At 60.3% G+C, this 57,269-nt stretch carries 51 protein-coding genes (2 of these 51 cut by a window edge); 31 read left to right on the top strand and 20 right to left on the bottom strand.

Annotated elements, in window-relative coordinates:
• On the bottom strand, positions 1-185 hold the start of the coding sequence (locus tag FFV09_RS04895; protein ID WP_141446639.1) for an MATE family efflux transporter. The gene continues 1,165 nt to the left of window position 1, outside the view; 185 of the gene's 1,350 nt are visible here — the first part of the coding sequence; the start codon lies at positions 183-185; its stop codon lies beyond the left edge, outside the window.
• A gap of 167 nt (positions 186-352) precedes the next feature.
• Here FFV09_RS04895 and FFV09_RS04890 point away from each other — a divergent pair, with 167 nt between their 5' ends.
• Positions 353-1,042, top strand: a complete 690-nt coding sequence (locus tag FFV09_RS04890; RefSeq protein ID WP_141446638.1) for a TetR/AcrR family transcriptional regulator — start codon at positions 353-355, stop codon at positions 1,040-1,042.
• Positions 1,043-1,054: 12 nt separating this feature from the next.
• On the opposite strand, the gene FFV09_RS04885 is transcribed toward FFV09_RS04890, so the two are convergent.
• Together FFV09_RS04885 and FFV09_RS04880 are read right to left on the bottom strand one after the other, a co-directional pair.
• Positions 1,055-1,984 carry a VanZ family protein gene (locus FFV09_RS04885; protein WP_141446637.1) on the bottom strand — a complete coding sequence of 310 codons (930 nt, stop codon included), beginning with the start codon at positions 1,982-1,984 and terminating at the stop codon, positions 1,055-1,057.
• Between the two features lie 109 nt (positions 1,985-2,093).
• On the bottom strand, positions 2,094-2,621 hold the full coding sequence (locus FFV09_RS04880) for an NAD(P)H-dependent oxidoreductase (RefSeq protein WP_141446636.1): 528 nt from the start codon (positions 2,619-2,621) through the stop codon (positions 2,094-2,096).
• A 207-nt stretch (positions 2,622-2,828) separates the two neighbouring features.
• Here FFV09_RS04880 and FFV09_RS04875 point away from each other — a divergent pair, with 207 nt between their 5' ends.
• Together FFV09_RS04875 and FFV09_RS04870 are read left to right on the top strand one after the other, a co-directional pair.
• Positions 2,829-3,182: a winged helix-turn-helix transcriptional regulator gene (locus tag FFV09_RS04875; RefSeq protein WP_425472304.1), complete on the top strand. Its 354-nt coding sequence runs from the start codon at positions 2,829-2,831 to the stop codon at positions 3,180-3,182.
• A 117-nt stretch (positions 3,183-3,299) separates the two neighbouring features.
• The gene (locus tag FFV09_RS04870; RefSeq protein WP_141446634.1) at positions 3,300-4,271 is read left to right on the top strand and encodes an SDR family NAD(P)-dependent oxidoreductase; all 972 of its coding nucleotides are present in this window, start codon (positions 3,300-3,302) and stop codon (positions 4,269-4,271) included.
• A gap of 223 nt (positions 4,272-4,494) precedes the next feature.
• Here FFV09_RS04870 and FFV09_RS04865 read toward each other — a convergent pair whose 3' ends face one another.
• Positions 4,495-6,666 carry a YDG domain-containing protein gene (locus FFV09_RS04865; protein WP_141446633.1) on the bottom strand — a complete coding sequence of 724 codons (2,172 nt, stop codon included), beginning with the start codon at positions 6,664-6,666 and terminating at the stop codon, positions 4,495-4,497.
• A gap of 364 nt (positions 6,667-7,030) precedes the next feature.
• Here FFV09_RS04865 and FFV09_RS04860 point away from each other — a divergent pair, with 364 nt between their 5' ends.
• The 4 genes from FFV09_RS04860 (at position 7,031) to FFV09_RS04845 (ending at position 10,571) form a co-directional block, all read left to right on the top strand.
• Positions 7,031-8,563, top strand: coding sequence for a methyl-accepting chemotaxis protein (locus tag FFV09_RS04860; protein ID WP_170314941.1), 1,533 nt, complete (start codon positions 7,031-7,033; stop codon positions 8,561-8,563).
• Between the two features lie 184 nt (positions 8,564-8,747).
• A complete protein-coding gene (locus FFV09_RS04855; protein WP_246098476.1) occupies positions 8,748-9,518 on the top strand; it encodes an MORN repeat-containing protein in 771 nt (256 codons plus the stop codon).
• A 28-nt stretch (positions 9,519-9,546) separates the two neighbouring features.
• A complete protein-coding gene (locus FFV09_RS04850) occupies positions 9,547-10,110 on the top strand; it encodes a DUF1697 domain-containing protein (protein ID WP_141446631.1) in 564 nt (187 codons plus the stop codon).
• A 239-nt stretch (positions 10,111-10,349) separates the two neighbouring features.
• Positions 10,350-10,571 (top strand): hypothetical protein, encoded by a 222-nt coding sequence (locus tag FFV09_RS04845; RefSeq protein WP_141446630.1) that lies wholly within the window; start codon positions 10,350-10,352, stop codon positions 10,569-10,571.
• 129 nt (positions 10,572-10,700) lie between these two features.
• On the opposite strand, the gene FFV09_RS04840 is transcribed toward FFV09_RS04845, so the two are convergent.
• From FFV09_RS04840 to FFV09_RS04820, 5 genes are all read right to left on the bottom strand, one after another.
• The gene (locus tag FFV09_RS04840; protein WP_141446629.1) at positions 10,701-11,702 is read right to left on the bottom strand and encodes a formylglycine-generating enzyme family protein; all 1,002 of its coding nucleotides are present in this window, start codon (positions 11,700-11,702) and stop codon (positions 10,701-10,703) included.
• 98 nt (positions 11,703-11,800) lie between these two features.
• On the bottom strand, positions 11,801-12,193 hold the full coding sequence (locus FFV09_RS04835) for a hypothetical protein (protein ID WP_141446628.1): 393 nt from the start codon (positions 12,191-12,193) through the stop codon (positions 11,801-11,803).
• Positions 12,194-12,299: 106 nt separating this feature from the next.
• Positions 12,300-13,319 (bottom strand): sensor domain-containing diguanylate cyclase, encoded by a 1,020-nt coding sequence (locus FFV09_RS04830; RefSeq protein ID WP_141446627.1) that lies wholly within the window; start codon positions 13,317-13,319, stop codon positions 12,300-12,302.
• A gap of 27 nt (positions 13,320-13,346) precedes the next feature.
• Entirely contained in the window at positions 13,347-14,147 is an 801-nt protein-coding gene (locus FFV09_RS04825; protein ID WP_141446626.1) for an alpha/beta fold hydrolase, read from the bottom strand.
• 215 nt (positions 14,148-14,362) lie between these two features.
• Positions 14,363-15,502 carry an alpha/beta hydrolase gene (locus FFV09_RS04820; protein WP_141446625.1) on the bottom strand — a complete coding sequence of 380 codons (1,140 nt, stop codon included), beginning with the start codon at positions 15,500-15,502 and terminating at the stop codon, positions 14,363-14,365.
• Positions 15,503-15,776: 274 nt separating this feature from the next.
• On the opposite strand from FFV09_RS04820, the gene FFV09_RS04815 reads away from it, so the two are divergent.
• From FFV09_RS04815 to FFV09_RS04805, 3 genes are all read left to right on the top strand, one after another.
• Positions 15,777-16,784 (top strand): BMP family lipoprotein, encoded by a 1,008-nt coding sequence (locus FFV09_RS04815; protein ID WP_141446624.1) that lies wholly within the window; start codon positions 15,777-15,779, stop codon positions 16,782-16,784.
• Between the two features lie 21 nt (positions 16,785-16,805).
• Complete coding sequence (locus FFV09_RS04810) at positions 16,806-18,473, top strand: methyl-accepting chemotaxis protein (protein ID WP_141446623.1); 1,668 nt, start codon at positions 16,806-16,808, stop codon at positions 18,471-18,473.
• A 258-nt stretch (positions 18,474-18,731) separates the two neighbouring features.
• Positions 18,732-19,295 carry an NADPH-dependent FMN reductase gene (locus tag FFV09_RS04805; RefSeq protein WP_141446622.1) on the top strand — a complete coding sequence of 188 codons (564 nt, stop codon included), beginning with the start codon at positions 18,732-18,734 and terminating at the stop codon, positions 19,293-19,295.
• Between the two features lie 106 nt (positions 19,296-19,401).
• Here FFV09_RS04805 and FFV09_RS04800 read toward each other — a convergent pair whose 3' ends face one another.
• The gene (locus FFV09_RS04800; protein WP_141446621.1) at positions 19,402-20,157 is read right to left on the bottom strand and encodes a TerC family protein; all 756 of its coding nucleotides are present in this window, start codon (positions 20,155-20,157) and stop codon (positions 19,402-19,404) included.
• Positions 20,158-20,471: 314 nt separating this feature from the next.
• On the opposite strand from FFV09_RS04800, the gene FFV09_RS04795 reads away from it, so the two are divergent.
• Entirely contained in the window at positions 20,472-21,281 is an 810-nt protein-coding gene (locus FFV09_RS04795) for an alpha/beta fold hydrolase (RefSeq protein ID WP_170314940.1), read from the top strand.
• 809 nt (positions 21,282-22,090) lie between these two features.
• On the top strand, positions 22,091-22,837 hold the full coding sequence (locus FFV09_RS04790) for an MORN repeat-containing protein (RefSeq protein ID WP_141446619.1): 747 nt from the start codon (positions 22,091-22,093) through the stop codon (positions 22,835-22,837).
• A 101-nt stretch (positions 22,838-22,938) separates the two neighbouring features.
• On the opposite strand, the gene FFV09_RS04785 is transcribed toward FFV09_RS04790, so the two are convergent.
• Both FFV09_RS04785 and FFV09_RS04780 read right to left on the bottom strand, forming a co-directional pair.
• On the bottom strand, positions 22,939-23,568 hold the full coding sequence (locus FFV09_RS04785; RefSeq protein ID WP_141446618.1) for a YfbR-like 5'-deoxynucleotidase: 630 nt from the start codon (positions 23,566-23,568) through the stop codon (positions 22,939-22,941).
• Between the two features lie 273 nt (positions 23,569-23,841).
• Positions 23,842-25,209 carry an APC family permease gene (locus tag FFV09_RS04780; protein ID WP_246098475.1) on the bottom strand — a complete coding sequence of 456 codons (1,368 nt, stop codon included), beginning with the start codon at positions 25,207-25,209 and terminating at the stop codon, positions 23,842-23,844.
• Positions 25,210-25,479: 270 nt separating this feature from the next.
• Here FFV09_RS04780 and FFV09_RS04775 point away from each other — a divergent pair, with 270 nt between their 5' ends.
• The 8 genes from FFV09_RS04775 (at position 25,480) to FFV09_RS04740 (ending at position 36,570) form a co-directional block, all read left to right on the top strand.
• A complete protein-coding gene (locus FFV09_RS04775; protein WP_425472266.1) occupies positions 25,480-26,841 on the top strand; it encodes an extracellular solute-binding protein in 1,362 nt (453 codons plus the stop codon).
• Between the two features lie 81 nt (positions 26,842-26,922).
• Positions 26,923-27,816, top strand: coding sequence for a carbohydrate ABC transporter permease (locus FFV09_RS04770; RefSeq protein ID WP_141446617.1), 894 nt, complete (start codon positions 26,923-26,925; stop codon positions 27,814-27,816).
• A gap of 16 nt (positions 27,817-27,832) precedes the next feature.
• On the top strand, positions 27,833-28,714 hold the full coding sequence (locus FFV09_RS04765; protein ID WP_141446616.1) for a carbohydrate ABC transporter permease: 882 nt from the start codon (positions 27,833-27,835) through the stop codon (positions 28,712-28,714).
• A 9-nt stretch (positions 28,715-28,723) separates the two neighbouring features.
• Positions 28,724-30,526: a cache domain-containing sensor histidine kinase gene (locus FFV09_RS04760; protein WP_141446615.1), complete on the top strand. Its 1,803-nt coding sequence runs from the start codon at positions 28,724-28,726 to the stop codon at positions 30,524-30,526.
• On the top strand, positions 30,523-31,692 hold the full coding sequence (locus tag FFV09_RS04755) for a response regulator transcription factor (RefSeq protein WP_141446614.1): 1,170 nt from the start codon (positions 30,523-30,525) through the stop codon (positions 31,690-31,692). The genes FFV09_RS04760 and FFV09_RS04755 overlap by 4 nt, the downstream gene beginning before the upstream one ends.
• A 56-nt stretch (positions 31,693-31,748) precedes the next feature.
• Positions 31,749-35,432 carry a cadherin-like beta sandwich domain-containing protein gene (locus tag FFV09_RS24315; RefSeq protein WP_141446613.1) on the top strand — a complete coding sequence of 1,228 codons (3,684 nt, stop codon included), beginning with the start codon at positions 31,749-31,751 and terminating at the stop codon, positions 35,430-35,432.
• Between the two features lie 148 nt (positions 35,433-35,580).
• Positions 35,581-36,063, top strand: coding sequence for a hypothetical protein (locus tag FFV09_RS04745; protein WP_141446612.1), 483 nt, complete (start codon positions 35,581-35,583; stop codon positions 36,061-36,063).
• 129 nt (positions 36,064-36,192) lie between these two features.
• Entirely contained in the window at positions 36,193-36,570 is a 378-nt protein-coding gene (locus FFV09_RS04740) for a PilZ domain-containing protein (protein WP_141446611.1), read from the top strand.
• 115 nt (positions 36,571-36,685) lie between these two features.
• On the opposite strand, the gene FFV09_RS04735 is transcribed toward FFV09_RS04740, so the two are convergent.
• Both FFV09_RS04735 and FFV09_RS04730 read right to left on the bottom strand, forming a co-directional pair.
• Complete coding sequence (locus tag FFV09_RS04735) at positions 36,686-37,327, bottom strand: RNA ligase family protein (protein WP_141446610.1); 642 nt, start codon at positions 37,325-37,327, stop codon at positions 36,686-36,688.
• Positions 37,328-37,380: 53 nt separating this feature from the next.
• On the bottom strand, positions 37,381-38,427 hold the full coding sequence (locus FFV09_RS04730) for an AAA family ATPase (protein WP_246098473.1): 1,047 nt from the start codon (positions 38,425-38,427) through the stop codon (positions 37,381-37,383).
• A gap of 186 nt (positions 38,428-38,613) precedes the next feature.
• Between FFV09_RS04730 and FFV09_RS04725 the strand changes: the two genes are divergently transcribed.
• Positions 38,614-40,152 (top strand): alpha/beta hydrolase family protein, encoded by a 1,539-nt coding sequence (locus tag FFV09_RS04725; protein WP_141446609.1) that lies wholly within the window; start codon positions 38,614-38,616, stop codon positions 40,150-40,152.
• A 175-nt stretch (positions 40,153-40,327) separates the two neighbouring features.
• Here FFV09_RS04725 and FFV09_RS04720 read toward each other — a convergent pair whose 3' ends face one another.
• On the bottom strand, positions 40,328-41,065 hold the full coding sequence (locus tag FFV09_RS04720; RefSeq protein ID WP_141446608.1) for a cyclase family protein: 738 nt from the start codon (positions 41,063-41,065) through the stop codon (positions 40,328-40,330).
• Between the two features lie 137 nt (positions 41,066-41,202).
• Here FFV09_RS04720 and FFV09_RS04715 point away from each other — a divergent pair, with 137 nt between their 5' ends.
• Both FFV09_RS04715 and FFV09_RS04710 read left to right on the top strand, forming a co-directional pair.
• Entirely contained in the window at positions 41,203-41,652 is a 450-nt protein-coding gene (locus FFV09_RS04715) for a hypothetical protein (RefSeq protein WP_141446607.1), read from the top strand.
• Between the two features lie 47 nt (positions 41,653-41,699).
• Positions 41,700-42,980 carry a M20/M25/M40 family metallo-hydrolase gene (locus tag FFV09_RS04710; RefSeq protein WP_141446606.1) on the top strand — a complete coding sequence of 427 codons (1,281 nt, stop codon included), beginning with the start codon at positions 41,700-41,702 and terminating at the stop codon, positions 42,978-42,980.
• Between the two features lie 259 nt (positions 42,981-43,239).
• On the opposite strand, the gene FFV09_RS04705 is transcribed toward FFV09_RS04710, so the two are convergent.
• The 3 genes from FFV09_RS04705 to FFV09_RS04695 are packed head-to-tail and all read right to left on the bottom strand — an operon-like array spanning position 43,240 to position 45,632.
• Positions 43,240-43,827 carry a methylated-DNA--[protein]-cysteine S-methyltransferase gene (locus tag FFV09_RS04705; RefSeq protein WP_141446605.1) on the bottom strand — a complete coding sequence of 196 codons (588 nt, stop codon included), beginning with the start codon at positions 43,825-43,827 and terminating at the stop codon, positions 43,240-43,242.
• Positions 43,828-43,842: 15 nt separating this feature from the next.
• Entirely contained in the window at positions 43,843-44,961 is a 1,119-nt protein-coding gene (locus tag FFV09_RS04700) for a DNA-3-methyladenine glycosylase 2 (protein ID WP_141446604.1), read from the bottom strand.
• On the bottom strand, positions 44,958-45,632 hold the full coding sequence (locus FFV09_RS04695; protein ID WP_212635465.1) for a bifunctional transcriptional activator/DNA repair enzyme AdaA: 675 nt from the start codon (positions 45,630-45,632) through the stop codon (positions 44,958-44,960). Before FFV09_RS04695 ends, FFV09_RS04700 begins: the two co-directional genes overlap by 4 nt.
• A gap of 249 nt (positions 45,633-45,881) precedes the next feature.
• Here FFV09_RS04695 and FFV09_RS04690 point away from each other — a divergent pair, with 249 nt between their 5' ends.
• A complete protein-coding gene (locus tag FFV09_RS04690) occupies positions 45,882-47,009 on the top strand; it encodes an NAD(P)/FAD-dependent oxidoreductase (RefSeq protein WP_141446602.1) in 1,128 nt (375 codons plus the stop codon).
• On the top strand, positions 47,003-48,679 hold the full coding sequence (locus FFV09_RS04685) for a nucleoside recognition domain-containing protein (RefSeq protein ID WP_141446601.1): 1,677 nt from the start codon (positions 47,003-47,005) through the stop codon (positions 48,677-48,679). Before FFV09_RS04690 ends, FFV09_RS04685 begins: the two co-directional genes overlap by 7 nt.
• A gap of 224 nt (positions 48,680-48,903) precedes the next feature.
• Here the strand turns inward: FFV09_RS04685 and folE2 are convergent, their stop codons facing one another.
• Together folE2 and FFV09_RS04675 are read right to left on the bottom strand one after the other, a co-directional pair.
• Entirely contained in the window at positions 48,904-49,815 is a 912-nt protein-coding gene (folE2, locus tag FFV09_RS04680) for a GTP cyclohydrolase FolE2 (RefSeq protein ID WP_141446600.1), read from the bottom strand.
• 163 nt (positions 49,816-49,978) lie between these two features.
• Positions 49,979-51,463 (bottom strand): N-acetylmuramoyl-L-alanine amidase family protein, encoded by a 1,485-nt coding sequence (locus FFV09_RS04675; protein ID WP_141446599.1) that lies wholly within the window; start codon positions 51,461-51,463, stop codon positions 49,979-49,981.
• A gap of 273 nt (positions 51,464-51,736) precedes the next feature.
• Between FFV09_RS04675 and FFV09_RS04670 the strand changes: the two genes are divergently transcribed.
• From FFV09_RS04670 to FFV09_RS04645, 6 genes are all read left to right on the top strand, one after another.
• On the top strand, positions 51,737-52,072 hold the full coding sequence (locus FFV09_RS04670; protein WP_141446598.1) for a DUF3024 domain-containing protein: 336 nt from the start codon (positions 51,737-51,739) through the stop codon (positions 52,070-52,072).
• Complete coding sequence (nikB, locus tag FFV09_RS04665) at positions 52,069-53,022, top strand: nickel ABC transporter permease (RefSeq protein ID WP_246098472.1); 954 nt, start codon at positions 52,069-52,071, stop codon at positions 53,020-53,022. The genes FFV09_RS04670 and nikB overlap by 4 nt, the downstream gene beginning before the upstream one ends.
• Positions 53,023-53,101: 79 nt before the next feature.
• Positions 53,102-53,956 carry a nickel transporter permease gene (gene nikC / locus FFV09_RS04660; RefSeq protein WP_141446597.1) on the top strand — a complete coding sequence of 285 codons (855 nt, stop codon included), beginning with the start codon at positions 53,102-53,104 and terminating at the stop codon, positions 53,954-53,956.
• Between the two features lie 91 nt (positions 53,957-54,047).
• Positions 54,048-54,863 (top strand): ABC transporter ATP-binding protein, encoded by an 816-nt coding sequence (locus tag FFV09_RS04655; RefSeq protein ID WP_246098471.1) that lies wholly within the window; start codon positions 54,048-54,050, stop codon positions 54,861-54,863.
• 13 nt (positions 54,864-54,876) lie between these two features.
• Entirely contained in the window at positions 54,877-55,683 is an 807-nt protein-coding gene (locus FFV09_RS04650; protein WP_141446595.1) for an ABC transporter ATP-binding protein, read from the top strand.
• Between the two features lie 72 nt (positions 55,684-55,755).
• On the top strand, positions 55,756-57,269 hold the 5' portion of the coding sequence (locus FFV09_RS04645) for a nickel ABC transporter substrate-binding protein (RefSeq protein WP_246098470.1). 121 nt of this gene lie beyond the right edge of the window; 1,514 of the gene's 1,635 nt are visible here — the first part of the coding sequence; its start codon is at positions 55,756-55,758; its stop codon lies off the right edge, out of view.

Raw genomic sequence — 57,269 nt, 5'->3', positions numbered from 1 at the left:
AATAACGGCAGCGTCAGCGCAAGCGCGGTCAGCATCGCCGTATTATGCAGCGTGCCGAGGAAATAGGCGTTCAGGATCGAATAGATGACGCTCATGGACATGCCGAGCATCATCGGTACGGCAAAGTGCGCAACAGCTTTCGTAATCGGTGCTTTTTCAAAATAATGGAGGTTTTCTGCATCCATGACGATCCCAACTCTCTTCGTGTATTTGGGGGAAATCTAACCGGCGAGAAACAATCTAACGGTGTTAGTTTGTGCCTTACAGTGTTAGATGATATCATGGGGATACAGAGTTGTAAACAACAAACTTACGGTGTTAGATGAAAATGGACGCAGAAAGGCGGAATAGAATGAAAAAGCAGCAGCCGCAAATTTCGGAAAACAAAATTTTGGAAGCTTCCTGGGAGCTTTTGCGCGAGGGAGAGATCGAGAAATTCAGCATGCGCAGACTGGCCGAACGCCTGGGTATTCAGGCGCCGTCCATCTATTGGCATTTTAAAAGCAAACAGGATCTGTACCAGGGCATGGCCAATCAAATTTCCAAAACGATCGTGGACGAATTCGAGCCGGGCGGAGACTGGAAAAAACAGCTGACCGGACTTGCGCTCACGATGCGAAGCGTGCTCGGCCGGTACCCGTGCTCGGCGCAGCTCATGATGATGACGCTGCCGCACGAGCCGGACACGATCCGCTTCACGAACCGGATGCTGCTCTGCGTCGAAGAGACGCCGCTCGCGGAAGAAGAGAAATTCCAGGTCATCCTGACGCTGGCCAATTACGTCTATTATTTCGTGCTGGACAACGATCAGCATCAGCGGAACGTCGCGACGCTTGCGGAAGAAGGCACGCCGGACGCGAAAGGGCAGATCGACGGTCTGCTCGAGACGATGGGCGAGTCGGAAGCGGGGCTGTTTCGCCGGCTGTACAAAAGCGGGATGTTCGAAATCATGGGCACGTCCGGCGCTTTCGACTTCGGGTTGAACTTGATTCTGCTGGGCACCGAGCAGGTGATCGGGGAGCGCAGCGCTGAACCGAAGTGACACGCAGGCATTTTATTCCCAAAAATAGCGCATTTCCCGATAAGTGATGTCCCAGGCTTTTTGCCGACCTTCGATCGTCAGCGTCAGCTCGTGCGCTTGGTCGAAATACCACTTGAACGAGGAAGGTTCATGCGGCTGGTCCTGGTCGGAACTGTAGAAAATTTCATGTCCGTCGACGGAAAGGCTTATACGGCCGCGGAACTCGGATTCATCGGGAATTCCGTACTGCAAAGCGAACCAGAGTTCTTGGCCCGTTAACTTGTACCGATACGTCCGGACTTCCTCGTCGCCGGCATCGTACACGCGGAATTGGGGCGTAATCGTGCGGCCGCCGATTTCGAAAGCGTAAGGCGGCTTTCCGGCCGACGCCTGCCCGTCACTGTCCTGCCACTCGTTCAAAGCGGTCGGCGGACCGGGATGTTGGGTCGACGCTTGGTCGATGCCGCTGCCGATTCCCCACACGACGATCAGCATCGCGGCGATCGACGCGCCTGTCACGAACAAGCGGCGCCAAGCGGTCGGAGCGCGGCTTCCCATCTTGTGTGCCCCGAAGCCGATCGCCGCGCCCAACGTATTTTTGAGCACGTCGTACATATCGAAACTGCCCAAAAAAGTGAGCGCCTGCACGGTCTCCAGCACGAGAATGGACAGCAGGAACCCGATCAGGAACCGAGCGAAAGAAAGCGGGCGAAGCCGCGGAACGAGCAGGCCGGCAGGAATAAACGCGGCGATATTGCCCAAGCTGACGAGGTCCATTAGAGAGGGATGGAGAAGATCGGCAGGGTCCGGAAGCTTGAAGAAATTGCCGGGCGCGAAAATAAACGTATAGCGATCGCCGTTCGCGGCGTCATCGACCCGGCCGAAAGCGAAAAACATGAAATAAAAGATGGCGCACGCATACAGCAGGGCGGCGGTTAACAGAATCTTGCGTTGTGTGGGCATAGGGTTCTCCTTTGGGATGCTTTTTTCCGAATCTCTTTTACAAGACGGACTTTGACCTTTTTTTATAGCAGGGGTCAAAGTCCGTTTTCCGAAAAAAAGCCGGAGGCGTCTAACCCAACACATGCCGGATATAGGCCTGCGCGCTGCGTTCCACTTCGTCGTCGCTCGCCTGAAACGAAGCGCCGAACAGCGCGAAGCCGGGCAGTTCGACCGCGCCGACGTGGCGAAGACTCGCTTTGAACGGGGCCAGAATCTCGTCGACCGTAAACGCAACGCCGCCGCTTGGCGAATAGTTCAGCCGCTTGTCGCCGATCGAAATCGCGGTGCCGAATCTTTTGCCCCGAAGCCGGTCGCCGCCCGATCCGTAAGCCCAGCCGTGCGCGAACACGTCGTCGAACCATTTTTTCAAAAGCGGAGGATAGCTGTACCAATACAGCGGAAATTGCAAAATGACGCGGTCGTGCCGCTCCAGGCGCTCCTGTTCCCGGCGAACGTCGATCTGTCCGTAGGGATATTCGGCATACAGGTCGTGCACTTCGATCTGCCGGGGATGAAGCAGAAGTTCCTGCTGCCAGCGTCGGTTGACGCGGGAAGATTCCAGATTCGGGTGAGCCAAAATAACGAGTGTACGGGGCATGATTGATTCTCCTTTTGCGTGCTTTTGTAGGGATCGCAGAGCTTGCGTCCAACGATCTCCGGCTTATTATGCACCGAATGGCTTCCCGCGCAAATACGCACAACGAAGTAAGAAGCTTACCTGGAAGTGCGTACTTTACGCGGACAAATTCTTGTGTCAAAATAGGCTTTTAGCACGTGAGCCGTCACCGAAACGGAAAGGAAAGTAATCATGAAAACCTATAACCAGGGCATCGAAGCCACGCTTGAGATCATCGGAGGCAAATGGAAAGCGCTGCTGATTTGTCTGCTGATGACCGGCGTGAAGCGAACAGGCGAGCTGCGCCGCGGCATTCCGGGCATCTCGGAAAAAGTGTTGATTCAACAGCTGCGCGAGTTGGAGCAGGACGGGCTGGTCGAGCGCAAAGCCTATGAGCAGATGCCGCCCCGGGTAGAATACAGATTGACGGAATACGGCGTGACCGCCAACCGCATCGTCGAAGTGATGTGTGCATGGGGAACGGACAATATTCGTATGCGGCAGCTTAGGGGAGAAGACATCGAATTGGCGGATACCGATTAAGCGCAAGCCGCCCCGGCCCGGCGATTGACGCAGCGCACTTGACTTAGAGTGAACTCCAAGGTGTAGAGTGAACGAAGCAACGTTCGGAGACAGCCAAACGAAAAGGAGAGATTCACTATGGAACAGCTGTATGTGCAGACGCCGCAGCACAAATTGAACTCGGGCTTCGGCCTGCGAAGCACGGCGGAAGAAGTGCTGCGCGGGATCGACCTGTCGGGCCGACTGGCGCTCGTCACGGGCGGCTATTCGGGTCTCGGCCTGGAGACGACCCAAGCGCTCGTACGCGCCGGTGCGCGGGTCATCGTGCCGGCCCGCCGGCCGGAAGCCGCCCGGGAAGCGCTGGAAGGCGTCGAGAACGTGGAAGTGGACCGCCTCGATCTGTCCGATCTGGACAGCGTCGAAGCTTTTGCGGACCGCATGCTGGCAGACGGCCGCAGTATCGATCTGGCGATCTTGAACGCCGGCGTGATGGCGAGTCCGGAGAAGCGGGTCGGTCCGGGGTGGGAGCTGCAGTTCGCGACCAATCATCTGGGCCATTTCGCGCTGATCAACCGGCTGTGGCCGCTGCTGACGGCAGGCGAAGGCGCGCGGGTCGTGGCGACCTCGTCGACCGGCCATCATTTCTCGCCGATTCGCTGGGACAACGTGAACTTCGAAGGCAATTACCACAAGTTCGAAGCGTACGGCCAATCCAAAACGGCCAATTCGCTGTTCGCGGTCGAGCTGGACCGGCGCGGCGCGCGGCAGGGCGTGCGCGCGTTTGCGGCCCATCCGGGCGGTATCCTGACGCCGCTTCAGCGTCACCTCAGCCGGGAAGAGATGGTCGCGCTGCAATGGGTCGACGAAGACGGCAACGGCATCAATCCGGGCTTCAAAACGCCGGAACAAGGCGCGGCGACCCAAGTCTGGGCCGCCACGTCGCCGCAGCTCGAAGGCAAAGGCGGCGTCTACTGCGAAGACTGCGATATTGCCGAACCGGTGCCGGCGAGCGGCGAGCGCGTCGGCGTGAAAGCGTACGCGGTCGATCCGCAGGAAGCGGAGCGGTTGTGGGAGCTGTCCGTGAAGCTGACCGGAGTCAGCGGCGCGTAACGGTTATAGGGGGCGAAATGGCGCAGCTAGCGGCCACCTTGGCGAGACCGCGTAAAGGCCGCAGCGGCCGCCTTGGCGCAGCGGCGTAAAAGCGCAGCCGCCGCAATCGCGCAGCGCAGCCGCGCCGCAGAACGAACACGAAAAACGCCGTCCCGGCAAGGGACGGCGTTTTTTGTCGTGCGGCAGGCGATGTGCGGGCGAAGCGCCCCGCCTGCCGCAGAGATCAGGCTCCGGGCAAAATTTCGCCCGTATTTACGGTCAGGCTGGCCGGGGCCGCGTAATTGCCGGCGTCTTTGCCGCTCAGCGTGTAAACGACGGTGACCACTTTGCCGGTTCCGACCTGCGGATCGGCGTAAGTGGCGGACGCTTGGACGAATACTTCGTCGCCGGCGACCACGTTCGTCAACGTGCCCGGCGCGACGGCGGCCGTCAGCGTGCCGTCATACGGCTTGGCCGTCAAGACGGGCGCGGTAATCGTTAACGGCCGCGCGGTAATGGCGCCCGAATCGAGAACGAAAGAAGCCGGGGAATCATAGTTGGGACCATCCACGCCGCTCACCGTGTACGAGACGGTGAGCGTTTTGCCGGTTCCGACCTGCGCATCGGCATAGGTGCCCTGCCCTACCACGGTCGCGTCGTCGCCCGGATAGATACCGGCTCCGCCCGGCACGCCTGCGCGGGACCCGGCCCAGACGTCGGTCAACGGGCTGCCGTCGTACATTTTGGCCGTGGCGATCACGTCGAGGATCGTGCCCATGTCCGGGTGCGATTGGACGTAGACGACATAGCCGGTGTCCGCAGCGGGCGCGGCGTAGTTGGCCGCGTCGGCTCCCGCCAGGTTGTACACGATTGCAAGCGGTCTTGCCTTGCCGACGGCGGAAAGATCGTAGAGCGCTTCCGCGCTCACGGTGACCGTCTCTCCCGCAACCGTTCCGGCCAGAGCGCCGGCCGTCACCCGGATCTCCGAATTACTGGCGGAAGACTCGACGACCGACACATTCGGCTTGTCGATCTTCAGCGGGGCGGGAGCGATGATGCCTTTGTCGGTGCGATAAGGCACCGGCGCGGCGTAATGCCCCGCATCGGCTCCGCTTAACGCGTAGGTCACCGTGACCGTTTTGCCGGCGCCGACCGAAGCGTCGTCGTAAGCGGCCGAAGCGGTAACGGTGACCGCTTCGGTTCCGATGACGCCGATCAACGCGCCGACCGTTACGGACGCCGAAGCCGTGCCGTCATAGCTTTTGGGCGCGCTCAGACCTGTCGGCATCGCGACGGCCAACTGCTTTTGGCCGAGGGTGATCTCGCCGGAAGCCGCCGAGACGTTGCCGGAAGCGTCCACGGCGTATACGGCGTATCGGCCGAGGGCCAAGCTTCCGGTCGGAAGGCTCGCGTTTGTACCGGCGGCTGCGGACGTTTTCACGCCGAGCCGGGCTTCGACGGCTTCGTTCAGGTTCGCGAGCGAAGCCGTTGTCGTCACGGGAACGAGGTATAACGTCCCTGTCTCGCTGCTGACGGCCTGCACGTTATCCCCGAGCGGGAGAAGTCCCGTCTTGACGCCGGACAGCGCAGGAGCCGTTCGGTCGATAACGGACGGCGTCGAAGGCGTCGAAGGCGTTGAAGGCGACGACGGGAAAGTCGGTTCGGGCAAGATCGGCGGCGCAGGGTTCGGGTTCGGCACGGAAGGAATCGGAGCCGGAGGCAGGGGCGGAGCCGTCGGCGTCGGAGGCACGGCGGGGATCGTCGGGCCGGGAGGCGTGGTCGGCGAATCGGCCAGGCTTTCTTTTACGACAACGGAGCGGTACAAGACGACGACCGCTTCCGCGCGTGTCAGAGGCTGACGGGGCTTGAATCCGTTCGCCGCGGTATAGCCGCGGATGATGCCGTTGGCGACGACCGTGGCGACGGAGTCTCGGGCCCAGGCGTCGATCGAACCGGCGTCGGCCAAGCCGATAGGCGGACTGTCCGCGTCTTCGAGCTTCAACAGCCGGGTGACGACCACCGCGGCTTCCTGCCGGCTGATCGGTCTGTTCGCGCCGAACGTGCCGTTCGAATAGCCGGTGACGTAACCCGCTTTGACCGCTTTGGCCACTTCTTCATGTATCCAGCCGGAAGCGGGAATGTCGCGGAAAGCGATCGGCGTCGTTTCGGTAAACCCGTACGAACGGTTGATCAGGGCGACGAACTCGGCGCGGGAAATCGTATTGTCCGGCTTGAAGCTGCCGTCGTCGTACCCGGTGACGTATCCCCGGTCGATCCAATCGGAAATTTGGCTTTCTGCCCAGGTGCCTTGAATGTCCGTTTTGGAAACCTGGGCGGCGCCTCGGGCGTGCGGAATCGATGCGGTGAGCAAAATAGCGAGGAGCGAGGTGGATACGAGGGTTTTCATGCGAATCATGGGCGTGTGCCTCCTTGTCGGTCATCGTTCTTTTTGAGCCAATGCTTGCCGGCCGATGCCGTCTACGAACCCCTCTCAAAAAGATTTACCGTACGCGCCCGATGTCAAAAGTCTGTGATTTCCCTGTTAATAGGCTCTCTTACTATAGCATTACAGTGCCTTAACGCAATAGAGGGCTAAATCGATGTTACAGCGAAAAATAGGGTCTAAAAAAATAAAAATATCGCTTAATCTCTTGCCTGCTTCTTCCGATATCTATAAAGCGGTACGTACAAGTGCGCGATTAAGAAATGCCGTTTACCGACAGCGTTCTACATCAATGGACGGCACCGCTATTATGCACGACGAAAAGGACGGGGTCGGAATGGATCGTAAAGATGTTATCCTCTGGAAACGCAACAAATTAGTGAGCTACATGATGTGGGCGATTCTCTCGATCAGCGCGACGCTGGCAATTATCGTGCCGGAATTTGTGACGGTTGTCCTGCTCTCGATGATTCTGCCGATCGGGATTACGCTGGCCAACATTTTCAAAAAAGGGATTCGGATCATTCCGTGGGTCGCGACCGTATGGGTCGTCCTGAGCGCAATCGTGATCAGTCTGGATCAGATCAGCATCATTCAGGGCATCCTGGTCCTGCTGCCGCTGCTGCTGTATCCGAACGTGAAGCACTACAATATTTCGTTCGGCATCGTGCTTGCGTATTACATCGTGCACATGCTGCTCAAGCCCGCGGCCGATACGACGGTGCTGTTCAACGACCTCGTCAACCTGAGCATGTTCACCGTGGCCGGTATCATTCTGATCACGCTGTCGAACGTCAACAAGAAGCTGTTCCTGAGCAGCGAGAAGCGCCGGGAAGAAGTGGAGAAATCGCAGGTTCGCGTCGAGTCCATGCTGAACCGCGTACGCGAATCGGTGGAAGGGCTGACCGAATACACGGAAGAGTTGAAACGTAAAGTCAACGACACCGTTTCGGTCTCCGACGAGATCACGCTCGGCTTCGGCGAAGTGGCGCGCGGCGTCGAACTGCAGGCGGCCAACGTCGCGGAAATCTCCGAATCGCTTGCGATGACGGACGGGCATATCCAGGACGTCGCTTCATATTCGCAGCAGATGAAAGGCATCTCCTCGGATATGGCGGGCAGCACGGAAATCGGCAGTTCCAAGATGGACCTGCTCAACACGCAGATGGACGATCTGTACGAGGCGATGAAGACGGCAGCCGCCGACATGCAGAACTTCAACAAGGAAAGCGAGTCGATGACCGAGATCCTGAACGGCATCTCGGACATTGCCCGGCAGACGAACCTGCTGGCGCTCAACGCCGCGATCGAAGCGGCGCGCGCGGGCGAACACGGCAAAGGCTTCGCTGTCGTGTCCGACGAAGTGCGCAAGCTGGCCGAGCACTCGGGCAAATCGGCGACGGACATCGCTTCGATCCTGGCCAAACTGCAGGGCCGCACGCGCGAGCTGACCGATCGGTTCGACCGGATGCAGCTTTCGCTCGAAGAAGGCCGCGAAGTGGTGCATACGGCGGAAGAAGCGTTCCGGACGATCAACGACAGTTCGCGGGAAGTGCTGCTGCAGGCTTCGAACATGCAGAGCAGCTCCGTAATCATGAGAGATTCGTCCAGCCGCGTCGTGGGCGAAGTGACGGAAATTTCGAGTCTGACCGAGCAGTCCAGCGCCGCTTCGGAAGAAATTTTGGCGGGCATGGAAGAGCAGCGGAACCTGACGCGCCAGATGGTAGCCAGCTTCCGGGAACTGGAAGGGCTGATCGTCGGCCTGAACGAACTGGTCGCGGATTCGCACGACGAAGCTCCGGCCGATCTGCCGCTTGTCGGGGCTCCGTCCGCGCGCACCCGCCTCTCCGGCGAACAGATGCCGGCTTAATCACACCGATTGTTCGAAAGCCCGCGATTGAAGCGGGCTTTTTTTCTTTTTCGGGCAACCTTAAGGACTCCGCCAGCGTTAACAAAAAGAGGCGCCGGGAAGCAGGGGAAAACGGATTCGGCAGCGTCTATTTCCGGCAGCGTTTCGTCGCGGCCCAACTTGAACGACAAAGGAGAATTTTATTATGCGCAAAACGAAGAAAACCAACACAATGAGGCACGCCTCGATCCGGCTGTCCGCCGCCATGCTGATCGCTTTATCGCTGGCCGGCGCGGCGTCGGCGTATCCGACCGGTACCGCTGTGCATGCCGCCGCAGCCAAGCAGTCGCTGACGCTCGCGGGCGGAGCGACTTATTACGGACAAGCCGAGAACGGGCTGCCCGACGGACGCGGCACGATTCGCTGGCCGGGCAGCAAGACCTACTCCGGCAGCTTCGAACAAGGCAAACGTTCGGGGATGGGCAAATACATCAACGCCTACACGGACGCCGACACGGGATTCCGGCACAAAATCGTCTATACGGGAACGTGGGCCAACGATCGGATGAACGGCGAAGGTACATGGACGCATAAGCGGATGGAAGCAAGCGGCCGCGTAATCCTGAACGAGATCCGCACCGGCGTTTTCCGCGATAACGCGTGGTCTGCGGGCTACGAAGCCATACATGCCGAAGCCGATCCGGAATACGGATATACCTATAAGGATCAAGGAATGCGCCTTAACGTGCTGGCCGGCGGCGGGAACCTGCTTGCATCCTGGAAAAAAGGGGAATTGTTCGGCGTCGCGTATCAAAAAGGAGCGGTATCGCGCGGCTATTCCATTTTCCCGGAAGAATCGGCGGCCAAAGAACGCGAACGCCAGGCGTCGATCCGGTATTTGAAAAGTATCGCGAGTCAGGTGGCGCCGCATCTGCAAAAGTTCGAACAGTTGTCCAGGCAGCTTCCGCTGAAGTGAATCTGTTCCGTCAAAAGGAGAGCACGCCATGATCTATACAGCCCTGCTGCGCGGAATCAACGTAGGCGGCCACAACAAAGTGAACATGAAAGAGCTGCAGGCCGCGTTCGAGTCGGCGGGCATGCGGCGCGTCAAGACGTATATCAATTCCGGCAATATCGTGTTCGCCGATACCGAGCGGCCGCAGGCGGAATTGGGACCGCTGCTGGAAGCGGTGATCGAATCCGTCTTCGGGCTGCGCATCCGCGTGCTGATCCGCAGTCTGGAAGAGATGCAGGCGATCTTCGACGTATTGCCCGAGACGTGGAGCAACGGCGGCGAGATGAAAAGCGACGTGTTTTTTCTCTGGGACGAGGTTGACGAGGACTCGCTTCCGGCGACTCTGCCGCTTACGCCGGGCGTAGGGGAGGTGCGGTTCGCCCCGCGCGCGGTGCTGTTCGCGGTCGACCGGGCCGAAGCCGGGCGCAGCGGCATGAACAAGCTGGTCGGCTCCGCCCTGTACGCGCGGATGACGGTGCGCAACGTCAATACGACGCGGCAGCTCATGAAATTGATGCGCGAGTTGGAGCAGGCGGAAGCGGGGCAGCCGTAAGGCGAACAACGTTCCGCGCGTCCGGGATCGGCCGCAATAGGGAGCATTCGGCCGCACTTGTACGGACGGGCAGGCTGAACGTTTCTCTGCGCGGGTCAGAAGTTCTCGGCCTGCGTCAGCCCGGCAGAGCCGCGTTGGTTCGGCTTCCCCTTTCCCGTATAATGATAAACGTTACGTCGGATGAGATGTTCAGGCATTCATGCGGCGTCGGAAATCCAAGCGCGAAAGGATGAAGATCAATGAGTTATACGGAAGTATTGGAACGCAAAAGCGAGATTCTGAAAAAGACCATGGAGAACTGGATTTTGAAAGAGAACCGCGACGGACTGAACCGTCAAGAAGCGTACATTTACCGGAATATGCTCAAAGAACTTCATCAGAACGAACAGGAACTCGGCACGGCGCGCGACGAAGAAGCCGGCAGACAGGCCGATATTCCCGCGGTCGCAGCCCGCAGCTAACCCGGACCCGGCAGGGCAGCAAGCTGATTAATACGGCCTTGTCTTCGGAAAAAAGCAAAGGAAAGACCGTCCGAACTTCGCGTTTCGCGAAGCTCGGACGGTCTTTTTTGTGGCGATCCGGCGCGCAGGCTACAGCCTGACGATCCGCCGGAACACGAGCGAGCTCAGCCATTCGCTCCAGTCCAGTTCCGGTTCGAACGGATCGCGGAAAAAGGTTCCGGTCGGCAGGTAAGACGCGAACGGGCCAAATCCGCCGTGCACGTTCGAGCCGCCGTCCCCGCCTTTGCCGGTCCATCCGCCCGCTGTGCGCACCAGCTCTTTTTTGTACGGATCGCCCGGAAAGCACAGGCCGAATCCGTTCGGCTGTTCCAGGTCGTACGCATTCGGCCGCTCCAGGTCGTATGCGCCGGAAGCGGCGGAAGGCAGATGCCGCAGCCGCATCGACGGGTCGATATCGTCGCCCCACGGGAAAAAGGTCCGGCTGCCCGATCCGTACAGATATTCCCATTCGTCTTCGCTCGGAAGATCCAAGCCCGCGCCGATATTGCCGGCGGACCATTCTTCGAAATGTTCGCTGTCGTCGAACGCATACAGCCGGATCGAATCGTGTTCGCGTTCAAGCAGATACTCCTGATCCGATTCGAGGCTGCTATGCGGGGACTGCCGGAAAGCTTCGACGGCTTTCAGCATGTCGGCGTCTTCCGCCGGGTCCAACTCCCCGATCGGCCATTCGTTCCACGCCGCGGACACGCAGCGGCGTTCGACCAGCATCGGGCGGATCTCAGCCCGGCGCACGGGCGATACCCAATCCCGCATCCGCGCTTCGGTCTCTTCCGGCGGCACGCCGAGCTCCCGCAGCAGATGCAGCATCTGCCGGTGCGTGCCGGAAAGCGGCTCCGCCGTGTCGGGTACCGCGTCCCAACCGAGCGTCACCGTATCGCCGGGCACGAAGACAAACTCCGTGTCTTCGCACGCAAACAGGCCGGTCTTTGTCGATAGGCCGAACCGCTCGAAGGTCTCGAGGCCGATCCATTCAAATCCTACTGGCAGTCTTGTGCATAGCAGTTCCATCTGCCGCGTCTTCTCTTGAGCGGTCAACCGGCTCCAGGCCGGGCGGGTCCAGTTCTCCATGCGCATTGGCTCCTTTGCGTGCGGGAATCGGGTTCGTAAACGGAGAATCGCAAGTTATAAATGGGCTCGGGCAGCGGCCAAAGCCTGCCTGCGAATCGTTATAGATTGCCGGCCACCGTAATGAAATCGCCGGCTTCCAGCGCTTCGTTCAGCCAGTCGGCAAACGTGCGTACGAAAGCTTTTTCTTCGGGGTCTGCCGGCGCAAGCCGATTCAGTTCCTCCAAGATCTCCCGCCAGACGGGCTTCGGAACGGCATTGTCCCAACACGGGTCGAACGCCTGCGCAAGCTGCCCTGTCTCGGGGTCCGTAAGCGGATATTGGGTTCGAATCAAGGCGATAACGAACTCGGCGTCGATCTCGTGCAGGAAGACGGACCGGATCTCCGGAGCGCGTTCGCCGTCTCGGACCGGGTAAAACTCGAAGCCGACTCCCCGGCGGGGGCCGGCGTAACGCAGAATCAGCACGCGTGCCGGTTCGGGCTGCGGGGACATGGCTCAACCTGCTTTCCGTAGGAAGGATCGCGGCGGGTCCGCTTCGCGGCCGCCGCGTCTGCCGCCTATTCGAGGCGGGAAAGCGGCCGCGAATAGGCGGCCTCTGTCAATCGCCCGGCGGCAGGTCCCGGGCATGCGTCACCCGGTTGCGGCCGCCGGTCTTGGAGGCGTACAGCGCCAGGTCGGCCCGGTCCAGCAGCGACTCTTCGGTCTCGCCGGCTTCCGCCGAACCGGATTCCGCCGAGCCGGCCGCGGACGTCTCGACGCCGATGCTGACCGTAATGCGGTGCGGGCCGAAGGCCGCGGCTTCGATCAGGCCGCGAATATGCTCCGCCGCCGCGACCGCTTCGGAGCGGCCCCGGCCGGGCAGCAGCACGACGAATTCTTCGCCGCCGAACCGGGCGCATACGTCCTGCGGACCCGATTGTTCGCGCAGCAGGCGGGCAAGCTCGGTCAGCACGAAGTCGCCGACCGGATGCCCGTACGTGTCGTTGATTTTTTTGAAATGGTCGATATCGAGGATCAACAGGGACAGGGAGCCGCCGCCGTTCAGGCTGCCGGCCCATTCGCTGCGCAGGCACGACTGGAAAAAGCGCCGGTTGTGCAAACCCGTTAGCGGATCGGTCGAAGCCAGCGTCTCCAGGCGATCGTTCATCTCCATCAATTCCTGCTGCTTCCGCTCGTATTCGGCGTGCAGCGTCTCCAGCCGGCCGTTCAGCGCGCGGGTCTCCGTGTACAGGTCTTCGAGCTCGCGCTTGCTGCGCAGCGTGTCTTTCTCGTATTCCAGACGCTTGCGCATAAGCAGCGCGATACAGTCGATCGTCCCTTCGCCGCTCTGCTCCCGGCGCATGGCGTTGAGCAGGACCGGCACTTTCTGTTTGTCCGCCGCGCGGAAAGAAAAGTACATCTCGTCCACCCGGCCGTAGAGCTGGATCTGCGGGTAGAAGTACGTATGGAAAAACATTTTGTTGGTGACGGACAGGACCGATTCGAGGTGCTGTCCGACCAGTTCTTCGGCGCTGCCGAGGCCGAGCATGTCGAGAAAATTCCGATTGACCGACCGCACGAATCCCGATTCGGAGATCGAGAAATATCCGCCGGGCACGCGATCCAGATGACTATCCATAATGGGTCTGCCTTTCTTCCGCTGTCCTCAGAGAACGGTCAGGTATTCGTCGATGCGAGAAAACGTTTCGTCCGGTTGGCTGAGCTGCGGATAATGGCCTTTGGCCGTCATATGATTCAGCGTGCTGCCGGCCAGGCGATGATGCAGGAAATCGCCGACTTCGAGCGGAGCGATGCTGTCTTCCGCACACTGGAGAATGAGCGTAGGCACCGTGACCTGGCTCAGGATATCGCGGCAATCGCAGTAAAACGTCACTTCGGCAAACTGACGGGCGATCCGCGGGTCCCGGGACGCGAACTGCTGCTCAAGTTCTTCGGCCAGTTCCGCCCGTTCCGCGTTTTTCATCGCGGCCGGCGCCATATGGCTGGCCCAACCGCTGAAATTGAGCTGCATCATCTCCAGCAGCTCCTCGATGTCTTCGCGGTCGAAGCCTCCGTAGTAGTCCGGGAGATCGTTGAGATAGCGCGGGGAAGGGCCGACCATGATGAGTTGGCCGAAATATTCGGGTCTGCGGATCGAAGCGAGCGCGCCGATCATGCTGCTGACCGAATGGCCGACGAATACGGCGTCTCTTAATTCAAGCGCCTCCATGACTTCCAGCAGGTCGTCGGCATAGCCGTTCAGTTCGCCGTACTTGACCGGATCGTACTGGCCCAGGTCGGAATGTCCGGACCCGACGTAATCGAACAGCACGACGCGATACCGATCGGCAAAACGCGGCGCGACCAGCCTCCACATTTTTTGGTCGCAGCCGAAGCCGTGCCCGAATACGAGCGTGCGGCTGCCGCTTCCGATCACCGTCACATGATTGCGCTTCAAGATATCCATCTTCCGTCTCTCCCTTTTGTCTGTTCCCGCTGCGAAGTGCAGTCTGTCGATATTCATCTCTCAAGTGTCCCATACATAACAAGACGCGTTAAGTGGCTTATTGCTCATTATTATAGGGGAAAATGTCGGATTGTGTAGGGATAAAGAATTGCTATCGTCTCCAAACGGGTTTATCGGCCGACATCTCTGTCGAATAAACGGGCAATCTGTCCGGCCTAGACCGGATGCTTGATCCGCACGTTCTGCGGATAGCGATCTGCCGCTGCTTCGAGCGAAGCTTCGGATCGGCCGCGCACATGCCGGTCGAAAAAGGCCGACAGCAGGTCGGACGTCAGCTGCGACATGACGGAGCCGTCGATCGTGACCGAAGGTTCGATCGTTTTGAGCGGCGCTTCGGCCAGCACGGCCATGTCGCAGAAGAACCAGTGCGTGCTGCCCGAGACGACGGCATACGTCAGGTTCGTATCGTCCGTCCGGAAATTGCCCGGCAGATGGTGCTCCCCGGTGGCCATGACCAGACCCGGCACCGGCATCGTCCGCTCCAGCAGGCCGGCGCCGTACTGCCAGCCGTCGAGGTTGACGGCGGCGAGCACCCGCTCGTCGAGCAGCGCCGTATGCAGCGACGAAGCGCCGCCCAGCGAATGGCCGAACAGGCCGAACCCGCGCAGATCCAATTTGCCGTGCAGGGGAGAATGCGGATCGCTTGCCATCTTTTCGATTTCGTCGAACGCGTCGATCGTATGCCGCGCCCATGCTTCGACCCGTGCGCCGAGTTCGTGCGCGGTGCGCAGATACGCCGAGATCTCTTCGGTCGTCAGCGAATCGGGGTCGCTTTTGCCGATCTCCTGCATGAAGCGCATATTGTCTTCGGTCGCGCGCCGGACGGTGTCCGGATTGATCCCGACCCGGCTGCCGTCGCGAAGTACGGTGCAGAACGCGTCGCCCGGATGCGACATCGCGAAGACGACGTAGCCGCGGCTGGCCAGTTCTTCGTGCTGGATCAGGTTCGACAGCGCAAAGGACATGTAGCCGTGCGAATAGACCAGCACGGGGAAGCGCTCGCCGTCAAGGTCCGCGACGGGCGCCTGCGCAAATCCATGCGTCGGCATGACCGCCATCGCGTGCAGCAGCGCGCCGAACGGTTCGAACATCGGCAGGCTCGCCTGCATGTCGGCCATTTGCGGATCGGGGTAGTAAGGCGCCGGACGGCCGAGCGCGGACCGGGCCGGATAGAAGCAGCGGAAGCTGATCTCTTCGGCGCCTCCGCCGGGTACAGGCGAAGCGAACGTGCCGTCCAGGAAGCCGACGGCATAAGGGCCGGAAGGGGCCGGCAGGCGCAGATGAGGCAAAGTCATAGGATCTCCTTCTTTCTTCGGTTCGGATGGTCTCCATTATATCGGACAAAGCGGCCGCAAATCCAAAACGGCGTTTGCCATCAGACTTGATTATCTGAAAAAGCTATAGCACTATCCCTTAAATTTCCTTTTAAAACGGTTTCGACGTCTTTTTCGGCTTTAATGCTTCGCCCGGCTAAATAAAATCGGTTTTTGCGTGAATTTGTTCTAACAAGTTAGCGCTTATCGGGCGATAAATGAAGAAGAGTTGTAGACCATTTAATGGGGTGTAAATATGCAAAAAGTCAAATTAGCCAAGCATCTGACCTGGATTACCGCCTTGGCCTCGCTGCTGCTGCTCTCGGCATGCGGTTCTCAAGAAACGCCGGCGGCTTCGGCCGCGGAACGCCCGGAAGTCGGCGTCGTCTTGTCCGACGTCGGTCTCGGCGACCAGTCTTACAGCGACGCCGCTTTCCGCGGATTGGTCAAAGCGCGCGACGATCAGGGCATCTTGTTCGATTATCGCGAGATCGATCGGGCGGGCAGTTACGACGAGGCGTTCAAGCAGCTGATCGAGAAAGACAACGACTTGATCATCGGCCTCGGATACATGGTCAAAGAAAGTCTGGAAACGGCCGCCAAAGCGCATCCCGACAAGCAGTTTCTGATCGTCGACGACACGTCGGAGCTGCCGAACGTCGCTTCGCTCACGTTCAAGGAAGAAGAAGGCAGTTATCTTGCCGGCGTCGCGGCGGGCTTGGCTTCCAAAAGCGGCAAAGTCGGATTTCTCGGCGGCGTCGAATCGGACCTGCTCAAAAAGTTCCAGTTCGGCTACGAGCAGGGCGTCAAAGCGGCGAATCCGGCAGCCACTGTCAAATCGGTCTATGCCGGCGACTTCGGCGACTCGAAGCTCGGTTCGACGATCGCGTCTTCCATGATGCAAACAGACGGGATCGACGTCATCTACGCGGCAGCGGGTCTGACGGGAGTCGGCGCGCTGCAGGAAGCGGAGCGTCAAGGCAAGTATGCGATCGGCGTCGATACGGACCAGTTCTTTATCGCGGAAAAAGCGGTCATCACGTCGATGGTCAAAAACGTCGACAATGCCATTTTTACCGCGGTTGGCACGTTCAACGACAATAAAGGGACTTTTCCGCAAAAAGATATGGTATTCGGCCTCAAGGAAGAAGGCGTAGGCATCGCGCCGATTAGAGCCGTTACCTTGACGCCTCAGCAACAAGCGCAGATCGAAGAGCTGACGAAAAGCCTGATCTCGGGCGAAATCGCCATTCAGCTTCCCTAAAACCGGACGGAGGAAACAGTCATGAAACTACAGGGTAAACTGCTCTTCAACGCCATGATTTCGCTCGTGGCTTCCTTGGCGCTCGTCGCCTATATCATCGTGCAGCTGCTTCAGATCAATTCCCAGAACCGGACGCTTGTGCCGGACATGCTGAATGTGCAGCAGCTGAGCGCGGATCTGGACCAGCTGAGCCAGTCGCTGGACGGCTACTCGTTCTCGATGACCGAGAGCAACAAATCCGAAGTGACCGGACATATCGCAACGGTCGAAGCTACGCTTGGCCAACTGACGGACAGCGAAGACAGCAGCCTCGATACGCCGGAGCAGCTGAACTGGCTGGCTTCGATCGACGAGAAGTTCACGGAATTGTCGGAGCAATCGCTGCAGGCGATCGGCAGTCAGAACAGCCCGGAAGCGAAGCGCCAAGCCGCGCGCATTCAAGGTATCCAGAACGACGCGTACCGGCTGGACGTCCTGACCAAGCAGCATTACGACGCCTACACCGCCGACCTGACGGCCAGTATTCAACTGACGTGGCAGATCGCGCTGGCGGGCGCGGCGGTGCTGCTGATCGCGCTCAGCTGGTTCAACGCCCGATTCGCACGCAAGCTGGCGCAGCGTATCCGCACGATGAAAGACGCGGCCGTGCGGATCGCGGACGGGGACCTGAGCCTGCATCTGGAAAAATCGACAGGCCGCGACGAACTGGACGAGCTGAATAACGCGTTCGGCGTCATGGTCGACAATCTGCGCGGTATCGTGCGCTCGATCGAGAACAGCGGAGGCGTGCTGGATCGCGTCGCTGCGGAACTCGACGGACAGAACGACAAAATGCAGGAGATCGTCTCCCAGGTGGCGACGTCCACCGAGGAGCTGGCGATCGGCAGCCAGCGCATCGCGGAAGACCTCGGCCACACGGTGGAAGTGGTTGACGGCATGCAGCGCAATTTCGAAGTGAACCTGGAAGAGACCGTCCAGTCTTCGACCGCTACCGAAGAAGCGCTGAACTTCGTCGAGCACGGCGAAGCGGTCATGCGCGAACAGCTGCGCATTACGAGCGTGAACCGTTCCGCGATGGCGGAAGTCGAGCAGACGGTGCGCGAGCTTGAGCACAATGCCGGACGGATCTCGCTCATGACGGAGCATGTGGCCCAGATCGCCAAGCAGACGACGCTGCTGTCGCTCAACGCTTCGATCGAAGCGGCGCGCGCCGGCGAGGCGGGCAGAGGCTTCGCCGTGGTCGCGGGCGAAGTGAACAAGCTGGCGGACCAGTCCGATTCGGCCGCCCGCGAGATTTTTACCGCCGTGGAAGAGATCGCCGCTTCCATGCAGCGCGTCAAAGGTTCGGTCGGCCAGAGCCTCGACCTGTTCCGGCAGCAGGAAGAAGCTTCCGCGACGACGGAGCGTTCGTTCGGCGCGATCAGCGGCAAAGTGCGGCAGATCGCCGGCAGCGTCGGCAAGCTGTCCGACGACATGGAACAGTCGCGCCGCCTGAGCATGCAGGTGCAGCAGGCGATCGAGAATATCAGCGCCGTGACCGAGCAGTCGGCCGCCGGCAGCGAAGAGATTACCGCGTCCACCGACGAACAGAAACGTTCGTTCGAGGAGATCGGCGGCAAGGTCAAAGAGCTGCTTCAGGTGCGCGAGGAAATGCAGCGGGAACTGAACCGTTTCCGGCTGGACGCTTAGAACAGACGAACGTACGCACAAACGCACAAACAAACAGACGAAAAACCGGACAGGTCCTTGAGGACTTGTCCGGTTTTTTGATCTATTTTACACGAAAAATAATTATATATAAAAAAGTAAGTAAAAAGTATTGCTTAGCGAAAAAGGCTGTGCTATGATTCGTTTATAACAAAAAGTTAGTTAAAGATAAATATAAAGTCAAAGAAATTCGTCAAATCAAATAAGCCAAACAAATCGATCTAAATGGAGGAATCAATCATGGAAAAGTTGAATATCGGCATCATTTTGGGAAGTACGCGTCAAGGTCGTCTGAGCCCGCAGGTGGGCGAGTGGGTACAGCGGATCGCGGACGAGCGCGGAGACGCGAATTATCAGATCGTGGACATCGCGGATTACCGTCTGCCGCTGCTGGGCGAAGCCGACGCGGCCGAAGGCGCCGCAGCCTGGAACGCCAAGCTGGCCGAGTTGGACGGATTCGTCTTCATCGTGCAGGAGTATAACCACAGCCTGTCGGCTTCGCTCAAGAACGCGTTGGACTACGCCCGCGAAGCATGGAACAACAAAGCGGCCGGCATCGTGAGCTACGGTTCCGTAGGCGGCGCGCGCGCAGCCGAACATCTGCGCGGCATTTTGGGCGAACTGTCGGTAGCCGACGTCCGCGTCCATCCGGCGCTGTCGCTGTTCACCGACTTCGAGAACGGTTCGGTGTTCAAGCCCGCCGACCTGCATCTCGTGAACCTCAACGGTATGCTCGATCAAGTCCTCGCCTGGAGCGGAGCGCTCAAGCCGCTGCGCGTACCGGCTGCGCCTGCCGCTTTGTAACTTGCCGGTTTTCCCGGCCGCGGCGCAATACCGATACGAAAAAGGCCCTATCCCGTCAACGACGGGAAGGGCCTTTTGGTATGAAATCGGAAAACGGAAAGACCGCTTAATGCGCGGCGTTTTTGCTGACGCGAATCCGGTTGATCAAGAACGTGATCGCGAATACGGCTACGAGAATAATAAAGAACGTCGCATGTCCCATATGGTAGATGTCGGCGGTGTCGAGAATCATCTTGACGCCGATAATGAAGATCAGGACGAAAGCCGCATTTTCAAGTTCCGGAATTTTGTCCATGAGCTTGAGAATGAACGTAGCGACCAGACGCATCATCAGGATGCCGAGCAGACCGCCGGCGATCAGGATCCACGGGTTCGGCGAGACGGCGAACGCGGCCAGGATCGAGTCGATCGAGAACGCGATGTCCATCATTTCGACCGTGATGATCGTGCGTACGAACAGGCTGAGGCCCGTCTTGGCGAGCATCTTCTGCAGGCCCGATTCTTCTTCGTTCTCTTCGTCGTCGCCGTCTTTGGCTCTGGATTTATCCCAGAAGTGCTTGATGGCGATCCAGAGCAGGTACGCGGCGCCGATATATTTGACCCAGGCGATCTGGACCAGATAGATGCCGACTCCGATTGCGATGATCCGGAAGACGTAAGCGCCCCATAATCCGTAGAGCAGCGCTTTTTTTCTCTGCTTTTCGGGGAGCTTGTTGACGATGGCGGCGAGAACAAGCGCGTTATCGGCCGACAACAGTCCTTCGATGACGATCAGCGACAAAATGAATCCCCAACCCTGGAGCGTGCCGAACGCTTCGAGGAAGGTGCTCATTTCGAACAAATGACTGTAGCCCATTTCCATTTCCGTTACAATCCTTTCGGGGTGATATGTTGGTAGTTACACTTGCCTGTCGGTACTACGGGAAGCGGGCGGTTTCGTTTCAAATTTTTCCGGAAAAAATAAAAAAAGAACGCGAAGGTCCCGAATTCCCCGCCGTTACGCGCGAAGTTTCCTCTGGCATACGTGAAAGTGTACCATATTTATCGAAAAAGGGAACAAGTATTTACATATGGGCGGAAAGTGGCGCGAAGAAGCTGCAAAGATTCGGAAAAGAGCAAGGGCGGGTAACGGGTAAGAGAGCATCCAAACAGGCGAAGAAGGGCGGCGGGTCATTCATGAATCGAACGGGCATCTATACGATCGGAGGCATCCGGTTCCATATCTCGGTGCAGGGCGAAGGCAGTCCGCTCGTGCTGCTGCACGGCGAACATTGCAATCTGGACGTCTGGGACGACCAGGTCCGGGTGCTGGCGCGCAGCTTCACCGTCATTCGCTACGATCGGCGCGGGTACGGTCGCAGCGAGGCTGTCTCCGGACCGTTCAGCCCGTATCTCGATCTCAAAGCGATCCTCGATTATTTCGGCCTGCGCCGCGCTTCGATCATCGGAGCGTGTACCGGGGGCGCGATCGCGATCGATTTTGCGCTGGCCCATCCGGAATACGTCGAGCAGCTCGTGCTCGTCTCGCCGTGGCTGAACGGCACGATTCCGCCGCCGCAGATGATCTGGGAACGCTTCGGCGATGCCCGCCGCGTCCGGCGCGAAGGCATCGAGCGCGCGGCCGCCCGATTCCTGCGCAGCCGCTACTGGCGCCACACCGTGCCGCGCGAACGCGGCGCGCGGGCGCGGTTCAAGGAGATGTATCTCGGCGGGGCGGTACGCTACGCTTCCCGCCCCGCGATGGAGCGCCCGCTGCTGAGCCAATCGCGCCGGCGGCTGGGCGAGATCGGCTGCCCGGTGCTGATCGTGATGGGCGAATGGGATTCGTCGTTCAACCGCAAGCTGTGCCGGTATGCGCACGAGAAGATTCTGCATTCGTCGCTGATCCGGATGGAAGGCTGCGGCCACCTGCCCCAGCTCGACCATCCGCTCGAATTTTCGGCGATCGCGCTCAGCGCGCTGAAAGCTTCGGCGGACCGGCGTTAGCGGCCGGGCTGTGCGAAGCGGGCCGCTATGCGAAGCGGACTTGGCGTAAAGCCCGGCCGCTTGAGCGGGTATGGACGGGGACGAGCGGGCATGAAGGAGTATGAGCGGGTATAGACGGGGACGGACAGGCAAAGACGGAATCGATAGGATGAACGGGGACGGGGACGACAGGGACGGACAGGGATGAGTGGAATCGATGGAATGAACGGGGACGGACAGGGACTAGTGGAATCGATAAAATGAACGAAGTCGATAGTAATGAACGGGACGAACGTATTCGACAAGGATCCACCGGATTGTTAGGAATAAACAAGATGAACGGTATGCCCGGGGTACGAATCGAATGAACGGGGTGAACAGAAGTGAGCGCAATCGACAGGAATCAACCGGATCGACAGGAATGAACAGGATGCACGAAACGCCCGGGGTACGAATCGAATTACGCCCGGACGCGAATCGAATTAACTGCGTGAGCGCACTTATTTTGCCGAAAAGCCGGGAGGAAAGTGAATAACTGCGTAGAAGCATTTATTTTGCGGAAAAAAGGAGTTTGGGATGCCTATATGAGGAAATAACTGCTCCTACGCAGCTATTCCGTCTAAAATAGAATAATAGAGGGAAATAGGTGCTCCTACGCAGTTATTTCGTCCAAAGCGGACGAAAAGAGCGATAACAGCGGGTCTCATGCCGTTATCGGGAATTTGAACCGCTATCGGGATTTCGGATTTTTTCCGATATCCAAACGAGTCCCCTCCAAACCCGGCCCATCCCCTATTTCAAGCCCAAGGCGAAAGGAAGATCCGACACCCATGAACAACAAAAAGCTGCTTACGCTGCTGCTCGTCGCGGCCGTGCCGCTGGCCGGACTGGCTCCGCTGCCGCTGCCTGCGGTTACCTCTTCGGCGCAGGCGGCTTCCGCCAAGCAAGCGCTGAAGCTGCCGTCCGGCGCAAGCTATTACGGCGAAGTCCGAAACGGACAGCCGCACGGACGCGGCACGCTCGCATGGAGCCCAAGCAAGACCTATTCCGGCACGTTCAAGTCCGGCAAACGCAGCGGCACAGGCAAATACGTCAATACGTATCTCGATTCCGCCACGGGCCGGCTGCACAAAATCGTCTACAACGGCACATGGAGCGCCGACGAGATGAACGGCAGAGGCGTATGGACCGAGCAGGTGTACGCTCCGGACGGTCTCATGTTCTCGAACGGGATTCGTACCGGCCTGTTTGCGCAGAACAAATTGAATCAAGGCTACCAGGTGGTCCACGCCCAGGCCGACCCGGATTACAGCTTCTCGTACCGGAGCCCCGGCTTCCGGCTCGACGTGCTTGGCAGCAACGTCAGCCCGCTCGCCGATTGGCGCAGCGGGACGCTGTTCGACGTGCGCTATCGCAAAGGCTCGATCCGCCACGACTATTCGCTCTTCCAGGGGTCGACGCCCGCAGAGGAGAAGCGGCGCCTTGCGTCGCTGCGCTATCTGCTCGGCGTCACCGACGAGGTCGCGCCGTATCTGCGGCAGTTCCGCGCGCTGTCGCAAGACCTGCCGCTGGACTGACAGGCGCCACGACAAAAAAATTCCCTGGACGTTGTCCGGGAATGCCTGCTTGGCCGTGAACGGCCGCCGGGCGTGTATGCCGCTGCGGCTTGCGTTGTTCCTTACAGGGCCAACGCTTCTTCCGTGATGCGCTTGATATCGACCGGCGAGAGCGTTTCTTCGTTGACCATTTCCGGCAAAATATGATCCAGGAAATAATCGACGCAGGCCAGCTTGATCCGCTTGATCTTGACGAGCGCGTTGCGGTACATGACGACGAACTCTTTTTCCGTATTGCCTTTTTGCAGTTCGGCGAACGCTTCGTACACCTGATCCATTTTGTCCGCGACTTCGAGAATCAGGCCTTCGATCGAATCGTCCTTGCCTTCGCGCAGCTGTCTGCGGAACGTCGGCTTGAAGTCTTCCGGAATATTTTCCTCGATAAAATGCGCGATCATGCCTTCTTCGACCTGCTGGATCAGCTGGCGGAGTTCCGGGGAAGAATGCTTGACCGGCGTTTTGATGTCTCCGATAAAAATTTCGCCGTAGTCGTGGCTGCTCGTAATTTCGTACAGCTTTTTCCAGTCGATCACGGCACCGTGCTGTTCTTCGATATCGGCGAGCGTCTTGGCGTACTGCACCACTTTCCAGGAGTGCGCGGCCACGCTGTGCTGTTCGAACTTGAATTTGCCGGGGCAGCGGATAATGCGTTCCAGCCCGTCGAGCGAGCGGAAGTAACGATGGATTCCCATGGCTTGTCCTTCTTTCCTCATCGATAGGGTAGCGTGCGGGTCTAGATAGTGCCAGTATACCTTCGGCTTGTTTGCGGGAAGTCAACGGACGGTCAAGCGGGGGTCAAAGTTAACAGGCGCGGGCAGGACTTGCGGAGCGCAGCGGATAGGAAGGCAGTCCGGGAAAAGAGCGCAAAAACACGAAAAAGGTCCGACCTCGCGGTCGGGCCTTTTGCATGTCTTGGAGCGGACGAGGGATGGATATAGGCGATTTTTGCCGTAGGCAATCACGCGTTATGCGCGTTTTCTCTTCATATAATAGAACACCGGCAGCCCGATCAGCGTGATACCGATACCGATCAGCGAACGGCCGGGACTCTCGAGCAGCGTGCTGCCCAAAATGTACAGGCCGCCGGCGATCCCGATCATCGGGGTCAGCGGATACAGCGGCACCCGGTAACGCCCGGGCTGCGCGGGGATGCGGCGGCGCAGCAGGAACACGCCGAACACGCCCGCCGTGAAAAAGATCCACAGCACGAACACGAGCAGATCGGTCAGCGTGTTGAACGTGCCCGAGAAAATGTAGAAAATCGCGAGTGCGGCCTGGAAGATCAGGGCGTTCGCCGGCGTGCCGAAGCGCGGATGAATGCGCCGCAGAAAAGGCGAGAACGGCGCGATGCCGCGTTCGCCCATCGCCTGCGGCACGCGGGCCGCGGTCATCAGGTAGCCGTTCAGCGCGCCGAGCACGGAGACGATGATGCCGGCGGTGATGAACGCGCCGCCCCCGCTGCCGAGCAGCGCTTCGGCCGCATCGGCGCCCGGCGTCGGCGACGAGACGATCTGCTCGAACGGCAGCGCGCGGAAGATCGCGAGATTGAACAGTACGTAGACTACGATGACGAACGAGACGCCGATCAGGATGACTTTGGGCAGCGTCTTGGCCGGGTTCTTCATCTCGCCGGCCATGTTCGTGACGCCGATCCAGCCGTCATAAGCCCACAGCGTGCCGAGGATGGCGGCGCCGAAGCCGGCGGCTCCCGCCGCTCCCGCCGTCAGGCCGGAGACGCCGGCGAAGCCCGGTTGGCTGCCCGACAGCAGCCCGAACGCGATAATGCCGACGACCGGAACTAGCTTGCCCGCGGTCGCCAGCAGTTGAATCACGCCACCGTATGTGGTCGAGACGACGTTCATGCCCAGAATGAACAGCAGGATGCCGATCGCGAGCCCTTTTTGCTGAAGATCGTTCATCGGCAGGAAGTAGCCCGAGTATGAAGCGAAAGCGATCGCGAGCGCTGCCACCGAAGCGTGATACGAGATGACCGCCTGCACCCAGCCGAGCAGAAAGCCGGCCGTCTCGCCGTACAGCTCTTCGAGGTAGGCGTACAAGCCGCCCGCTTTCGGAATCGCGGCGGCGATCTCCGCGACGGACAGCGCGGAAGCGAGCGTGATGATGCCGCCCGCGATCCAGGCCAGCAGGCTCATCCAGGGCGAGCCGGCGCTGGCCAGCACGATGCCCGGCTTCAGGAACAGGCCGGAACCGATAATCATGCCGACGACGATCGCCATCGCTTCGAGGAAGGTCACCGATTTTTTGAGGGAAGAAGAAGACGCGGGGAAGCCGGAGTCCGGGGCTTCCGCGGCAGGTGGAACTTTTTTGGACAAGGGAATCACGTTTCCTTTCGCATGCGGATCATCGGTGCGACGATGCACCGCGAAGACGCGATGCAAGGCAGAGACCGACCGAACCATTTTACCACTTTTTGCGCATGAGGAATATGAGATTCGTCGTTTCTTTTTACGAAACGATTCGACCGCAGCATCACGAAAAAACAAACATCACCCCTGAATAATTTCCATTGTATGCGTTTACAGAAAAAGCCATAATGACTTTAGCAAGAAGAAACAGACCACGAATCAAGGGGAGGAAATAGCGTGACAAAGAGAAAAACGAAATGGTTCGGCCTGGCAATGACGGGGATGCTGGCAGTCAGCCTCAGCGCGTGCGGCGGCGGAGGAACGACGGCAAACAACGCGGCGGGCGGGGATGCGGCGGCCGATCCGGCCAAAACGGACAGCGCACCGGCCGGCGAAAAAGTGACGATCACGTTCCAGAACATCTATCCGGACGCAAGCGACCCGAAAAACCAGATGATGAAAAAGATCGTCGAGCAGTACGAGAGCGACAATCCGAACGTGACGATCGAACTCGATTCGCTCAACACGGACCAGCAGAAGCTGAAGCTCAAAACGCAGGCCGCTTCCAAGGAAGTGCCGGACATCACGGTCGTCAACCCGGCCGCGCAGATGCAGCCGTTCGTCGATGCCGACCTGTTCGCCCCGCTCAACGACATGGTCGAAGAGAACGGACTCAAAGACACGTTCCAATCCGGCATTCTCGATTACTACACGTTCGACGACAATCTGTACGCGCTGCCGGACGGTAACAACATCGGCGTCGTGTACTACAACAAGAAGCTGATGGAACAAGGCGGCGTGGAAGTGCCGACGACGTTCGAAGAGATGGTCGAAGCGATCAAGACGCTCAAATCCAAAGGCATCCAGCCTATGGTTATCGGCGAAAAAGACAGCTGGACCGGCTCGTTCCTCTTCATGAACATCCTGCTGAGAACGAACGGCGGACCGGGCTTCCTGCAGGACGTGCTCGACGGCAAAAAAACGTTCGAAGATCCGGCTTATGTCGAAGCGATCTCGGCGTTCCAACAGCTCGTTGACGCAGGCGCGTTCCAGGACGGAGCGACTTCGTTCGACTATAACGCGGGTGAGAACCTGTTCAAGACCGGTACCGCGGCCATGTACTTCATGGGCAGCTGGGCGACAGGCGGCATCGAGACCGCCGAAGTGAGCAAAGACGGCAACGTCGGCGTCTTCCAGTTCCCGACCGTCGGCGGCAAAGGCAACCCGGACGAATTCATGCTGGCACCGGGCAGCGCGTTCGCGATCTCCAAAGACAGCGAGCATCTGGAAGAAACGAAAGCTTTCCTCAACTACTTCATGCTGAACTTCCCCAAAGAAGCGTTTGAAGCCAAAGGCGCGGTCGGTATCGCCCAGAACGTGGACGGCGACTTCAAAGCCGCCGGTTATTCCGAGATGGCGATGAACGTACTGGACCTGTTCAAAAAGGTCAAAGGCGGAGACCTGGCGTTCGACAACACGATGAATCCGGCAACGACGCAGGTTCACCTGTCGGGCACGCAGAGCCTGTTCGTCGAACAAAAAGACGCTGCCGCGGTAGCCAAAGAGCTGCAGGCCGCCTACGAACAAAACAAAAAATAACGGCAAGCAGGCGGAAAACGAGAAGGGGACCTGCGGTCCCCTTCTCTTCGTCGGCTGCTCCCCGAGGAGGCGAACTTTCGCATGAACGTATTGAAAGTCTCCCGCTGGACGATCGCGGCTTTTATCCTGCCGTGTCTGATCGTCTATGTCGGTCTCGTGTTCGTCCCGATTCTCGTCTCGCTGTACAGCGGGCTGCTGGATTGGAACGGAATCGGCCAATCGACTTTTGTCGGGCTCGATAACTACGTCAAAATGTTTACGAACGATCCCGTATTCTGGCCTTCGCTGCGCCGCACGTTCACGCTGGCCGGCTTCTCGATGCTCGTGCAGGTGCCGATCGCTTTGCTGGTCGCGATCTTGATCACCCGCTTCGTCCGTCGCCCGAACTTCCTCGTGTCCAGCTATTTCCTGCCGGTCATTCTGTCCGTCGCCATCATCGGCCAGCTGTGGAAAACGGTGTACAACCCGGCTTCGATGGGCGGCATGATCAACCAGATCCTGACGAGCGTCGGGCTGGAATCGTGGACCCATTCGTGGCTGACCGAGCCGAAGATCGCCATTTACGCGATCATTCTCGTCTCGCTGTGGCAGTATCTCGGGTATCATATCCTGATTCAGTTCACGGGCATCCAGAACATCCCGGGCGAGATTTACGAAGCGGCGAAGATCGACGGCGCGGACGGATTCAAGGCGGACCGTTACATCACGCTGCCGATGGTGCTGCCGATCCTGAAGATCTCGATCGTCCTGTCGTTTATCGGCTCGCTCCAGTCGTTCGACCTGATCATGGTCATGACGGGCGGCGGCCCGGCGCACGCGACCGAAGTGCTCGCCAGCCACATGTACAATATGTCGTTCCTGACGATGCAGTACGGCTACGGCAGCTCGATCGCCAACGTCCTGATCACCGTCTGCCTGATCGCCACGATCCTGATCAATCTGCTGTTCACGCGTCTGGAAAAACGGTATACGTAGAAAGGGGGCTCCGTCCATGAGCCAGTTCGCAAGTTCCGCGGGTTCGAAGCCCGCGCTCAAAGTCCGCAGCCGGCGTATCTCGCCGAAGACGCTTATCGCGTACCTGTTCTTCGGCGTGCTGCTCGTCACGCAGCTCTATCCGCTGCTGTGGCTGCTGATCTATTCCCTCAAGACGAACGAAGAGATTTTGTCGGGCAGCTTCTTCACCCTTCCGGCCGAATGGCAGTGGAGCAATTACCAGGGCGCGATCGAAGGCGGCAGCTATTTCCGCTATCTCGGCAACAGCCTGTTCGTCACCGTCACGACGATGATCTGCGTCCTGCTGCTCGCTTCGCTGGCGGCGTTCGCGATCAGCCGTTTCCGCTGGAAGTACGGCCAGTTCGTCATGCTGCTGTTCCTGCTCGGGATGATGATTCCGATGCAGGGGACGCTGCTGCCGCTGATGATCATTTTCAAAAACCTGCATGTGCTCAACACCCATCTGGCGCTTATCCTGCCGTATGTCGCGTTCCAGATGCCGATCGCCGTCTTCATCCTCAGCGGATTCCTGCGCACCATTCCGCACGAAATCGAAGAGTCCGCGATTATGGACGGCGCCGGCGCGTTCCGCATCTTCCGCAGCATCATCCTGCCGGTGTCGATCCCGCCGATGATGACCGTCTGCATCCTGACGTTTATCAACGTCTGGAACGAGTATATCCTGGCCGCGACGTTCATCTCTTCGGAACGGTTGAAGACGCTGCCGTTCGGCGTCTACAGCTTCGTCAGCCAATATTCGGTCAATTACGGCGCGATCGGAGCATTCCTCGTGCTGGCCGCCCTGCCGGTCATTCTGGTCTACTTCCTGCTTGCAGAAAAAATTACCAAAGGCATGGTGGCAGGTGCGGTTAAGGGTTAAGATGAAGGCATGAGACGCGTACAGAAACGACTAAACACGATTTACGGCCGGCTGTTTCCGGTATTCCTGTTCAGCCTGCTCGGGCTTCTGCTGATCGTCAGCCTCGTCTATTACCAGCGGGCGACCGAGCAGGTTCGGGAGCAGGTCGGAACACTGGCCGAAAAAAATATGTCCCAGACGGTCTCCCTGTTCGAGCAGCTGCTGGACGGTTATGACAGCGTCACCAAGACGCTCAACAGCAACGGCGAATTGATGCGGCTGCTGCGCCAGTCGTATCCCGATACCGGTTCGAGCGCCCAGATCCAGGCGGAACGGCGGATTACCGACATTCTGGGCGCCATCTTCTATTCGCGCAGCGACATCGTGGGCATCCACGTGCTTGCGGACAGCGGCAAAGTGTACAGCTTCGTGCGTTCGACCGGCGCTTCCGTCCAGACGTACCCGGACAAGCCGTGGTTCGCGGAGCTGCGGCGCTCCACAGGCGATATTCGCTGGCTCGGCGTCTATCCGAAGTCGCTCATGAGCGGCTGGACAGACCGGCCCGTGTTCGCGTTCGGCCGCCAGGCGTTCGAGCTGGAAGGGCTGCAATCCGTCGGCTACGTGCTGATCGAGGTGGAAGCCGAAGCGATCTCGTCGGCGGTGTCGAACGCGAGCCTCGGGCAAAATACGCAGGTGGCGATACGGGACGCGGCAGGCACGGACATCATCCGGGCGGGAACCGAACGCGAAGCGTGGAAGTCTGTTCCCGCCAACTGGCCCGGCCGGCTGGAATCCGGCAGGATCCGTTCCTACGAAGGCGGCGACTGGCTGCTGACCGCGGCGGCGGTAGAGAAGACCGGCTGGACGATTCTGCGCGCTTCGCCGCAAAACGACCTCAAGCTGGAACTGCGCGAGACGCAGCAGTTTCTGCTGACGGTCATCGTGGCGCTGATCGTGGCGGCGACGATCTTGTCGACGATCGTCTCGCGTTCGTTCTCCCTGCCGTTCAAACGGCTGGCGCGCGAGATGAAGCAGGTCGAGACAGGCAATTTCAAAGGGCAGGTGCATATCGAGTCCTACCAGGAAATCAACGTGCTCGTCGGTTCGTTCAACCGGATGGTGCGGGAGATGGACGGGCTGATCGAAGGGATCAAGCAGGCTTCGATCAGCGAGAAGAACGCCCAGCTTCAGGCGCTGCAATCGCAGGTCAATCCGCATTTTCTGTTCAACACGCTGGACATGATCTACTGGATGCTCGACGAACGCGAAGACGACCGGCTGGAAGGCGTCATTCTGGCGCTGTCCAAAATGTTCCGCTACAGCAGCGACTGGGAAGAAGGCGCGAAAGTGCGGCTGCGGCTTGAGCTGGAACAGCTCAAGTCGTACCTGACGATCATCGAGACGCGGCTGGGCCGCCGCGTGCTGACGCAGATCGACGTGGAAGAACGGTGGCTGGATGCGCCCGTACCGAAGATGATTCTGCAGCCGATCGTCGAGAACGCGGTCAAATACGGACTCGAACCGCTGCGCGAAGGCGGCACGCTGCATATTTATTCCGAAGCCGATCCCGACCGCCTGCATATCGTGGTGGAAGACAACGGAACGGGTATCGAAGCGGCGACGCTTGGGCGGCTGCAGCGGCTGCTGGACGATCCGTCCGCGGCCGAACGGCACGTCGAAGGCGGACGCATCGGTATCGGGCTGCTCAACGTGCAGCGCCGCATCCGCCTGACGTACGGCGACGCTTATGGCATTACGATCCACAGCATCCCGGGAAGCGGGACAAAGGTCCGGGTGACCTTTCCGTTACCGGGCGAGGAGGGCTTGGTATGAACATACTCGTCGTGGACGACGAACCGATTATCCGCAGCGGAATCCAGCGCACGATCCAGCGAACTTTTCCGCAGCACAAAGTGATTCTCGCCGAAGGTCCGATCGATGCGGTCGAGCGGCTCAAAAGCGACCTGATCGACCTGGTTCTGACCGACGTGCTCATGCCGGGCATGAACGGGCTGGAACTGATGGAAGTGTCCCGCACGCTGCACCCGGATGCCAAATGGGTCGTCATCTCCGCGTACTCCGAATTCGAATATGCCAAAAAAGCGGTGCGGCTCGGCGCGCGGGATTACCTGCTCAAGCCGATCGGCAAAGACATTCTCGTCGAGCTGATCAAAAAGATGGGCGACGAAATCGAGGAAAGCAACGTGCGCGCCAAAGAAAGCCAGCTGCTCAAGCAGAACCTGCGCTTCCTGCGCGAAGCCGTCTTCGCCAGATGGGCGTCGGGCCTCGACCTCGGCGGAATCGATCTGGCTTCCTTCACCGAAGCGTATCCCGATTTCCATCTGCTGATGGTCCATGTGGAGAGCGACGCGGACACCAAACTGGAACATTTTATTGTGGAAAACGTGATGAACGAACTGATCGGCTCGTTCGGCCGGGGCTTCGTCGCGAGCATCGACGCCAAAAGCCTGCTCGGCCTCGTCAAGCTGGAGCGAAGCAGCCTCTCCGCGCTGAACGAAGAACTGCGCGGCTGCCTCAAGCGCTATCTCAAAAAGCCGTTCCAGCTGCTCGCTTCCGGCCGGATCGAAGATCCTTCGCGGGTGCCGGACGAAGTGCGCCTTATGCGCGAGACGTCCGAATATCAGGTGTACGACCATTACGCGAGCGGCGGCGAACAGGCTGTCGAAGTCGCGCTGCAGTACATCAAAGCGCGCTACGCGTCGGAACTGTCGCTGGAAAAAGTCGCTTCCGTCGTCTACCTGAACGCGGCTTACTTCAGCCAGCTGTTCAAGCAGAAGACCGGGCAGGGCTTCAAAGATTACGTCACGCAGATTCGCCTGGATCGCGCAATGGAGATGCTCGGCGAATCCGAGTTGAAGGTCGGCGATATCGCCGAACGGGTCGGCTACCCCGACGTGCGCCATTTTTCCCAGGTGTTCCGCAAAAAAATAGGCAGCACGCCGTCGGAATATCGGGAGCAGATGAAAAGCCGGTGTTGAGAAGAAAGGACCGCGAGGTCCTTTTTTTGTTCTTTATACATTTTTATGTTAGAAATATGTTTTTAATGGATAAAATAAATAGAGAATGGAAAATTAACGCTGGAAGGGGAAGTGGGCGGATGGCAAAGAACAACCAAGCGTCATGGCTTCGTCGTGCTTTTATGATTGTGTTGGGTTTGGTGCTAATTGCCTCGTCGGCAGCATGGCCGGTCGGGGTTAATCGTGCGTCGGCGCAGTTGGGGCAATCTTGGGTGAATTATTCCAATAGTCAGTACGGGATGCTTGAAGATGTCGATTACGGAAATGGCGTATGGGTAGCTGTAGGTCAGAACGGTACGGTAATCAGATCGACAGACGCTGTTAGATGGGAACGTGTGCAAGGCATTGAAAACGGGCAAGGAGCGTTGGAGGGAAGGAGTTTTTACGGCATTCAGTATTTGAATGGAATATGGATTGCGGTCGGAGAGTCGGGAATCATCTATACTTCGACAGATGGACAAGCTTGGATCAACAGACACCAAAGCAATAACGGTCCAGCTTTACGTGCCATAAGCTTAGGGAAAAATGAAGGCGGTGGTCCTCTTTACGTAGCGGTTGGAGAAGGAGAAGAGTATTTCACTTCCGCTAACGGACTGAATTGGAATGCCGGATTTCTTTCTTCGAATTGGGGATTGACAGACATTGCTTACGGAAACGGACGTTTCCTTGCCATCTCGGATCAACAACCGGGTGAACTGACTACGGTATTTGAGTCGGTTTACGGAGAACCGTTTACGGATACGACGGAATTTCCGGAAAGGGTATCCTCTCTCATTTTTACGGACGACCAGTTCGCAGCCACAAGCGCGAATTCCAACAGAATTTATTTTGCTGCTAACGGACTAAATTGGACTTCGGAGGAAGTCGGACCGGATTCCCAATTTTATCATTTCAGGGATGCGGACTACGATAGCACGTTGGATGAACTCACCTTGATTGGAAGAGGGCTGAATGAGCAGGGCCTGGCTTACGGAAGAATTGGTAATAACGGCTGGGTTACGGAAGAAATCAACAGCTTTAATCTTTTGAATGCCGTCGCCATAAATAGCACGAATGCCGTAGCGGTAGGTAACAACGGGAGTCTATTCGTCAAAGGCGTAAAACCGTCGACCGACAATACTCTCTTATCGCTGGAACTTTCAGGAGCGACTTTAACGGACGGAGCCTTTGCTTCGGATCGTTTTTCTTACTTAGCCTCTGCTGAAAGCCGCGCAACCAGCGTAACCGTCACAGCGCGAACGAATTACGAAGGTGCAGCTCTTGAGATCAACGGGTTCAAAGCAACGAGCGGACAAGCTTTTCCTGTCGCTTTAAACGGACCCGGACAAGTGACTGCCGTCTCGATTAAAGTGACCCCCCAAGATCCATCCGCATCTCCGCAAGTATACACCGTGAATATTCAACAAAAAGACGATTCGGGATTGAGCGCTTTGACTATGGACAAAGGCATGTTATATCCTGCATTTTCTAACACGCGCATGAATTATCGTGCGGAAGTGAATAGTGAAGTCGATACGGTTCGTATAACTCCAACAGCAGTGAATACAGAGTCCGATATTCGCTTAACGATTAACGACGGGCCGGAAGTACAGGCGGCTTCCGGGGTTTCTTCCGAGATTCCGCTGCGAGAAGGAGAAAATCAGATCGCAATAAAAGTAACTTCTCCTTTCACCAACGTTCCGAATCCCAAAATCTATTTCATCTACGTGTTCCGGGAGCCGAGCGCCTATCTGCAAAATCTTGAAGTCGACGCAGGCGAGCTGCGGCCGGTCTTCAAGCGTGACGTGAACGAATACAACGTTTATGTCACCCCTGATACGAACAAAATCGAAATCAGGCCTACCGCCGAAAGCGAGAGAGCCGTTATTACGGTGAACGGACAACAGACGGTCAGCGGCAGCGTCTACACGGCGCAGCTTCAGGAAGGCCCGAACGACATTCGCATCGTCGTCACCAACGACAGCCTGCCTCCCGCGCGGATGAAGTCAGGCGAAGCGAACGTTCTTGCCGTGCAGAACCAACAAGTCTATACGGTCGTCGTACACCGCGCGGCCCGCGAACCGAATGCGCGGTTGGCCAATCTGGCGATCGATCCGGGAACGCTTGCTCCCGCGTTTGATCCCGAGCGGACCGATTATACGGCTACCGTGACGAACGACGTGTACAATCTGGAAGTGGCGGCGAGTGCGATCGATCCCGAAGCCGTCGTCACGGTCCGGGGCAGCGCGATCGAAGAAGGCAGCGCCCGTATCGTGCCTCTGACGGTCGGAGCGAACGAGATCGACGTCGTCGTGAACGCAGGCGGCGAAACGACGCGGACGTACAAGATTACGGTGACGCGCCAAGCGGCTGCGGTCGATCCGGGACCGGGTCCGGTCATCCCGATCCCCGATTTCACGCCGACACCGACACCAACGCCAACGACGCCGGCACCAACGACGCCGACGACTCCGGCCGACGGCCTGGAAGTCATCGTGAACGGTCAGCCGACGACGATCGTCGCGACGGGCGGCACGTCCCAGTCGAACGGCCAGACGGTCTTCACCGCGACGATCGACACGGCTCGCCTGGCGGCGCAGCTGACGAGCGGCGGTGCCAACCAGAGCGTGATCATTCCGGTCCGCACGCAAGCGGATCGCGTCATCGCGACGCTGACCGGCGAAGCGGTCAACCTGCTGGGCAGCAATCAGGCGACGCTGCGCCTCGAAACGCCACTCGGCAACTACACGCTGCCTTCTTCGCAGCTCCGTCTGAGCGCGGCCGCAGGCACGCTCGGCACGCCGGCGGATTCCGCCGATCTGGACGTGAATATCACGATCCAGGCCAGCGGCGCAGACGTGCAAAATGCGCTTTCGCAGGCAGCGGCCAGCGAAGGATTCACTTCCGTGTCGACGCCGCTCGACTTCATGATCACCGCTTCGAACGGCGAGCGAAACGTTGAAGTCAACAATTTCACGCAGTACGTGGAGCGCGAGATTCCGATTCCGGCCGGCATCGATCCGAATCGGATCACGACCGGCGTCGTCATCGAACCGAACGGTACGGTTCGCCATGTACCGACAGCCGTTACTCAGACGGGCGGCACGTATTATGCCGAAGTCAACAGCCTGACGAACAGCAGCTACGTGCTGATCTGGAATCCGGAACAATTCGCGGACGTGGCCGGCAAATGGTCGCAAAGCGCCGTAAATGACATGGCTTCGCGCCTCGTCGTCAACGGAGTCGGCGAAGATCGCTTCAATCCGGAAGGCGCGGTCACGCGCGCCGAATTCGCGGCTATTCTGGTCCGCGCGCTCGGACTGCCGGGCACGCTGCAGACGGCCGGATTCAGCGATGTCGCTTCCGGGCAGTGGTACGCCGAAGCGGCGGCGACCGCCGACCAATACGGGTTGATCGCCGGTTATCCGGACGGAACGTTCCGTCCGAACGCGACGATTACCCGCCAGGAAGCTTTTACGGTATTGAACCGCGCGGCGCAGATCGCTCCGCTTCGCCTGCCGGGTACCGGCAGCGAACTCGGCAGCTACCGCGACCGCGCAGACGTGGCCGACTGGGCCACAGACGCGGCCGAGTCGCTGCTTGCCGCCGGGCTGGTCGAAGGCAGCGGCGGATGGCTCCGTCCGGAAGCGACCTTGTCGCGTGCCGAATCGGCCGCCGTCGCGCAGCGCCTGCTGCGCCAGGCTTCTTTGATCGATCAATAAGGCAGAGCAAGGCCAAGCAAGTCGAATAGACGAGTTCAACCAAGACTCCGGTTCTCCCGTCTCAGGGGAGCCGGAGTTTTTGGAGTTTTCGGACGGATACACCGAACGCTTCTATTGTGTTAGCATGGAAATATAAGGAGGGGATAGAATGAGTAAAATGAGAACCGAGCAAAAACGCGATATGGCTTGGACGATCGGGGGGTACTCGTTCATTTTGATCTTTTTTATCGTATTGAACCCCGGACCCAATGACATCCTGATTTTTATCATCGTCAGCAATGTCGTCGGATTGATCGTGTCCCTGGTCAAAATACGTACTGAGGAGACCAGCCGCGAGCGGTTCGTGCGCAAGCGCGAGGAGAACGGACCTCCGGGCTTCTGGCGGGGAACGCTGTCGGAGAGCGGACGCGTGTTCAGTACCTTTTTCGTCGGCCTGATGGTGTTTGCGCTGCTGTTATATCTAACGGAAGGGACGAATCTGCTTCGGACGCTGATCGACCAGTCGCTGGGTACGATCGGCCGGATGGCGCTTATTCTCGTGATTGCGTCGTTCCTGATCGGGGCGGTATTCCACGGCAAAAGCGAGGAGCGTTACGAACGAATCAAGCAAAAATGGGAGAGCGCGGAATAGGCTCTCTTTTTTTGCGCCCATATCCAAGATAACGCTTACAAAAAAGGCGCAGCTGGATGACTCTTCATTTTCCACAGCCGACAGCCGATGAAAAGGAAAACACACTTGGGAAAAAATGGAGGTTTGAATATGGCCGGCAATCGCAGAAAAGCGCCGTTTCGTTATGTATTGGACAAGCCGATCGAGTTCGAATTGTATATCGTCAGCCTGAATTTCACGTCCGCGCCGAAAAAGCCGGTCTTCGCGCAGATGCACGATATCAGCCGCTCGGGCTGCCTCGTCTCGCTGCCGCTGGAAATTCCCGTCGGAAAAAATCGGATTCGCGTCGCGCTCGATTTCGTGCTGAACGAGCAGCCGCTGCATTTCGAAGGACTGTTGAAATGGAACAAGGAAGAAGAAGGACGTCATTACTACGGGGTAGAAATGGAAGTGCCGGACGAAGAAAAAGATCGATTGCAGTTGGAACTGCGGGGACTGGCGGGGGCGAACCGGATTCGGGTGATGTAAGGACAGGCAGGGCGGAAGATTTGGATATGCGTTCGCTCGGGATTACATGGGACTCGCTCCTTTCAAAAAGGCTAGAGATAAGTTGAACTAAGGGATCGGGAGTTCAGCCGCGGATTTACCGCGTCGGCTTCGACAATTCGTTCGGTTCGACGGGGCGGCTCAGCCAGTGCTCGTCTGTCCGGACGTGGTTTTGGCGCACGAATTTGGCCAGGCTGCTTTTGAACTGATCATAGGCAAAAGAATTCGCTGTGCGTACGACGTATCCTTCCTGTTCGCCGCCGCAGTTCGACAGACCGGTGTGGCAGCGTCTGACCGCCCGCTCGTCCCAGATTCCCCGGTACAGCACCGGCACGGTCGGGATGCGAAGCTCGTTCGCGAGCCGCTCCGTATCGTCCCACGACAGGCAGACATTGCGTTCGTTCCAGACGGAGAAAAGCATGAAATACCCCGGCAGCGCTTCGTATTTGATCGAATGCTTCGCGTACGTATTTTCCCCGCATAACCGCCAGCCTGCCGGAATAAGGTGACGAAGGCTTCCGTGCAGCGTTTTGACGTAATGCCTGGACGAGTGGTCTTTGCTGTCAAGCGAACGGGCATTGATAGAGTCCGGGTACATCGTCGTGTTTTCCCCGTCCATTTTCTCCGTTACGACCACTTCCTGTCCGATAAAATGCGCCGTGTCCCGCAATATTTTGTCGTCGTCCGTATAGCTTCTGGACCAGGGCAGATGCATCGTTTTCGGATATTTGATTTTCATGGAATCGCCTCGCTTCGTTGTGCTTGGTCATGCGATGAGGTTCGCGGCCGCGATTATTTGCCGAACGTATCGGCTTCCGCGAACAAATACATGCGGGCGAGCATCTCGCCGCCCAACAGGTGATAGAGATTCGAAGCGCCGGCGTCTCCGCCGTGCAGAATCTCCATATGGGTCTCGATCCGCGCGGTCACGTCGAGCACGAAGTCGTCGCCGTATCCGAGCGCCTTCAGCAGATGGCAGCCGATCGAAGCGGATACGTGCTCGTGCCCGAAGTACGAATAATGTCCGCGGGCTTCTTTCCACACTTGGCAGAACGGTTTGCCGATGTCGTGCAGCAGCGCCGTCCACTGCATCTCAAGCCGGTCTTCTTCGCCGTAAAAAGCGTTCACGTATTCCAGCACCGCGTACGTATGCTGGGACAGCGTGCGACTGTGATACGGATTGCCCTGATCGTAGCCGAGCATGCGGGCAAACGACGGGACAGCCGACAGTTCGGCAAACAGTTCGTCATGGCCGGCTTCCTGCCGCAGCAGCGTTTCCAGCTTGAGGCGCAGCTCGTTGCCCTGCGATTGCGATCCGCTTGGGACGTTCGCGCCATCATCGGGCAGCGCCACAGCTTGTCCGTACAGCGCTTCCGCGTCCGGCATATGCACGAGACGCACTTCGGCGAAGCCTTCGCCGGGCAGCGGAAACTGAAGATTCTTCGCGTATTTGGCCAGAATCTTGTCGTCGAGCTTGCGCTTGCGGCCCGAGATGCGCCGCTGCGCCGTCTCGTACAGCGTATCGAGCACATGGCATTCGACGCGTTCATCGGCAAATCGCTTCAGAAACTTCGCGCGCCGGTCGCGATCGACGTTGGTCGCATCGAAGATGACCGTGCGCCCCGCCGCCAAAGCCGCTTCAATCTCCCGGAACGCCTCGTCAAAGATGACGTAGGTGTTTTTTTGCCGCGTTTCGCCGCCGAACAGCTTCAGCCGGACCGCGTCCGTCGAGACGATGACGCCCCGGACCGCGCTGGCCAGCTCTCGGGCGTAGACGCTTTTGCCGCTGCCGGGGATGCCGACCAGCATGTGGAGCGCTGCCTTCGGATTCATGTTCATCGGGTATTTCACCTCCTTTCGCGGGAGGACCCGATTCCCATTATACGCCGAATCCGCCGAGCGGAACAGTCCGGGCGGCAGCGGGATTCGAGACCGGCCTCCTGCACTCTTTTTATAATACGATTGTATTAATTAAAGATTTGTGTTTATAATACGATTGTGTCATAAAAGAAAAGGAGGCTGTCCATGAGAGAAGGAGAGATGCTGCTGGCGGCAGTGAACGGGATCATCCTGCTGCTGCTTCTGTCCGGGCGCCTGCGCGGGGCAGCGGCGAATATCGCGGCAGCCGCGGGATCGGGGATCGTACTGCTGCTGCATCTGGGGCTTGAAGGGCCGAGATGGGAAATGATCCCGCTGTACGCCATGATCCTGCTGCCGCTGTCGAGCTTACGCGGGGTTCGCCGTCGTCGGCGCAAAAGGGTGCGGCTGTCGATCGGTGCGGCGGCGCTGCTGTATGCAGCGGGAGCGATTCTGCTGCCGATCGCGCTGCCGGTGTTCGTGTTCGAGCCGCTTGCGGGGCCTTACCGCGTAGGCACGGCGACGTACGTCTGGACAGACGTCTCGCGCAGGCAGGTGCACGCGGACGAGGCCGGCAAGCGGCGGAAGCTGTTGGTGCAGTTCTGGTACCCGGCCGAGGCAAAAGCTTCCGGCCCGGCTGCGCCGTACCTGCAGCATCCGCATCTATTCGCGCAGGCGCTGGGCGGACACGAAGGCGTACCGGCGCTGCTGTTCGACAGTATGCGGCTGGTACGCACGCGTGCACTCGAACATGCGCCGCTGTCCGGCGCGCAGGCGCGGTATCCCGTCATCGTGTATTCGCACGGCAACCGCGGCTGGAGCGGCCAAAGTACGTTCCTGACCGAACAGCTCGCTTCGCAGGGGTATATCGTCGTCGGGATCGAGCATGCCGGCGGTACGAACGTCACCATGTTCCCGGACGGAGAAGTGATGCCGTTCTACGCCGATGCGGGAACGACGCTCGACAACGGGGCGTTCGACCGGCTGACGGACGACGTCTGGGTGCCGGACGTGAAGTTCGTGCTGGATCGGCTGGAAGAGCTGGACGGAAGAAAGAGAACAGGGGGCGGAATCGGGGAGCCTGGGGAGGCGCGGGCCGGGTTGAGGTCTTCTAGTGCCGCATCGGACAGCTCCGCCGGGCAGGGCGAAATGGCCGGAGCGGCGGAGCGATTTGGCGGCCGGCTCGATCTGGAGCGGGCGGGCATCGTCGGGTATTCGCTGGGCGGCGCGGCCGCGGCGCAGCTGCTGCTCGGCGACGACCGGCTGCGGGCCGGCATCGATATGGATGGCGGCTTGTACGGGTCGCTGCGCGCGCCGCGGGGCTTCGACCGGCCGTTTATGCTCATGAGCGCGGACCGCACATTCCGTGCGGAGGCCATGAGCGACGAAGCGTTGGCGCAAATCGGCGCTTCCCGGTCCGAATACGACGATACCGTCGGCGAACTGCTGGAACGTCAGGCCCAGGCGGCGGCCGGAGGCAATTACAGGTTGACGCTCCCAAATACCGACCATACCAGCTTCTCCGACGCGCCGCTGTATTCACCTCTGCTGTCGGCCGCATCCGGTCTGGACGCGCGCGGAGCGCATGAGGTGATCCGTGTCTATACGGTAGCTTTTTTTGACAAGTATCTGAAAGGGGAAAAAGTGGAGCAGCCTGCTCTCGAAGCGGGAACGGAGGGCGATTACAAGCTGATCCAAGGTCCATAAAAGGCCAAGACGGGAGCATCACGGAAAAAAGGAAGACAGCAGCGCAAAAGCAGCCGGGTCCGTAAGGACGAGCGGCTGCTTTTCGGTATTTCGGCATTTTGGTATTCCGGTATTCGGACGTTCAGGCGTTCGGACATTCAGGTATTCGGATATGCGGGATGACCCCAGCTTCCGCTCAGGGCAGGATGGCAAAAGACCGTACCGGGAACCCCGACGCTTTTTCCGCTTTGGGCACGATATTGAAGATGACCGCACCCGTAGGCGGCACAAGGTCCAGATTGTTCAGCAGCTCGACCTGGTACACGTCTTGGTCCAGCACGTAATATTCGCCGAGCAGCGCGCCGTTGCGGGCATAATCCGCGGCGGAGTCCGTGTCGAACGTCTCGTGGCCGACGGCCTGGACGCCGCGCTGCCGCAGCAGCAGTTCCAGTGCTTCGACCGACCAGCCCGGTGCATGGCTGCGGCCGTCCGCGTCCTTGTTCTCGAACGCGCCCTGGCTCGGCCAGCGCTTGCTCCAATCGGTGCGCAGGGCGACGAAGCTGTCGGGCGGAATGCGGCCGTGCTGCGCTTCGAACGCTTCGATGTCTGCCGCGCTCAGCGTATAATCGGCATCCGCCGCCGCTTCGGCCGATTTGTCGATCACGATCAGCGGCAGCACCAGCTCTTTCAGTTCCAGTTCGTCGAGATAACGCGCGTCCCGCACGAAATGGATGGGAGCGTCGAGATGCGTGCCGTACTGGCCGGGCAAATGGAAACGCTGGGCGAAAAAGCCGTCGTCGTGCGTGAACAGCGTCTCGAACTGCGCCGGCTCGAACGCCGCGAAGCGCGGAGAGTCCGGTCCGAACGTGTGGGTCAGGTCGATCCATTTCTTTTCCTTGAGCAGTTTGAGCGCGCCGAGCAGATCGTTGGTCATGGTGGCCCACCTCGTTTTCTGTTTTTAATCGTTTATTATAGAGGCAGCCGGATAGCGAAAACAAGGTTACGTTCGGAATCGGCTTATGATAACATGGGAATTAATGCTTAACGAGGAAAGAATGAAGGAGGAACGAGATGGATTTTGACAAAAAAACACGGTTCGGGATCGGCTCGGTTCTGCTGGTCATTCTGATCTTCGTGCCTTTGAAAATCGAGATCGGTTACATGGGTATGTACTACGCGGTTTTGGCTCTGCTGGCGATATGGGGAGCGATTCACTTTTTTGGCGAAAAACGGATCGAAGAACGCTTTTTCCGGAACTGGGAGCGCAAGAAGGCCAAGCCGAAAGTGCGGGTCATCCTGATCGAAGGGATCAAAGCTTTTGTGTACATGCTGGGGCTGGTCGTCTTTGGCCAAATTATCGTGGATGGACGCGAACCGCACGAACTGCTGCAAAACATGCCGTTCGGCGCTCAAATCGGTGTCCTCGCCATGCTGGCCGGGTTCGGCCTCATCGTCGGCTTCATGAATTTTTTTGAGAAAAATCGCAGATACGACCGGCTCTACGGCAAGTTTTACAAATAAACGGCGCAAGCCTCAATCCATGTACCCGCAGAGGAGGATTTCCTGTCATGACCGAAATCGCCGGAGCTTCCAAAGTCCGCCTATCCGACACGACGACCCGCGTCTTCGAACGCCTGACGGCAGATCCGGCGGTCCGCCGCGCGTTCGAGTTTCTTGAAGCGGACAACGACCGCACGACCGACGAGCAGATTGAGCTGACCGAGATCGAAGCGCCGACGTTCGAAGAAGGGGAGAAAGGGCGCGCTTTCGCCCGTAAACTGTCCGATCTGGGCCTTGAACAGGTCAAGACCGACGAAGTCGGCAACGTGTTCGGCGTCCGGCGCGGCCGGGGCACGGGTCCGGCGCTCGCCGTCTGCGCGCATCTCGACACGGTGTTTCCGCGCGGGACGGTCGTCAAAGCGCGGCGCGAAGGCAGCCGTATCTACGCGCCGGGCATCGCCGACGACGGCCGCGGGCTGGCGTCCGTGCTGACGCTGCTGCGCGCGCTCAACGAAGCCGGACTGGTCACCGAAGGGGACCTCGTGATCGGCGCGACCGTCGGCGAAGAAGGGCTCGGCGACCTGCGCGGCGTCAAAGCGCTGTTCGCCGCCCGCGACGATCTCGACGGATTCATCTCGATCGAGCCGGGCGCGCCGGACCGGATCACGTATCTTGCGGCCGGCAGCAAGCGCTACAAGATCGTGTTCCGCGGCCCGGGCGGGCACAGCTTCGGCAGCTTCGGCACGCCGAGCCCGATCCATGCCCTCGGCCGCGCGATAGGCAAGATCGCCGATCTGGAAGTGCCGCACGAACCGAAAACAACGTTCAATATCGGCGTGATCGAAGGCGGCACGTCGGTCAATACGATCGCCGAGACGGCGGGCATGATCGTCGATATGCGTTCGACTTCGCAGGAGCGGCTGGAGCGGCTCGAAGCCGACGTGCTGGAGCTGATCCGCCGCGCGGCGCAGGCTGAGAACGATCGCTGGCGGCGTCCGAACGCGATTACGACGCTCGTCGAACGCGTCGGCGATCGCCCGGCGGGCTTCCAGCGGTCCGACAGCGAGATCGTGCAGGCGGCGGCCGGAGCGGGTCTTGCGATGGGCTTCCGTCCAATTCTGGAAGGAGCCAGCAGCACCGACGCCAACATCCCGATTCATCTCGGCATCCCGGCCGTGACGCTCGGCGGCGGCGGCGATTTCGGCGGCGCGCATACGCTGAACGAATACTACGACCCGACGGCTGCGCATCTCGGCGTGCAGAAGATTTTGCTGACGCTGCTCGGGCTGGTCGGACTGGCGGAGACGACCGAGCCGCTGCTGCCGCGCAGAAACGCCGATCCGGCGTGAGCGCTGCCCTTTCGTGAGCGGTGTCATGTGGAGTCGAGCGGTCTGGCGCTAAAAGAAAAGGCTGCCCCGGAGTCGCGATATGCGACCGGGGCAGCCTTTTTCGGCGCGAACGGACAGAGGCGGTCGCCGGGCATCGGCACTCGAAAGCGAAGCTCCAAGGCGGCTTGGGCGGCGGCGCGCCGAAACTTCCGAAACCGTCGTTCCAGCTGCCAGAACGGAAGGTCGCGGCGCCGGCAAGTTCGCCGGCCGCCTATTCGCTTCAGTCGGCGTATCGGGCTTCGTGCCGCAGCAGCCATTCTTTGCGCCACAGGCCGCCGGCGTAGCCGGTCAGCTTGCCGCCGGAGCCGATGATGCGATGGCACGGCAGCACGATCGTCAGTTTGTTGCGGCCGTTGGCCGAGCCGACGGCGCGTACGGCGCGTTCGCTGCCGACCGCGATCGCTAGGTCTTTGTACGACCGGGACGTCGCATAGGGCACGGCGGCAAGTTCCGCCCAGACGGCGCGTTGGAACGTCGTGCCGGCGAACACGTACGGGAAATCGAACGTCTTGCGTTCGCCGCGGAAATATTCGTCGAGCTGCAGACGGCACTGCCGCAGCGCGGCGGGGATGCCGGCATCTTCGGCATCGTGCTGCGCGCCCTGCAGCGAGGCGTGCACAAACGGATTGGACTCCGGCCAGCCTTCCGGCATGGCCGTGTCGGCGAACAGGATCGAAGAGACGGCTTCGTCGGTGCCTTCGATCCGGATCTCGCCGAGCGGCGACAGATAGGTCAGGCGATGCACGGCCGCGGCGGCCGGCAGAGTCGTGGACGCCGGCGGCGCCAAAGCGGGTTGGGTTCTACTCATGGACGAACAGCCTCCTTACGAAATGGGATGTGACAAGGAATCGGGAATGGGATTCGGAATCTGGTCTGGCGCGGGTGTCAGCAGCGACTGCCACAAATAAAAAGTCGCGTACGCTTCATGGCCGCGCCACGGGGCGGCCGCGGCGGCGATCTCCGCCGGCAGCGGCCTGCGGCTCAGGCCGAGCCCGCGCTTCAGCGCCTGGTGCAGCCCGGCGTCTCCCGCCGGGAACGCCGAAGCTCGGCGCAGCGTTTTCATGCCGACGTAGTCCGCCGTCCAGGCGCCGACGCCGCGAATACGAAGCAGCGCTTCGCGCGCTTCGGCTTCGCCCAGAGCCAGCAGTCCGCTTTTGGACAGATCGCCGGCTTCGATCAGTCGGGCGGCGCCGATGACGTATTCGGCTTTGCGGACCGAGAACTGCATCGGACGCAGGTCGTCCGGGCTCAGCGCCGCGATCGCGGCCGGCTTCGGGAACAGGCAGAACGGTTCGTCCGGTTTGCCCGCTTCGTCCGTTATGTCCGCACCGGGCAGCGCTTCGCCGTACGCTTCGACCAAGCGCTTCTTCAGCCGATAAGCGAATGTCAGGTTGATCTGCTGGCCGATGATCGCCCAGACCAGCGCTTCGAACAGGTCGGGCAGGCCGATCAGCCTCAATCCCCGATGCGCGGAGACGACCGGAGACAGCAGCGGATCGCGCCGGGCCATGGCGTAGAACGGCTCAAGGTCGTCGCCGAGCCCGAACTTGTCGCGGACGTAAGCGGCGGCGGCTTGGCGCAGCCCGGGCGCGGGACGTCCGTGCGGAAAAGCAACGACAAGCCGCTGCTCCGCGGCAGGTTCGGTCCCCGCTCCCGAAGCCGCTTCGTATGCTGCTTCCGCCGCCGGCGGCCCGCTTGCGCAGCCGATCTCCAGCAGCACGGCGCTGCCGTTCCATTCGAACGGCTGGACCAATCGGCCGTCCGAAATCCGGTGCATGACCTCAAGGTCCGATCGGCCCAGATAAGCGAGGCATTCCTGCCAGTCAAACGGGCCGTATACGGGCAGTTCGAGCGTTCCGGCCGCAGAACGGTCCGTGGAAACGGGCGCATACGTGTTCACCAGACTGACCGCGGCAGCGGACCCGGATGCGCGCCGCGTCATGGCGCGTCCGCCCCGGGCGCACTTGTTCTCGGCATGTCCGCTCTCGGCATGTCCGCCCTCGGCGTATCCACTCCGGGCGCGTCCGCGGCTGCGGTTCTCTGCCGGCCGCCCGCAGCCGGGGCGCGCGGCGCTTCGCGAAGCACCGGCCGGTCTTCCAGCCGGTATTGGCCGGGCGAGCACTGCCGCAGCCGGCGAAAAGCGCGGTAGAAATTGGACGGCGTATGGAAGCCGGAGGCGTACCCGACTTCCAGATTCGACAGGGTGCTGTGCTTCAGCAGGTAGGCGGCGCGGTCTACGCGAACTTTTTCCAGATAGGTGCGCGGCGTCTCCCCGGTCTCCTGCTTGAACAGCCGTTCGAAGTAATAGACGCTCAATCCGACATGGTCGGCCACGTCTTTGAGAATCAGGTTTTCCCGGTAACGGGCAACGATAAACGTCCGCGCCCGGAGCACGACGTCGTTCCACGGCGATCGCTCCACTTCCGGCTGGCATCGCTTGCACGGACGGTAGCCGGCCGCTTCGGATTCGGGCAGGCTGCGGTAAAAGTCCACGTTCCGCTTCTTGGGCTTGCGCGATCGGCAGGAAGGGCGGCAGTAGATGCCGGTCGTCTTCACCGCCGTGAAGAACAGCCCGTCATAGCGCGCGTCGCAGGCCAGTATTTTTTCCCACATTTCCTCGAAAGACAGCGAGATGACTTGTTCCAACGTAGACCCTCCTTTTTCCGCGGTCGGCAGCCGCTTTCGAACCGGTTCTGCTCTTATTGTACCAGCCCTTGCGCCGAAAGGACCTCCTTATTATTGCTCTCATGCTCCCCGGAATAGGTACGGCGGCGGACAGGAGAGTTTGACAGAATCGGGGGAAAAACGTATGCTCTTTTTAATCGTAATAATTACTATTAAAAAAAGTTCGGGGTGGAGAGCATGGAAGTTTTCGATTGTATCGTGGTAGGCGCTGGAGCGGCGGGGATCGGCATAGGCTGCGTGCTTAGGGATTTGAATATCGAACGGTTCGTCATTTTGGACCGAAGCGAGATCGGGGCCTCGTTTCGCTGCTGGCCGGCGGAAATGCGGATGATCACGCCTTCTTTTACCGGCAATGCGTACGGGATACTGGATCTTAATTCGGTGTCGCTCAAGACGTCTCCGGCGTATACGCTCGGGACCGAGCATCCTTCGGGTCCGCAGTACGCGGATTATCTCGAAGCGTTGGCCGCGTACAAGCAGCTGCCGGTGCGTACCGGCGTCGACGTGCGGCAGGTGCGTCCGCTCGAAGGCGGGGGATTCGACGTGGAGACGGACGGCGGAGTGCTGCGCAGCCGTCACGTGATCTGGGCGGCGGGCGAATTTCAATATCCGCACACGGCCGGTTTTCCGGGCGCGGAACACGCGATCCACAGCAGCCTGGTCCGCGAGTGGGCGCAGCTGCCGGGCGACGAATTCGTGATCGTGGGCGGCTACGAGAGTGGGGCAGACGCGGCGATCCATCTGGCGCGCAGCGGCCGGAAGGTCACGATCATCGACCGGAGCGGCCGCTGGACGGAAAAAGGGAGCAGCGATCCGAGCCTGACGCTGTCCCCGTTCACCAAAGACCGGCTTCGGCAGGTCGAAGACGGCCGAATCAGACTGTTGGCCGGCCATGAGGTCCATTGGATCGAACGCAAGGAAGAAGGCGGCTACCTAATCTACAGCGAGACGGCCGAAGGGGAAAGCCATTTTCTGACGACCGAACAGCCGCCGATTCTTGCGACCGGATTCGCCGGCAGCCTGCGCACGGTCGAAGCGCTGTTCGAGCACGAACCGGACGGCCGCGTTCGCCTGAGCGAGCACGACGAATCGACCCGTGTACCGGGGCTGTTTCTGGCGGGGCCGAGCGTGGCGCACGGAGGATTGATCTTCTGTTTTATCTACAAATTCCGTCAGCGCTTCGCCGTGGTCGCAAGTCAGATCGCCGAACGTCTCGGCGTCGACCTCGCGCCGCTCGAACCATACCGCCGCGAAGGGATGATGCTGACCGATCTGTCCTGCTGCGGGGAGGATTGCACATGCTGAGTCGGCATCTCCGACCCACCGCTGCTCGCCGGTCGGTCGCTCTGATCGGCTTCGAATCGGCCGGCAAATCGGCGTTGTTTCGCGGGTTGACGGGGAACGATACCGGCGAGGAAGCGAACTTTCGCGGTTCGACGGTACAAGCCCGCCGGGCTGCGCTCGGCTTCGATCACGAACTGGTCGACCTGCCCGGGCTCAAAAGCGGAGACGACAGCCGGACGACGCGGGAAGCGGTGGCGGAACTTGGCGCGGCCGACAAAGTCGTGCTCGTCGTGCGCGGCACCCATTCGGCGCTCGAACTGCTTCTGCTGCTCGAAGCCGTGCCGCTCGGGCAGCGCCCGGCGATGCTCGTGCTGACTTTTGCCGACAAAGTGTCCGGCAGCGCGCACGAATTGGAGCGGCATTACGCCGGAACGCTCGGCATTCCGGTCCATGCCGTCGATGCCCGCACGCTGGCGCCGGACCTGAAGCAGCGGCTGCTGCGCTCGCTAGAAGAAGCCGCGCCTGTGCGGCGGCAGCCGGCCTGCGTCGTACCGCCGCCCGGCGCCGCGCCGGCCGATGCGCCTGCGCCCAAAGCAATCGGCTTCGATTCGCCGCATTTGGGTGCGCCGCTTGCCGGGCTTGCGGCGCTGCTGCTGTTCGCGGTGCCGGTGCTGCTCGCGTACCTGCTGTCGACGAGCCTGCAGCCGCTCCTTGAGCGCTTCGCGATCGATCCGGTCAAGAGCGGTCTGGCCGGCCTGCCGCCGCTGCTCGAAGCGGCTGCGGCCGGCGATTACGGGGTGCTGACGCTCGGGCTGTATTCTTTTTTGTGGGCGTTTCCCGTCGTGCTGCTGCTCGGCATCAGCCTGGCGCTCACCGAAGAGAGCGGCCTCAAAGACCGCATCACCGACGCGCTCGATCCGTGGATGCGCCGGATCGGGCTCAGCGGCCGGGACCTGATCCCGGTCTTGTCGGGGTTCGGCTGCAACGTGGTCGCCGTATTCCAGAGCCGCGCGTGCGGGTCCTGCACGCGCAAATCGTGCGTATCGCTGATCGCGTTCGGCTCCGCATGCAGCTACCAGATCGGCGCTTCGCTGTCGATCTTCGGTTCCGCGGGCCGTCCGTGGCTGTTCCTGCCGTATATCGCGCTGCTCGCCGGAGCCGGCGCGCTGCATACGCGAATCTGGAACCGCGGCGCGGCGGGCGTGCCCGAGCCGGGGTATGCGCCGCGGACTTTTTTGCAGCGTCCGGGTCTGCGCGCCGTCAGCTGGCGGGTACGCGCCGTCGTCAAGCAGTTTGCGCTGCAGGCGATGCCGATCTTTATCGGCATCTGCGCCGCGGCCGCCCTGCTCCAGTGGAGCGGGGCGATGAACATGCTGTCGCGCTGGGCGGCGCCTCTGCTGGGGCTGCTGAACCTGCCGGCCGAAGCGGCGGGCGGCGTCTTGTTCTCGATCTTGCGCAAAGACGGGCTGCTTGTACTCAATCAGGGCGAAGGCCGCTTCATTGGAGAGATGAGCGCGGGACAGACGTTCGTCCTCGTCTATCTGGCGTCGACGCTGACCGCCTGCCTCGTGACGCTGTGGACGGTGCGCCGCGAATTGGGCTGGGCGTTCGCGGGATCGCTCGCCGGCAAGCAGGCGGCGACGTCGCTGGCCACGACGGCGGTGCTGGCGCTGCTGGTCGCCCGGATCTAAACGGATCACCCGGCCCTAAAGGGGTCACCCACATCTAATCTGACTGTTCATACCTAACCTGGTCGCTCATACCTAACCTGACCTCCCAGACCTAACCTTGTCGCATGGCATGGCCAAAGAAGCAGCCGGATTCATCCGGCTGCTTCTTTGGCGCGAGGAGATGCCGCGCACAGAGGTTCAAGCACACTTTCGCTGCCCGGGACGCGGCTTCACGTTCGCGGGTCTTACGGTTTGGCGCAGCGGATTCGCGCCACCGCGTCATGCTGATGGATCGATTCTTCGTTGCGGCATTCTACCGTAAACTGCCGGATAAAAGGGCATTCCGCAAGGTCTGCCGCCGTCAGCCGGGCCAGATCTTCGACGAAGCGCGGATTTTCGTACGCGCGCTCGGTGACCGCTTTTTCGTCCGTCCGTTTGAGTACGGGATGCAGGGAGGCGCTGGCGTTCGACTCGGCCGCGTTCAGCAGCACTTCGCACCAGTTCAAGTCCAGCTGCGCCGGTTCCACTTCGGCCCGAATCCGCACGGTGCCGCGCTGGTTGTGGGCGCTGTATTCGCTGATTTCTTTGGAGCAGGGGCACAGCGTCGTGACGGACACCGTAAGGCCCACATTCAGCCGAAACGCCGGCGTCTCGTCTTCCCTGTAGACCGCTTCCACGAACAGATCGGAATGAGCGAGGCCGATTCGGCCGGAAGCCGGAGCGGCGCGTTCGTAGAACCACGGGAATTCCAGCGTGACGTCCGCTCCGCTCTGGTCCATCGAACGGGCCAGGTCGCGGACGAAGATCTGCAGCGTCTCCGGCCGGGATACGAAATCGATGTCCCGGTAAGCGTTCAGCTGTTCGGTCAGGCGGCTCATATTGATGCCTTTGCTGCTCCGGTCGAGCGTGGTCGTCAGTTCCAGCGCGGCAATCGAAGTCTGGTGATAGGGAGGCAGCGGAGAACGCAGCGCAATCGGGTGTTTGACCGCCGTCACGCCGACCTGCTGAATTTCGAACAAATAGTCGTCGCGGCGATTTTGCAGATCGGTCATGTCTTCTTTCCGGGTCGCTTTGCGGCCCGGAACAGCGTCCGTGGAGCCGAAGCGGCGATGCCGTTCGGACTTGGAAGGCCAACTGGAAGGCAAAAAGGCTGTCATAAAAAGTCTCCCGTCTGTACGGATATAATCCGGATGATCTTATAAATAGTAATGATTACGCATAAAAAGTCAACCAGAATCGACAAAAAAGCGGAAGCCCGCGCAGGGGCTTCCGCTTTTTCCAAGCTATTGGATTTGCCGATCCGGTGACCGTCTGCGCCGCTCAGTTCAGGCCCAGATACTCTTTGAGCCCGGCGACGATCGCTTCCGCGACTTTTTGCTGGAAGTCTTCCTGCACCATCAGTTTCTCTTCCTCGCTGTTGGTCAGGAAACCGATCTCCAACAGCGCGGCCGGCATGTTCGTTTTGCGGATGACGACGTAATTGGCCTGCTTGGAACCGCGGTCCCGGAAGCCTGTCGCCGCCTGGACATGCCGTTGGATCGTGTCCGACAGCAGTTTGCTGCGCGCGGAGTCGGCGTAGAACGTCTCGGTCCCGACGGCGCTCGGCGATGCCGCATTGCCGTGAATCGACAGGAACACATCCGCGCCGGCGTCGTTGGCAATCTTGGCCCGTCCGTCCAGCGGGATGAACGTATCGTCGCTGCGGGTCATGATCAGGTCGATCCGCGGGTCCTGCTTGAGCAGGGCCGCGACTTTGAGCCCGACTTCGAGTACCATATGCTTTTCTTTGACGCCGGTGATGCCGATACCGCCCGAATCCTGATCGCCGTGTCCGGGATCGATCACGACGACTTTTTTGCCGTTGGTGCCGATCGGAGGCGCGGCGCCGCCGTCGTTCAGATCGACGATGACGAGGCTGCCCTGCGTGTACAGGTTGTAGCCGACAGCCCGGTTGAGGTCGAGTACGACGCGCACGGTCGAAGGATTGTCGCTGTAGAGCGAGTAGCGTACCTGCTTGACGGCCGAAGAATTTCCGATCGGCAGCGTCGCCACCTGACCGAGCTTCAGCGGGCCGTTCTGGAGCAGGCCGCTGCCGAAATAACTGCCCGGCAGGTCGACCACGATGCGGTCCGGACCGGACAGCACGGTGCTTGTCGGCGTCACGGCCGAAGCGGCGGAGATCGTCAGGCGGTTATCGCTGAAGCTGATACCGTCGATCGAAGCGAGAGACGCCGGCGCCGGATCGACCGCAGGCTGCGCAGGCACGGCCGGCACGAAGGGAGGAGCGCTCGGCACAGCCGGAGAGGTCGGAGGAGCGGCCGGTACCGGCGGGGTCGACGGACGCTCAAGCTGCGTCTCCAGATAGACCGTCTGGCTGGCCTGTTCCCATTTGACGCCAAGACCCAACTGCGAGCCGACGAACCGCAGCGGCACGTAGGTCGTGTCGGCCTGCACGAACGGGGCCTGCTGCAGGGCGACGTCGCCGCCGCCCGAACTTGCGGTCAGGCTGCCGAGCGTGAGCACGAGCGGGGACACGGCGCTGCCGATCGTGATCCGGCCGGCCGCCTTGTTCCAGTTCACGTCGTAACCGAGCTGCTGCGAGACGACGCGGATCGGGACCATCGTCGTCCCTTTGACGACGAGCGGCTGGGCTCCGTCGATCGCCCGGCCGTCCAGCACGATACTCGTGCCGGCTCCGGCGGCCGCGGCGGACGGATACGTGCCCGGCAGAATCAAGGCGAACAGCAGTGCGACGGCCAGAAAGGCGGCAGCCGTCTTTTTCCATGCGTGTTTTCCAAATTTCATTCTCACTTCTCCTTTGTGTCTGGTCGAGAGGAATCGGACGACTGTTTCAAGGATACGGACGCATGCGGAAGACGAAAAGTTTCTTTAGGGCAAAAAACGTTGCTTTATACAAAAATAAAGCATATGCCCGCCGAATTCAACACTTTTTACGTTTGACAGAATGGTTGCAAAGCCGTATATTCTGATTAATCGTAATAATTACTATTAAATCGCGGGGCATTCGAACGATCCGGTTCGGGCCTGCCGATCCGAAGGAAAGAGGAGAGAAGCTTGATGGATACCTGGACAGCGAAACGGCTCGAAGCGCTGCTGCGCGGCTATATTTCGGAGAAGATTCCGCCGAGCATGCGAACGGCCGTCCGAATCGTGTACCGATTGGAAGCAGACCGCGTCACGCTGACGGAAGAACGCCCCGAATCGCCGCGCGAAGGCTGGACCGGCAAAGACCTGGCCCAGTTCCGCCTGGAACGGGGAGCCTGGAGCGTGTACGCCAAACAGGGCGAGGGCCCCGAAGAATGGGTCGCCGCCCGCTCGATCGAACCGAGAATGGATTTCGAAGATCAGCTGGAGCAGTTCGAACTGGACCGTGAAGGTCTGTTCTGGAAGTGAACAGAGTCGGTCTTCGCTTCACGCTGCACCGGGCGCTGGCCCGGGCGGGTCATCTGGGCTTTGCCCTGCTCGGCGTATCCGTCATTACGTTCGCCCTGATGCATCTCGCGCCGGGCGATCCGGCGGAGATCATGCTGCGGGCGGACGGCATCCAACCTACGCGGGCCGCGGTCGAAGCGCTGCGGGCATCGCTCGGGCTCGATGCGCCGCTCCCGTTGCAGTACGCGCATTGGCTCGGCCGCATCGTGACGCTCGATTTCGGCGTTTCGCTGATGACTGGGCGCCCGGTGCTGGGCGAACTGCTCGGCCGGCTGCCGGCCACGGCTTGGCTGGCCGTATGCGCGCTGCTGTCGGCCGCGCTGCTGGCCGTGCCGCTCGGCGTCGCTTCGGCGCTGCGTCCGAACCGGCTGCCGGACCGGATCGGCCGCGCCGTCTCGCTGGCCAGCGTCTCGATGCCGTCGTATTGGCTCGGCCTGCTGCTCCTGCTGTACGGGGCCGTGAAGTTGGACTGGTTCCCGGTCGCGGGCATGCAAGGCCCGTTCAGCGTCGCGCTGCCGGCGTTCACGCTCGGCTTCGGCATGGCGGGCCTCTACGTCCGCCTGATTCGGACCGGCCTGCTGGACGTGCTGCGCCAGCCGTATATCCGGGCGGCAAGGGCTCGCGGCCTGAGCGCCGGATCGATCGTCGCGGTGCACGCGCTGCGCAGCGCGGTGCTGCCGAGCCTGACGCTGCTCGGCCTGCAGATCGGCAGCCTGCTCGGCGGTTCGGTCATCGTGGAGACGGTGTTCGCGTGGCCCGGCATCGGCAAGTTCGCGGTGGAAGCGATCTACGCCAAAGACTACGTCGTGATTCAGGGCTACGTGCTGCTGACCGCGCTTACGGTCATGCTGGTCAACCGGCTCGTCGATGCGGGCTGCCGGCTGCTCGACCCGAGAATGCGGCGGGGCTGAGCGCAAGCGCGGCAGACCGGGAAGCAGATCCGCAAAACGCACAGGAACAGGCAGCATGAACGGAGGTTGGGAGACCGGAATGGACAGAAGTCAACGCAGGCCGATCGAAGCGGGAGAATCCGCCGGGCCGCCTGCTTCAAAATGGGCCTCAAAAGCGCCGGTCTGGGCGGGAGCGGCAATCGTGCTGCTCGTGCTCGGAGCCGGCGCGTTCGCGCCGCTGCTTGCGCCGAACGATCCGCTGGCGGTGGAGATGGGCGCGCGGCTGGCTGATCCGTCCTGGCGGTATCCGCTCGGGACGGATCATCTGGGCCGCTGCGTCTTGTCGCGCCTGCTCTACGGGACGCGGCTGTCGCTGTTCCACGCGCTGCTCGTCCTGGCCGCGGTATTTGCCGTCAGTATCCCGGTCGGCCTGCTGGCCGGCTACGCGGGCGGCCGGACCGACCGCTTCATCATGCGGATCATCGACGTACTGCTCGCTTTTCCAAGCCTGATTCTCTCGCTCGCGGTCGCCGCGATGCTCGGTCCGGGGGCGCTGCATCTGCTGCTGGCGTTCGCCGCGGTGTGGTGGGCCGGATATGCGAGAATCATCCGGGGACTGGTGCTTCAGCTCAAGCAGCGCGACTATATCACGGCGGCCCGCGCGGCCGGTTCGTCGCAGGGTCGGATCGTCTTCGATCATATTTTGCGCAATGCGGCCAGGCCGATCGGGGTGCTGGCTTCGATGGAGCTCGGCACGATCCTGCTGTCGCTGGCCGGATTGTCGTTTCTCGGGCTTGGGGCGCAGCCGCCGACGCCGGAATGGGGCGTCATGCTGGGCGACAGCCGTCCGTACATGCAGACGGTGCCGGAATTGATGCTGTATCCGGGCCTTGCGATCGCTTTGTCCGTGCTGGGGTTCAACCTGCTGGCGGAAGGGCTGCGGCGGCCGGATTGAAAACGGAGTCGAATGCAGCAGACGCAGCTTGAATGACAAAGACGGCGCTTGAATGGCAAAGACGGCGCTTGAACGAAAAAGGAGGGTGGACGTGAACCGATTATCGGTCGAAACGGAGTCGCAGGCGCTTCCGCTGCTGGAGATCCGCAGCCTGACGACGACTTTCCCGGGAGAACACCGGACGTTTGCGGCGGTGAACGACGTCAGTTTGACCGTGAGAGCGGGCCGGGTGACGGCGCTTGTCGGCGAGAGCGGCAGCGGCAAGAGTGCAACGGCGCTGTCCGTGATGGGCTTAATCGACGCGCCGGGGCGGATCGAAGCCGGAGAGATCCGGCTCGGCGGAATCGATCTGCGCGGCCTGTCGAAGAAATCGCTGCAAGCCAGCCGGGGCCGGGAGATGGCGATGATTTTTCAAGACCCGGTCCAGGCGCTCAACCCGGTTATTCCGATCGGGCGCCAATTAACCGAGACGATCCGGCGCCACCGGTCCAACGTGAAGCGGGCGGAAGCGCGCCGGATCGCGATCGAGCAGCTGCGGCGCGCCGGGCTGGACGACGCCGAGAGGCTCATGTCGGCGTACGCGTTCGAGCTGAGCGGCGGCATGTGCCAGCGGATCATGATCGCGCTGGCGCTCGTGTCCGGCGCGAAGCTGCTGATCGCCGACGAACCGACGACGGCGCTCGATGTCAGCGTGCAGGCGTTCATTCTGCGCGAGCTTGACCGGGTGCGGCGGGAAGACAACGTCGGCATTCTGCTCATCACCCATGATCTCGGCGTGGTCGCCGAACTGGCGGACGATCTGTACGTCATGCGTGCCGGCCGCATCGTCGAGTACGGGGAAGCGGCCGAGGTGTTCGACAATCCCCGGCATGTGTACACGCAGGAACTGCTGGACAGCCGGTTATGAGGAGCGTTTGGCGATGAATGTGCTCGAAGCGGTCGAATTGACCAAAGTGTATGAAAAAAGAAACGGCTGGAACCGCGGCGGAGCGCGCTTGAACGCGCCGCCCGCGGTCAGCGGCCTGTCGCTCGAACTGCGGCAGGGAGAGACGCTGGCGCTCGTCGGCGAGAGCGGCTGCGGCAAAAGCACGCTGGCCCGCATGCTGCTGAAGCTGGAGCCGCCGACCGCGGGCCGTATCCGGTATCGGGGAACCGATATTACGGATTGGAATTTTCGGCAGATGCGCGAAGTGCGCAGCCGGATGCAGCCGGTGTTCCAGAACAGCCTCGCTTCGTTCGATCCGGCCTTTACGGTGGAGAAGATCGTGGGCGAGCCGCTTCGCGGCGCCCGATTGGAACGCGCAGCGGTTGTCAGCCGGATCGCCGAGACGCTGGAGTCGGTCGGTCTGGGGTCGGAGTATCTGCGCCGCTATCCGTCCGAACTTAGCGGCGGCCAGCAGCAGCGGGTCGGCATTGCAAGGGCGATCGCGTGCGAGCCGGAGATTCTTGTTCTGGACGAACCGTTCTCCAGCCTCGATTACAGCCTGCGCAAGCAGGCGATGCGGCTGCTGGACGGGTTGAAGCAGCGGCTCGGCTTGTCCTATTTGTTTATCACGCACGATCTGTCGGCCGTCGGCACGTTTTGCGACCGGGTCTCGGTCATGCGCCGGGGAGAGATCGTCGAACAGTGCCCGGCCGCGGAATTGCAGCGCGGCGAGCGTCATCCGTACACCCGCATGCTGCTGGATTCGATTCCGGTGTCGCACCCCGCATTGAGGAACAGATAAGAGGACCCAAGGCCCAAGGCGTCGGATACATTCTTTTACATAGAAGCAAACAGAGAAGAGGGAGTTGGAATCATGCATAAATCGAAAGTGTGGCAAAAAGGAATGACGGGCGTGATCCTGGCTGCGGCGCTGCTTGCGGGCTGCTCGAACGGAGGCGGATCGCCGGCGACTTCGGCGGCCGGGAGCGATTCCGCCAAGCAAGAAGAGAAAAGGATCACGGTGGCCGTCTCGGGCGACGTCGGGCTGGACCGGATGGACGCGGGCGCGTACGACGGGTCGATGAACGTGCATGCGATGATCTACGACGGGCTGGTCCAGTACGGCGCGCAGGGCGCGATCGAACCGGCACTCGCGGAATCGTGGGATATTTCGCCGGACGGCAAAGCGTACACGTTCCATCTGCGCCGGGGCGTGAAATTTTCCGACGGTTCGGCCTTCAACGCGGACGCGGTGAAGTTCTCGTTCGAGCGCTGGATTCACGATCCGTCCAATTCGCTGTCCGTCGCTTCGGCGCTGACGTCGCTTGAGACGCCGGACGAACATACGGTGAAGATGACGTTCGACCGGGCCTACTACCCGATCCTCACCGAGCTGACGTTCGCGCGTCCGGTGCGCATTCTGAGTCCGAACGCCGTCGAGCCGGCGGGCGATATCAAGGGCAAGTTCGTCAAGCCGATCGGAACCGGAGCCTGGATGGCCGACAGTTACAAAACGGATCAGGAAGCGGTGCTGGTCCGCAATCGCAATTACTGGGGCGAACAGCCGAAGTTGTCCCAAATCAAGCTCCAGGTCATTCCCGATCCGCAGTCGCGCGTGCTCGCGCTGCAAAACGGCAGCGTCGATCTCGCCGGCGGGCAGCTGGGCCGCCTGCCGCTCGAAAGCCTGCCCGTGATCGAAGGCGACGATAAGCTGGATCTGCTCAAGTCGGCGGGCACCAGCTCGCATTTCATCGTCTACAACGGGAAAAACGAGCACTTGCAGCAGTTGAACGTGCGCAAAGCGATCAATCTGGCGATCGACAAAAAAAGCGTCGTCGACGACCTGATGGGCGGCGTCGGCAGCGAAGCGCGCGGCTTGTTCCCGCCGACGGTGCCTTACGTGACGGAGAAGAACAGCCGCGGCTACGGCTTCGACCCGGAAGAAGCGAAGCGCCTGCTCCGCGAAGCGGGCTACAAGGACAGCGACGAAGACGGAACGCTCGACCGCGGCGGCGTGCCGCTCAAGCTGAACTTCGTGCTGCAGCAGGCCGATTTCCCGGAATGGAAACCGATGGCCGAGCTGATTCAGGCCGAGCTGCAGCAGATCGGGATCGCGGCCGAGCTGCAGGTGCTGGAGCCGAACGCGTATTACGACGCGCTGTGGACGACCAAAGCGTACGACATGATCATCTACCGGACGTACGACGACGCGTACAATCCGCACTCGTTCCTGTCTTCGCTGTTCCATTCGACGAAGGAAGCGCCGGCGGTCGCCTGGTCGGACGAGCGCTTGGAGCAGCAGATCGACGCGGCTCTCGCTTCGACGGACGAAAGCGCGCGGCAGACCGCGTACGACGACATTTTCGCAAGACTGGACGAACAGGCGAT

Origin of the sequence: Saccharibacillus brassicae, assembly GCF_006542275.1 — a bacterium.
Classification (GTDB): domain Bacteria; phylum Bacillota; class Bacilli; order Paenibacillales; family Paenibacillaceae; genus Saccharibacillus; species Saccharibacillus brassicae.
Note: the sequence above shows the minus strand (reverse complement) of the source record. Positions and strands in the feature narration are given on the sequence as shown.

Bases quoted from the DNA above. Each gene is read 5' to 3' on its own strand.
- FFV09_RS04650 (WP_141446595.1), top strand. From the start codon at position 54,877: ATGAATGTGCTCGAAGCGGTCGAATTGACCAAAGTGTATGAAAAAAGA.
- FFV09_RS04695 (WP_212635465.1), bottom strand. From the start codon at position 45,632: ATGTGGGAAAAAATACTGGCCTGCGACGCGCGCTATGACGGGCTGTTC.
- FFV09_RS04790 (WP_141446619.1), top strand. From the start codon at position 22,091: ATGAACAACAAAAAGCTGCTTACGCTGCTGCTCGTCGCGGCCGTGCCG.
- FFV09_RS04800 (WP_141446621.1), bottom strand. From the start codon at position 20,157: ATGGAAATGGGCTACAGTCATTTGTTCGAAATGAGCACCTTCCTCGAA.
- FFV09_RS04745 (WP_141446612.1), top strand. From the start codon at position 35,581: ATGAGTAAAATGAGAACCGAGCAAAAACGCGATATGGCTTGGACGATC.
- FFV09_RS04840 (WP_141446629.1), bottom strand. From the start codon at position 11,702: ATGGAGAACTGGACCCGCCCGGCCTGGAGCCGGTTGACCGCTCAAGAG.
- FFV09_RS04675 (WP_141446599.1), bottom strand. From the start codon at position 51,463: ATGAAATTTGGAAAACACGCATGGAAAAAGACGGCTGCCGCCTTTCTG.
- FFV09_RS04700 (WP_141446604.1), bottom strand. From the start codon at position 44,961: ATGACGCGGCGCGCATCCGGGTCCGCTGCCGCGGTCAGTCTGGTGAAC.
- FFV09_RS24315 (WP_141446613.1), top strand. From the start codon at position 31,749: ATGTTTTTAATGGATAAAATAAATAGAGAATGGAAAATTAACGCTGGA.
- FFV09_RS04820 (WP_141446625.1), bottom strand. From the start codon at position 15,502: ATGACTTTGCCTCATCTGCGCCTGCCGGCCCCTTCCGGCCCTTATGCC.
- FFV09_RS04785 (WP_141446618.1), bottom strand. From the start codon at position 23,568: ATGGGAATCCATCGTTACTTCCGCTCGCTCGACGGGCTGGAACGCATT.
- FFV09_RS04760 (WP_141446615.1), top strand. From the start codon at position 28,724: ATGAGACGCGTACAGAAACGACTAAACACGATTTACGGCCGGCTGTTT.
- FFV09_RS04770 (WP_141446617.1), top strand. From the start codon at position 26,923: ATGAACGTATTGAAAGTCTCCCGCTGGACGATCGCGGCTTTTATCCTG.
- FFV09_RS04870 (WP_141446634.1), top strand. From the start codon at position 3,300: ATGGAACAGCTGTATGTGCAGACGCCGCAGCACAAATTGAACTCGGGC.
- FFV09_RS04725 (WP_141446609.1), top strand. From the start codon at position 38,614: ATGAGAGAAGGAGAGATGCTGCTGGCGGCAGTGAACGGGATCATCCTG.
- FFV09_RS04835 (WP_141446628.1), bottom strand. From the start codon at position 12,193: ATGTCCCCGCAGCCCGAACCGGCACGCGTGCTGATTCTGCGTTACGCC.
- FFV09_RS04860 (WP_170314941.1), top strand. From the start codon at position 7,031: ATGGATCGTAAAGATGTTATCCTCTGGAAACGCAACAAATTAGTGAGC.
- FFV09_RS04855 (WP_246098476.1), top strand. From the start codon at position 8,748: ATGCGCAAAACGAAGAAAACCAACACAATGAGGCACGCCTCGATCCGG.
- FFV09_RS04730 (WP_246098473.1), bottom strand. From the start codon at position 38,427: ATGAACATGAATCCGAAGGCAGCGCTCCACATGCTGGTCGGCATCCCC.
- FFV09_RS04845 (WP_141446630.1), top strand. From the start codon at position 10,350: ATGAGTTATACGGAAGTATTGGAACGCAAAAGCGAGATTCTGAAAAAG.
- FFV09_RS04805 (WP_141446622.1), top strand. From the start codon at position 18,732: ATGGAAAAGTTGAATATCGGCATCATTTTGGGAAGTACGCGTCAAGGT.
- FFV09_RS04685 (WP_141446601.1), top strand. From the start codon at position 47,003: ATGCTGAGTCGGCATCTCCGACCCACCGCTGCTCGCCGGTCGGTCGCT.
- FFV09_RS04690 (WP_141446602.1), top strand. From the start codon at position 45,882: ATGGAAGTTTTCGATTGTATCGTGGTAGGCGCTGGAGCGGCGGGGATC.
- folE2 (WP_141446600.1), bottom strand. From the start codon at position 49,815: ATGACAGCCTTTTTGCCTTCCAGTTGGCCTTCCAAGTCCGAACGGCAT.
- FFV09_RS04710 (WP_141446606.1), top strand. From the start codon at position 41,700: ATGACCGAAATCGCCGGAGCTTCCAAAGTCCGCCTATCCGACACGACG.
- FFV09_RS04865 (WP_141446633.1), bottom strand. From the start codon at position 6,666: ATGATTCGCATGAAAACCCTCGTATCCACCTCGCTCCTCGCTATTTTG.
- FFV09_RS04670 (WP_141446598.1), top strand. From the start codon at position 51,737: ATGGATACCTGGACAGCGAAACGGCTCGAAGCGCTGCTGCGCGGCTAT.
- FFV09_RS04715 (WP_141446607.1), top strand. From the start codon at position 41,203: ATGGATTTTGACAAAAAAACACGGTTCGGGATCGGCTCGGTTCTGCTG.
- FFV09_RS04890 (WP_141446638.1), top strand. From the start codon at position 353: ATGAAAAAGCAGCAGCCGCAAATTTCGGAAAACAAAATTTTGGAAGCT.
- nikC (WP_141446597.1), top strand. From the start codon at position 53,102: ATGGACAGAAGTCAACGCAGGCCGATCGAAGCGGGAGAATCCGCCGGG.
- FFV09_RS04795 (WP_170314940.1), top strand. From the start codon at position 20,472: ATGAATCGAACGGGCATCTATACGATCGGAGGCATCCGGTTCCATATC.
- FFV09_RS04740 (WP_141446611.1), top strand. From the start codon at position 36,193: ATGGCCGGCAATCGCAGAAAAGCGCCGTTTCGTTATGTATTGGACAAG.
- FFV09_RS04705 (WP_141446605.1), bottom strand. From the start codon at position 43,827: ATGAGTAGAACCCAACCCGCTTTGGCGCCGCCGGCGTCCACGACTCTG.
- FFV09_RS04720 (WP_141446608.1), bottom strand. From the start codon at position 41,065: ATGACCAACGATCTGCTCGGCGCGCTCAAACTGCTCAAGGAAAAGAAA.
- FFV09_RS04885 (WP_141446637.1), bottom strand. From the start codon at position 1,984: ATGCCCACACAACGCAAGATTCTGTTAACCGCCGCCCTGCTGTATGCG.
- FFV09_RS04850 (WP_141446631.1), top strand. From the start codon at position 9,547: ATGATCTATACAGCCCTGCTGCGCGGAATCAACGTAGGCGGCCACAAC.
- FFV09_RS04755 (WP_141446614.1), top strand. From the start codon at position 30,523: ATGAACATACTCGTCGTGGACGACGAACCGATTATCCGCAGCGGAATC.
- FFV09_RS04825 (WP_141446626.1), bottom strand. From the start codon at position 14,147: ATGGATATCTTGAAGCGCAATCATGTGACGGTGATCGGAAGCGGCAGC.
- FFV09_RS04880 (WP_141446636.1), bottom strand. From the start codon at position 2,621: ATGCCCCGTACACTCGTTATTTTGGCTCACCCGAATCTGGAATCTTCC.
- FFV09_RS04765 (WP_141446616.1), top strand. From the start codon at position 27,833: ATGAGCCAGTTCGCAAGTTCCGCGGGTTCGAAGCCCGCGCTCAAAGTC.
- FFV09_RS04815 (WP_141446624.1), top strand. From the start codon at position 15,777: ATGCAAAAAGTCAAATTAGCCAAGCATCTGACCTGGATTACCGCCTTG.
- FFV09_RS04810 (WP_141446623.1), top strand. From the start codon at position 16,806: ATGAAACTACAGGGTAAACTGCTCTTCAACGCCATGATTTCGCTCGTG.
- FFV09_RS04830 (WP_141446627.1), bottom strand. From the start codon at position 13,319: ATGGATAGTCATCTGGATCGCGTGCCCGGCGGATATTTCTCGATCTCC.
- FFV09_RS04735 (WP_141446610.1), bottom strand. From the start codon at position 37,327: ATGAAAATCAAATATCCGAAAACGATGCATCTGCCCTGGTCCAGAAGC.